At 60.1% G+C, this 55,140-nt stretch carries 60 protein-coding genes, 2 tRNA genes and 1 pseudogene (2 of these 63 running past the window's edge); 24 read left to right on the top strand and 39 right to left on the bottom strand.

Features of this window, described 5'->3' with window-relative positions; all coding sequences use genetic code 11:
• Positions 1–1,394: the 5' portion of a short-chain fatty acid transporter gene (locus ACFZPT_RS19580; protein ID WP_034095752.1), read on the bottom strand. 25 nt of this gene lie to the left of the window's left edge; only the first 1,394 of its 1,419 coding nucleotides appear in the window; it begins with the start codon at positions 1,392–1,394; the stop codon falls past the left edge of the window.
• Positions 1,395–1,579: 185 nt separating this feature from the next.
• Here ACFZPT_RS19580 and ACFZPT_RS19575 point away from each other — a divergent pair, with 185 nt between their 5' ends.
• Positions 1,580–2,869, top strand: a complete 1,290-nt coding sequence (locus ACFZPT_RS19575) for an MFS transporter (protein WP_034095753.1) — start codon at positions 1,580–1,582, stop codon at positions 2,867–2,869.
• A 3-nt stretch (positions 2,870–2,872) separates the two neighbouring features.
• On the opposite strand, the gene ACFZPT_RS19570 is transcribed toward ACFZPT_RS19575, so the two are convergent.
• Positions 2,873–4,243 (bottom strand): gluconate:H+ symporter, encoded by a 1,371-nt coding sequence (locus ACFZPT_RS19570; RefSeq protein ID WP_034095754.1) that lies wholly within the window; start codon positions 4,241–4,243, stop codon positions 2,873–2,875.
• A gap of 220 nt (positions 4,244–4,463) precedes the next feature.
• Here ACFZPT_RS19570 and ACFZPT_RS19565 point away from each other — a divergent pair.
• From ACFZPT_RS19565 to ACFZPT_RS19555, 3 genes and pseudogenes are all read left to right on the top strand, one after another.
• Positions 4,464–5,240 (top strand): annotated as a pseudogene (locus ACFZPT_RS19565) (PAS domain-containing protein); the annotation flags it as partial.
• Positions 5,220–5,780 carry a methyl-accepting chemotaxis protein gene (locus ACFZPT_RS19560; protein WP_371263984.1) on the top strand — a complete coding sequence of 187 codons (561 nt, stop codon included), beginning with the start codon at positions 5,220–5,222 and terminating at the stop codon, positions 5,778–5,780. The pseudogene ACFZPT_RS19565 and the gene ACFZPT_RS19560, both read left to right, overlap by 21 nt.
• A 57-nt stretch (positions 5,781–5,837) precedes the next feature.
• Positions 5,838–6,413 (top strand): flavin reductase family protein, encoded by a 576-nt coding sequence (locus tag ACFZPT_RS19555; RefSeq protein ID WP_034095756.1) that lies wholly within the window; start codon positions 5,838–5,840, stop codon positions 6,411–6,413.
• A gap of 15 nt (positions 6,414–6,428) precedes the next feature.
• Here the strand turns inward: ACFZPT_RS19555 and ACFZPT_RS19550 are convergent, their stop codons facing one another.
• Complete coding sequence (locus tag ACFZPT_RS19550; RefSeq protein ID WP_379555541.1) at positions 6,429–7,238, bottom strand: AraC family transcriptional regulator; 810 nt, start codon at positions 7,236–7,238, stop codon at positions 6,429–6,431.
• A 159-nt stretch (positions 7,239–7,397) separates the two neighbouring features.
• Here ACFZPT_RS19550 and ddlA point away from each other — a divergent pair, with 159 nt between their 5' ends.
• Positions 7,398–8,492, top strand: coding sequence for a D-alanine--D-alanine ligase (gene ddlA, locus ACFZPT_RS19545; protein WP_040267189.1), 1,095 nt, complete (start codon positions 7,398–7,400; stop codon positions 8,490–8,492).
• A 37-nt stretch (positions 8,493–8,529) separates the two neighbouring features.
• Here ddlA and ggt read toward each other — a convergent pair whose 3' ends face one another.
• The 4 genes from ggt to ACFZPT_RS19525 all read right to left on the bottom strand — a co-directional run bounded on the left by ggt (position 8,530) and on the right by ACFZPT_RS19525 (position 12,232).
• A complete protein-coding gene (ggt, locus tag ACFZPT_RS19540; RefSeq protein ID WP_099313233.1) occupies positions 8,530–10,359 on the bottom strand; it encodes a gamma-glutamyltransferase in 1,830 nt (609 codons plus the stop codon).
• A 37-nt stretch (positions 10,360–10,396) separates the two neighbouring features.
• On the bottom strand, positions 10,397–11,176 hold the full coding sequence (locus ACFZPT_RS19535; protein ID WP_034111662.1) for a PhzF family phenazine biosynthesis protein: 780 nt from the start codon (positions 11,174–11,176) through the stop codon (positions 10,397–10,399).
• 201 nt (positions 11,177–11,377) lie between these two features.
• Positions 11,378–11,454 (bottom strand) — tRNA-Met (locus tag ACFZPT_RS19530).
• A gap of 226 nt (positions 11,455–11,680) precedes the next feature.
• The gene (locus ACFZPT_RS19525; protein ID WP_034095760.1) at positions 11,681–12,232 is read right to left on the bottom strand and encodes an RNA polymerase sigma factor; all 552 of its coding nucleotides are present in this window, start codon (positions 12,230–12,232) and stop codon (positions 11,681–11,683) included.
• Between the two features lie 260 nt (positions 12,233–12,492).
• Between ACFZPT_RS19525 and ACFZPT_RS19520 the strand changes: the two genes are divergently transcribed.
• The 11 genes from ACFZPT_RS19520 to sctU are packed head-to-tail and all read left to right on the top strand — an operon-like array spanning position 12,493 to position 22,636.
• The gene (locus ACFZPT_RS19520) at positions 12,493–13,557 is read left to right on the top strand and encodes a TyeA family type III secretion system gatekeeper subunit (RefSeq protein ID WP_034095761.1); all 1,065 of its coding nucleotides are present in this window, start codon (positions 12,493–12,495) and stop codon (positions 13,555–13,557) included.
• Entirely contained in the window at positions 13,554–15,647 is a 2,094-nt protein-coding gene (gene sctV, locus ACFZPT_RS19515; protein WP_034095762.1) for a type III secretion system export apparatus subunit SctV, read from the top strand. The genes ACFZPT_RS19520 and sctV overlap by 4 nt, the downstream gene beginning before the upstream one ends.
• Positions 15,648–15,681: 34 nt before the next feature.
• Positions 15,682–16,587, top strand: coding sequence for an FHA domain-containing protein (locus ACFZPT_RS19510; RefSeq protein ID WP_034096756.1), 906 nt, complete (start codon positions 15,682–15,684; stop codon positions 16,585–16,587).
• Positions 16,584–17,942, top strand: coding sequence for a FliI/YscN family ATPase (locus ACFZPT_RS19505; protein ID WP_034111667.1), 1,359 nt, complete (start codon positions 16,584–16,586; stop codon positions 17,940–17,942). The genes ACFZPT_RS19510 and ACFZPT_RS19505 overlap by 4 nt, the downstream gene beginning before the upstream one ends.
• The gene (locus ACFZPT_RS19500; RefSeq protein WP_034111670.1) at positions 17,929–18,357 is read left to right on the top strand and encodes a YscO family type III secretion system apparatus protein; all 429 of its coding nucleotides are present in this window, start codon (positions 17,929–17,931) and stop codon (positions 18,355–18,357) included. Before ACFZPT_RS19505 ends, ACFZPT_RS19500 begins: the two co-directional genes overlap by 14 nt.
• Positions 18,354–18,812 carry a type III secretion system HrpP C-terminal domain-containing protein gene (locus ACFZPT_RS19495; protein WP_099313232.1) on the top strand — a complete coding sequence of 153 codons (459 nt, stop codon included), beginning with the start codon at positions 18,354–18,356 and terminating at the stop codon, positions 18,810–18,812. Before ACFZPT_RS19500 ends, ACFZPT_RS19495 begins: the two co-directional genes overlap by 4 nt.
• Positions 18,809–19,822 carry a FliM/FliN family flagellar motor switch protein gene (locus ACFZPT_RS19490; RefSeq protein WP_034095766.1) on the top strand — a complete coding sequence of 338 codons (1,014 nt, stop codon included), beginning with the start codon at positions 18,809–18,811 and terminating at the stop codon, positions 19,820–19,822. Before ACFZPT_RS19495 ends, ACFZPT_RS19490 begins: the two co-directional genes overlap by 4 nt.
• Positions 19,819–20,472 carry a type III secretion system export apparatus subunit SctR gene (gene sctR / locus ACFZPT_RS19485; RefSeq protein WP_034095767.1) on the top strand — a complete coding sequence of 218 codons (654 nt, stop codon included), beginning with the start codon at positions 19,819–19,821 and terminating at the stop codon, positions 20,470–20,472. The genes ACFZPT_RS19490 and sctR overlap by 4 nt, the downstream gene beginning before the upstream one ends.
• A gap of 7 nt (positions 20,473–20,479) precedes the next feature.
• A complete protein-coding gene (gene sctS, locus ACFZPT_RS19480; RefSeq protein ID WP_034095768.1) occupies positions 20,480–20,743 on the top strand; it encodes a type III secretion system export apparatus subunit SctS in 264 nt (87 codons plus the stop codon).
• A gap of 10 nt (positions 20,744–20,753) precedes the next feature.
• Positions 20,754–21,542: a type III secretion system export apparatus subunit SctT gene (gene sctT / locus ACFZPT_RS19475; protein WP_034095769.1), complete on the top strand. Its 789-nt coding sequence runs from the start codon at positions 20,754–20,756 to the stop codon at positions 21,540–21,542.
• Complete coding sequence (gene sctU, locus ACFZPT_RS19470; protein WP_099313231.1) at positions 21,539–22,636, top strand: type III secretion system export apparatus subunit SctU; 1,098 nt, start codon at positions 21,539–21,541, stop codon at positions 22,634–22,636. The genes sctT and sctU overlap by 4 nt, the downstream gene beginning before the upstream one ends.
• Here sctU and ACFZPT_RS19465 read toward each other — a convergent pair whose 3' ends face one another.
• The 19 genes from ACFZPT_RS19465 to ACFZPT_RS19375 all read right to left on the bottom strand — a co-directional run bounded on the left by ACFZPT_RS19465 (position 22,637) and on the right by ACFZPT_RS19375 (position 37,129).
• Entirely contained in the window at positions 22,637–22,987 is a 351-nt protein-coding gene (locus ACFZPT_RS19465; protein WP_034095771.1) for a hypothetical protein, read from the bottom strand.
• An 11-nt stretch (positions 22,988–22,998) separates the two neighbouring features.
• Positions 22,999–23,202 carry an HrpT family type III secretion system protein gene (hrpT, locus tag ACFZPT_RS19460; protein ID WP_034095772.1) on the bottom strand — a complete coding sequence of 68 codons (204 nt, stop codon included), beginning with the start codon at positions 23,200–23,202 and terminating at the stop codon, positions 22,999–23,001.
• The gene (sctC, locus tag ACFZPT_RS19455) at positions 23,199–25,337 is read right to left on the bottom strand and encodes a type III secretion system outer membrane ring subunit SctC (protein WP_379555543.1); all 2,139 of its coding nucleotides are present in this window, start codon (positions 25,335–25,337) and stop codon (positions 23,199–23,201) included. Before sctC ends, hrpT begins: the two co-directional genes overlap by 4 nt.
• A gap of 14 nt (positions 25,338–25,351) precedes the next feature.
• Positions 25,352–25,744, bottom strand: coding sequence for a hypothetical protein (locus ACFZPT_RS19450; RefSeq protein ID WP_034095774.1), 393 nt, complete (start codon positions 25,742–25,744; stop codon positions 25,352–25,354).
• The gene (locus ACFZPT_RS19445) at positions 25,745–25,963 is read right to left on the bottom strand and encodes a hypothetical protein (RefSeq protein WP_034095775.1); all 219 of its coding nucleotides are present in this window, start codon (positions 25,961–25,963) and stop codon (positions 25,745–25,747) included.
• Between the two features lie 74 nt (positions 25,964–26,037).
• Positions 26,038–26,631 (bottom strand): type III secretion system stator protein SctL, encoded by a 594-nt coding sequence (gene sctL, locus ACFZPT_RS19440; protein ID WP_034111678.1) that lies wholly within the window; start codon positions 26,629–26,631, stop codon positions 26,038–26,040.
• Positions 26,609–26,926: a type III secretion protein gene (locus tag ACFZPT_RS19435; protein WP_236238622.1), complete on the bottom strand. Its 318-nt coding sequence runs from the start codon at positions 26,924–26,926 to the stop codon at positions 26,609–26,611. The genes sctL and ACFZPT_RS19435 overlap by 23 nt, the downstream gene beginning before the upstream one ends.
• Before the next feature lie 277 nt (positions 26,927–27,203).
• Positions 27,204–28,004, bottom strand: coding sequence for a type III secretion system inner membrane ring lipoprotein SctJ (sctJ, locus tag ACFZPT_RS19430; RefSeq protein ID WP_034095777.1), 801 nt, complete (start codon positions 28,002–28,004; stop codon positions 27,204–27,206).
• Between the two features lie 5 nt (positions 28,005–28,009).
• Positions 28,010–28,378 (bottom strand): EscI/YscI/HrpB family type III secretion system inner rod protein, encoded by a 369-nt coding sequence (locus tag ACFZPT_RS19425; protein WP_082136133.1) that lies wholly within the window; start codon positions 28,376–28,378, stop codon positions 28,010–28,012.
• 91 nt (positions 28,379–28,469) lie between these two features.
• Entirely contained in the window at positions 28,470–28,688 is a 219-nt protein-coding gene (locus ACFZPT_RS19420; protein ID WP_143506543.1) for a hypothetical protein, read from the bottom strand.
• Between the two features lie 296 nt (positions 28,689–28,984).
• Positions 28,985–29,908 carry a sigma 54-interacting transcriptional regulator gene (locus tag ACFZPT_RS19415; RefSeq protein WP_099313229.1) on the bottom strand — a complete coding sequence of 308 codons (924 nt, stop codon included), beginning with the start codon at positions 29,906–29,908 and terminating at the stop codon, positions 28,985–28,987.
• Between the two features lie 313 nt (positions 29,909–30,221).
• Positions 30,222–31,322 carry a redox-regulated ATPase YchF gene (gene ychF / locus ACFZPT_RS19410; RefSeq protein ID WP_034095779.1) on the bottom strand — a complete coding sequence of 367 codons (1,101 nt, stop codon included), beginning with the start codon at positions 31,320–31,322 and terminating at the stop codon, positions 30,222–30,224.
• A 21-nt stretch (positions 31,323–31,343) separates the two neighbouring features.
• Entirely contained in the window at positions 31,344–31,928 is a 585-nt protein-coding gene (gene pth / locus ACFZPT_RS19405; RefSeq protein WP_034095780.1) for an aminoacyl-tRNA hydrolase, read from the bottom strand.
• Positions 31,929–32,095: 167 nt separating this feature from the next.
• Positions 32,096–32,692: a 50S ribosomal protein L25/general stress protein Ctc gene (locus ACFZPT_RS19400; protein ID WP_034095781.1), complete on the bottom strand. Its 597-nt coding sequence runs from the start codon at positions 32,690–32,692 to the stop codon at positions 32,096–32,098.
• A gap of 137 nt (positions 32,693–32,829) precedes the next feature.
• A complete protein-coding gene (locus tag ACFZPT_RS19395) occupies positions 32,830–33,771 on the bottom strand; it encodes a ribose-phosphate pyrophosphokinase (RefSeq protein WP_003171603.1) in 942 nt (313 codons plus the stop codon).
• A 46-nt stretch (positions 33,772–33,817) separates the two neighbouring features.
• Positions 33,818–33,892: transfer RNA gene (locus ACFZPT_RS19390), tRNA-Gln, on the bottom strand.
• A 37-nt stretch (positions 33,893–33,929) separates the two neighbouring features.
• Complete coding sequence (gene ispE, locus ACFZPT_RS19385) at positions 33,930–34,733, bottom strand: 4-(cytidine 5'-diphospho)-2-C-methyl-D-erythritol kinase (protein ID WP_219730105.1); 804 nt, start codon at positions 34,731–34,733, stop codon at positions 33,930–33,932.
• A gap of 49 nt (positions 34,734–34,782) precedes the next feature.
• A complete protein-coding gene (lolB, locus tag ACFZPT_RS19380; RefSeq protein ID WP_099313228.1) occupies positions 34,783–35,400 on the bottom strand; it encodes a lipoprotein insertase outer membrane protein LolB in 618 nt (205 codons plus the stop codon).
• A gap of 4 nt (positions 35,401–35,404) precedes the next feature.
• Entirely contained in the window at positions 35,405–37,129 is a 1,725-nt protein-coding gene (locus ACFZPT_RS19375; protein ID WP_099313227.1) for a tetratricopeptide repeat protein, read from the bottom strand.
• A 183-nt stretch (positions 37,130–37,312) separates the two neighbouring features.
• On the opposite strand from ACFZPT_RS19375, the gene hemA reads away from it, so the two are divergent.
• The 6 genes from hemA (at position 37,313) to ACFZPT_RS19345 (ending at position 42,679) form a co-directional block, all read left to right on the top strand.
• Positions 37,313–38,602 carry a glutamyl-tRNA reductase gene (gene hemA, locus ACFZPT_RS19370; RefSeq protein ID WP_034095785.1) on the top strand — a complete coding sequence of 430 codons (1,290 nt, stop codon included), beginning with the start codon at positions 37,313–37,315 and terminating at the stop codon, positions 38,600–38,602.
• Positions 38,599–39,681 (top strand): peptide chain release factor 1, encoded by a 1,083-nt coding sequence (gene prfA / locus ACFZPT_RS19365; protein ID WP_184336763.1) that lies wholly within the window; start codon positions 38,599–38,601, stop codon positions 39,679–39,681. The genes hemA and prfA overlap by 4 nt, the downstream gene beginning before the upstream one ends.
• On the top strand, positions 39,682–40,512 hold the full coding sequence (gene prmC / locus ACFZPT_RS19360; protein ID WP_034095787.1) for a peptide chain release factor N(5)-glutamine methyltransferase: 831 nt from the start codon (positions 39,682–39,684) through the stop codon (positions 40,510–40,512).
• Positions 40,506–41,261, top strand: coding sequence for a molybdopterin-synthase adenylyltransferase MoeB (locus tag ACFZPT_RS19355; protein ID WP_034095788.1), 756 nt, complete (start codon positions 40,506–40,508; stop codon positions 41,259–41,261). Before prmC ends, ACFZPT_RS19355 begins: the two co-directional genes overlap by 7 nt.
• Positions 41,254–42,048, top strand: coding sequence for a glutamate racemase (gene murI / locus ACFZPT_RS19350; RefSeq protein WP_034111688.1), 795 nt, complete (start codon positions 41,254–41,256; stop codon positions 42,046–42,048). Before ACFZPT_RS19355 ends, murI begins: the two co-directional genes overlap by 8 nt.
• 112 nt (positions 42,049–42,160) lie before the next feature.
• Positions 42,161–42,679, top strand: coding sequence for an acyloxyacyl hydrolase (locus ACFZPT_RS19345; RefSeq protein WP_379555545.1), 519 nt, complete (start codon positions 42,161–42,163; stop codon positions 42,677–42,679).
• A 53-nt stretch (positions 42,680–42,732) separates the two neighbouring features.
• On the opposite strand, the gene ACFZPT_RS19340 is transcribed toward ACFZPT_RS19345, so the two are convergent.
• The 12 genes from ACFZPT_RS19340 to ACFZPT_RS19285 form a co-directional block, all read right to left on the bottom strand.
• Positions 42,733–43,038: a YkgJ family cysteine cluster protein gene (locus ACFZPT_RS19340; protein ID WP_034095790.1), complete on the bottom strand. Its 306-nt coding sequence runs from the start codon at positions 43,036–43,038 to the stop codon at positions 42,733–42,735.
• Positions 43,039–43,092: 54 nt separating this feature from the next.
• Positions 43,093–43,572 carry a DUF2878 domain-containing protein gene (locus ACFZPT_RS19335; RefSeq protein WP_034095791.1) on the bottom strand — a complete coding sequence of 160 codons (480 nt, stop codon included), beginning with the start codon at positions 43,570–43,572 and terminating at the stop codon, positions 43,093–43,095.
• Positions 43,565–44,836, bottom strand: coding sequence for a cyclopropane-fatty-acyl-phospholipid synthase family protein (locus tag ACFZPT_RS19330; RefSeq protein WP_034136804.1), 1,272 nt, complete (start codon positions 44,834–44,836; stop codon positions 43,565–43,567). Before ACFZPT_RS19330 ends, ACFZPT_RS19335 begins: the two co-directional genes overlap by 8 nt.
• Positions 44,823–45,632, bottom strand: coding sequence for a DUF1365 domain-containing protein (locus tag ACFZPT_RS19325; RefSeq protein ID WP_379555547.1), 810 nt, complete (start codon positions 45,630–45,632; stop codon positions 44,823–44,825). Before ACFZPT_RS19325 ends, ACFZPT_RS19330 begins: the two co-directional genes overlap by 14 nt.
• Positions 45,629–46,876, bottom strand: coding sequence for an NAD(P)/FAD-dependent oxidoreductase (locus tag ACFZPT_RS19320; RefSeq protein WP_379555548.1), 1,248 nt, complete (start codon positions 46,874–46,876; stop codon positions 45,629–45,631). The genes ACFZPT_RS19325 and ACFZPT_RS19320 overlap by 4 nt, the downstream gene beginning before the upstream one ends.
• Positions 46,873–47,655: an SDR family oxidoreductase gene (locus ACFZPT_RS19315; protein WP_034095795.1), complete on the bottom strand. Its 783-nt coding sequence runs from the start codon at positions 47,653–47,655 to the stop codon at positions 46,873–46,875. The genes ACFZPT_RS19320 and ACFZPT_RS19315 overlap by 4 nt, the downstream gene beginning before the upstream one ends.
• On the bottom strand, positions 47,652–48,074 hold the full coding sequence (locus tag ACFZPT_RS19310; protein WP_034095796.1) for a nuclear transport factor 2 family protein: 423 nt from the start codon (positions 48,072–48,074) through the stop codon (positions 47,652–47,654). The genes ACFZPT_RS19315 and ACFZPT_RS19310 overlap by 4 nt, the downstream gene beginning before the upstream one ends.
• Complete coding sequence (phrB, locus tag ACFZPT_RS19305) at positions 48,067–49,512, bottom strand: deoxyribodipyrimidine photo-lyase (RefSeq protein ID WP_099313223.1); 1,446 nt, start codon at positions 49,510–49,512, stop codon at positions 48,067–48,069. Before phrB ends, ACFZPT_RS19310 begins: the two co-directional genes overlap by 8 nt.
• Complete coding sequence (locus tag ACFZPT_RS19300; RefSeq protein ID WP_379555549.1) at positions 49,513–50,442, bottom strand: MerR family transcriptional regulator; 930 nt, start codon at positions 50,440–50,442, stop codon at positions 49,513–49,515.
• 15 nt (positions 50,443–50,457) lie between these two features.
• Complete coding sequence (locus ACFZPT_RS19295) at positions 50,458–51,417, bottom strand: DUF523 and DUF1722 domain-containing protein (RefSeq protein WP_034095799.1); 960 nt, start codon at positions 51,415–51,417, stop codon at positions 50,458–50,460.
• Between the two features lie 112 nt (positions 51,418–51,529).
• Complete coding sequence (locus ACFZPT_RS19290; RefSeq protein ID WP_047881679.1) at positions 51,530–51,745, bottom strand: TIGR02450 family Trp-rich protein; 216 nt, start codon at positions 51,743–51,745, stop codon at positions 51,530–51,532.
• Positions 51,742–52,728 carry an NAD(P)/FAD-dependent oxidoreductase gene (locus ACFZPT_RS19285; RefSeq protein WP_034095801.1) on the bottom strand — a complete coding sequence of 329 codons (987 nt, stop codon included), beginning with the start codon at positions 52,726–52,728 and terminating at the stop codon, positions 51,742–51,744. The genes ACFZPT_RS19290 and ACFZPT_RS19285 overlap by 4 nt, the downstream gene beginning before the upstream one ends.
• Before the next feature lie 198 nt (positions 52,729–52,926).
• Here ACFZPT_RS19285 and ACFZPT_RS19280 point away from each other — a divergent pair, with 198 nt between their 5' ends.
• Complete coding sequence (locus ACFZPT_RS19280) at positions 52,927–53,826, top strand: TIGR01777 family oxidoreductase (protein ID WP_034111701.1); 900 nt, start codon at positions 52,927–52,929, stop codon at positions 53,824–53,826.
• A 14-nt stretch (positions 53,827–53,840) separates the two neighbouring features.
• Complete coding sequence (gene hemH, locus ACFZPT_RS19275) at positions 53,841–54,866, top strand: ferrochelatase (RefSeq protein WP_034095803.1); 1,026 nt, start codon at positions 53,841–53,843, stop codon at positions 54,864–54,866.
• 5 nt (positions 54,867–54,871) lie between these two features.
• Here the strand turns inward: hemH and ACFZPT_RS19270 are convergent, their stop codons facing one another.
• Positions 54,872–55,140 carry the final stretch of a TonB-dependent siderophore receptor gene (locus ACFZPT_RS19270; protein ID WP_099313220.1) on the bottom strand. 1,825 nt of this gene lie beyond the right edge of the window, so only the last 269 of its 2,094 coding nucleotides appear in the window; its start codon lies beyond the right edge, outside the window; its stop codon occupies positions 54,872–54,874.

Raw genomic sequence — 55,140 nt, 5'->3', positions numbered from 1 at the left:
GCCAGCGTGGTCCCCAGTGCCCACAACAAAAACAACACCAGCGGCGTGTGCACCAGCAATTGCACGAACGAGAAACCGATCAAATCCCTCGCTTTAAGCCCCAGCACGCCCAATAGCGGCAACATATAGAACGGGTTGATCAGGTTCGGCAGCGCTTCGGCGGCGTTGTAGATCTGCACCGACCAGCCCAGGTGGTACTGCAGATCGTTGGCCACTTGCATCACATACGGTGCCTCGATGATCCACTTGCCTCCGCCCGACGGAATAAAGAAGCCCAGCACCGCCGAGTACACCCCCATCAGCAGTGCGTAGGTGTCGTGGGAGGCAATAGAGGTGAAGAACGTTGAGATATGGTGCGCCAGGGTCTGGCCGTCGCCGCCCTTGACCACCGTCATCAGCGCGGCGATCGAACCGTACAGCGGGAATTGGATCAACACCCCGGTGGTGGTCGGCACCGCACGGGCCACGGCATCCAGGAAGCTGCGCGGGCGCCAGTGCAGCAGCGCACCGACCATGATGAACAGGAAGTTATAGGTATTGAGCCCCGAGATGGCACTGATCGCCGGCTTGGTCGAAAACTCATGGAACAGCCAACCGGCGGCCAGCAGCGCCAGCAGGATGGTCAGCAGCGGGCTGTGTTCCAGCCATTCGCCGGGGCGCGTCGGCGCCTGTGGCTTGGGCAGGTTGAAAGCCGGGTCGACGCCGCAAGCCTGGGCGTCGCGGGCGCTGTTCGGGCCGGGGGCGGTGGCGTAGGCGATGATCAGCGACACCACGATCAGCGCCAGCAACAGCACACCGGACTGCCACAGGAAGATCGTCTCGGTGAAGGGGATCATCCCGGTGATCGCCAGGATCGATGGCGGCAAACTGCCTGGGTTGGCCTGCAACTGCGCGGCCGACGACGACAACCCCAGGGCCCACACGGCGCCCAGGCCCAGGTAGGCGGCCGCACCCGCCGCGCGGTAATCCATGCGCAGATCGGTACGCCGGGCCAGGGCGCGTACCAGCAACCCGCCGAACACCAGGGACAAGCCCCAGTTCAGCAGCGACGCGACCATGGAAATCAGCGCCACCCACGCCACGGCCGAGCGGCCGTTCTTGGGGATGCGCGCCAGGCGGTCAATCAAGCGCACCGCCGGCGGTGAGCTGGCGACCACATAACCGCCGATTACCACAAAGGCCATTTGCATGGTGAACGGGATCAGGCTCCAGAAACCATCGCCAAAGGCTTTGGCGGCGTCGGTCGGAGCGGCGCCCATGCCCAGGGTCGCCACGGCCACGATGATCACCGCCAGTGCGGCGAACACCCAGGAGTCCGGGAACCAGCGTTCGGCAAAGTTGGAGCAGCGCAGGGCAAATCGGGCATAGCGGCTTTCTTCGATAGCGTCGGCCACGAGTGATTCCTCTTGTCGTTATTATGGGTTTGGCAGTTTTCCGGCATGTTCCGCTACGGCCATTGATATGGGAATGCAGTTATCTTCATCGATCCATGAGGAAAACAAATATATCTGCCGCGATTGCCATGATCCGGTTCAACTCATAACCTGCACGCCATTTTGTTTGTCTGCCGAGCCATTCCATGACTGCCACCTCTGTCGCACAGGCGCAGCGCTTTTCCCGCTCCGACTACAAAACCCTGGGCCTGGCCGCCTTAGGCGGTGCCTTGGAAATCTACGACTTCATCATCTTTGTGTTTTTCGCGCTCACCCTGAGCCAACTGTTCTTCCCGCCGGAAATGCCCGAATGGCTGCGCCTGCTGCAAAGCTTCGGCATCTTTGTCACCGGCTACCTCGCGCGCCCGTTGGGTGGCATCCTGATGGCGCATTTTGCCGATCACCTGGGGCGCAAACGGGTATTCAGCCTGAGCATCTTGATGATGGCCTTGCCTTGCCTGCTCATCGGGATCATGCCCACCTATGCCCAGATCGGCTATTTCGCACCGCTGATCCTGCTGGCGCTGCGAGTGCTGCAAGGTGCGGCGGTGGGCGGTGAAGTGCCCAGTGCCTGGACCTTCGTCGCCGAGCACGCGCCGCGCAACCATCGCGGGTATGCCCTCGGTTTCCTACAGGCAGGGCTGACCTTCGGCTACTTGCTCGGCGCCCTGACCGCGACGCTACTGGCGCAAGTTTTTACAGCTGCTGAGATCCTTGACTACGCCTGGCGTTTCCCCTTCCTGCTCGGCGGCGTATTCGGAGTAATCGGCGTTTGGCTGCGCCGTTGGCTCAGTGAAACGCCAGTCTTCCTGGAGATGCAGGCGCGTCGCCAGGCCGCCGCCGAACTGCCGCTGCGCACCGTATTGCGTGACCACCGCGCGGTGCTGCTGCCGGCGATGATCCTCACCTGTGTTCTCACCTCGGCAGTGGTGGTGCTGGTGGTTATCACCCCGACTATGATGCAAAAAACCTTCGGCATGAGCCCCAGTCACACCTTCGCGTTAAGCGCGCTGGGCATCGTGTTTCTCAATATCGGTTGCGTGCTTGCCGGCCTGCTGGTGGACCGCATTGGGGCCTGGCGCGCAGTGCTGGTTTACAGCCTTTTGCTGCCGGTGGGAATTGCGCTGTTGTACGCCAGCCTCATCGCCGGCGGTGTGTGGCTTGGTGCGGCGTACGCCGTGGCGGGCTTGAGCTGTGGCGTGGTGGGCGCTGTGCCGTCGGTGATGGTTGGTCTGTTTCCGGCGCCGGTGCGGGTATCGGGGATTTCCTTTACCTACAACATCGCCTACGCGCTGTGGGCCAGCACCACCCCGCTGATGCTGATCGCATTGATGCCCACCAGCCCGTGGATTTGCGTGGGCTACTGCGTGGTGATGGGTGCGGTGGGAGTGGGCAGTGTGGCGCTGTTTGGCAAGCGCCACACCTTGATGGCCTGAGGGTCAGGTCAAGAAGTGCCAGAGCAGCAAGGTGCCGACCAGGCCGACCACGGAAACGATGGTCTGCAGCACTGACCAGACCCAGATAGTCTGCTTGAGCTGCAGCCCGAAGTATTCGCGTACCATCCAGAACCCGGCATCGTTGACGTGGCAGAAGAACACCGAGCCGGCACCGATCGCCAGGGCCACCAGTGAGCTTTGCGTCGCCGCCAGGCCCGCCATCATCGGTGCCAGGATGCCCGCGGTTGTGGTGGTGGCGACGGTGGCCGAACCCGTGGCTTGGCGCAACGCCACGGCGATCAGCCAGGCCAGCAGCAGATAGGGCATGTGTGCGCCTTCTGCAGCTTTGCTGATGGTCTGGCTAACGCCTGCGTCGAGCAGGGTTTGCTTGAGGCCGCCACCGGCACCGATGGTCAACAGCAACACCGCAATCGGAGCGAGGGCCTTGCGCAAGGTATTGCCGACCTCAGCCCGCGGCATGCCGGCGGCCCAGCCCAGGCAGATCACCGCGCCAATCACCGCCAGGCCGAGGGCGATCAGCGGTTCGCCGAGGAATTTGAGCGTCAGGCCGGCGCTGCTGTCGGCGGGCAACGCAACCTTGGCCAAGGTGCTGCCGAGCATCAGAATCACCGGCAACAGGATGATCAGCAACGACACGCCAAAGCCCGGCTGGCGCGGGGCCTTGGGCGGTGCACTGAACAGCGCGCCGATGTCGGCAGGTTCATCCACATGCAGGCGCTTGGACAACCAGTTGCCATAGATCGGCCCGGCCAGCATCACCGCCGGCACCGCCAGGCAAAAACCCAGCAACATGGTCAGGCCCAGGTCGGCGTGCAACGCGCCCACCGCTATCAACGGCCCCGGATGGGGCGGCATCAGGGCGTGCAACGTGGTCATACCCGCCAGCGCCGGGATGGCGATTTTCAGCAAAGGCTGGTTTGAACGTTTGGCCATGACAAAGATGATCGGCACCATCATCACCAAGCCCACTTCGAAGAACAGTGGCAAGCCGATCACCATCGCTACCAAGGCCATGACCCACGGTAATGACTTGCCCTTACCCAGCCCCAATAGCGTGGTGGCGATACGGTCGGCCGCGCCGGACTCGGCCATCAGTGCACCGAGCATCGAGCCCAGGGCGATGATAATTCCAGCCTCCCCAAGGATCGCCCCGGCGCCTTTACTGAAGGCTTTAGCCACCTCTTCCGGCGGCAGGCCGGCGCCGACCCCAGCGATAAAGGTGCCGATCAAAATCGATAGGAACGGCGGTAACTTGGTCGCGCTGATCAGCACGATGATGCTGGCGATAGCCAGTAAGACGCAAAACATAAGGCGAGTGTCGTGAACCATCCACGCAGCAGTCGATAACTCCAAAACGGAACTCCTTATCGAACAGGTTGGGGAATTGTTTCTTTTTGTTTCCTGCGTGCAAAAGCATACCTGATCGCCCGATGGCGCCACAGGAAGCTGCGCTGGATCAACGATGTTTCATCTTTCCAATATTTAGGGTTCTACTTGCTTCGTTAGGGCTTCAGAAAACCCCGGCAGCGCCGATGCAGCTCAGATCTATTTCCCTAATCGCCATCGGTGAACCATGTTCAACACCCGTTTGAAGCAAGAGCTAGCAGCTCTTCGCGAAGAGTTGTCCAGCTTGAATCAGGTCAAGGAGAGCCTCGAAAGCGAAATGCTGTGTTTGACTCTGGATGCCGAGGGCCGGGTGGAATGGGCCAATACCAATTTTCTGCAGGAGTTGGCTTACCAGGCGAGCGCGATTCTGGGACGCCCGATTGAAGAGTTGGTACCGGCTCACGTACGTCAGGACTCGTTCCAACTGCGCTTCAAGAATGCGCTGACACGCGGTGAGCATTTCGCCGGCACCGTGCGCCTGATGCGCGGCAATGGCAAGGAAGCGTGGCTGCGCTCGATTGTGCAGCCTGTGCGCGACGCAAGCGGGCGGATCAAGCGCTTTTCGATCTTCTCCAGCGACCTCACCCGCACCATCGAAGCCTCGCGCGAGCATGAAAACCTGATCGGCGCGCTGGTGCGTTCCACGGCCGTGATCGAATTCGACCTGGGCGGGCATGTGCTCACCGCCAATGACCGCTTCCTCAATGGCATGGGTTACACCCTGGCGCAGATCCAGGGCAAGCATCACCGGATGTTTTGTGAACCACAGGAATACAACAGCGAGGCCTACGCGCAGTTCTGGCAGCGTCTGAACGCCGGTGAGTTCGTCGCGGCGCGCTTCAAACGAGTGGATAGCCATGGCCGCGCGGTGTGGCTGGAAGCCACCTACAACCCGGTGCTCGACGCTAACGATCGGCTGTACAAAGTGGTTAAGTTCGCCACGGTGATCACCGATCAGGTCACCCGCGAACAGGCGGTATCCGACGCCGCCAATATTGCCTACAGCACCTCCGTGCAAACCGACAACAGTGCACAGCGCGGCACCGCAGTGGTGACTCAGGCGGTGGGTGTGATGCGCGACCTGGCCCAGCATATGCAACAGGCCGGAGAGGGCATCGAGGCGCTGAACGCTCAGTCCCAAGTGATCGGCAGTATCGTCAAGACCATCAGCGGTATCGCCGAGCAGACCAACTTGTTGGCACTCAACGCGGCGATTGAAGCGGCGCGCGCCGGAGAGCAGGGCCGGGGCTTCGCGGTGGTGGCCGATGAGGTGCGCCAGTTAGCTTCACGCACCAGTAAAGCCACCGAGGAAATCGTCGGCGTGGTGCGCCAGAACCAAGACATGGCGCGCGATGCGGTCAGCTTGATGACCGATGGTCGACTGCAAGCCGAGCAAGGTCTGGCCCTGGCGGCGGAAGCGGGCACGGTGATTGTGGAGATCCAGGATGGCGCGCAGAAAGTGGTCAGCGCTGTAGGACAATTCGCCAATCAACTGTCGAGCTGACCCTTGGAGCTTGTGCTTGAGGTATCGTAGGTTTTTTCGCTTGAAGAGCCGACCTGCATGAGCCCTGAACACTGCCGTCCTGTCCCGCTGCCCAAGGCCTACCGCTTGCTCAATCACGGCCCAACCGTGCTGGTGAGCGCCGCCCATGACGGCCAGCGCACCATCATGGCGGCCGCCTGGGCGATGCCGCTGGATTTCGAACCGCCGAAAGTCGCGGTGGTGTTGGACAAAGCCACCTGGACCCGCCAACTGCTGGAAGGCGCCGGCACCTTCGCAGTGCAGGTGCCGTGTGCGGCCCAGGCCGACCTGGTGCAAACCGTCGGCACGACCAGCGGCCGTGACCTCGACAAGTTCGCCGCCTATGACCTGCGCACCTTCACAGGTGAACACACCGACGCTCCGTTGCTGGAAGGTTGCGTGGCATGGCTGGAGTGCCGCCTGCTCCCCGAGCCGCACAACCAGCAGACCTATGACCTGTTCCTCGGTGAAGTGGTGGCCGCCTATGCCGATGAGCGCGTGTTCAGTGACGGCCACTGGCACTTCGATGGGCATGACGCGTTGCGCACCCTGCACCATGTGGCGGGCGGGCATTTCCTGACCATCGGCCAGCCGATCGATGGGCGCCAGTTGTAAACCTGACCAGCGCGTTCAACGTCCCAGCATCTTCACCCAGCGCGACGGCGGCATGCCGTAGGTGCTGCGAAATTGCCGGGTCATATGGCTCTGGTCGGTGAAGCCGGCGGTCAGCGCAGCGTCCACCAGGGGTTGGCGTTGGGCCAGCAGGCTGCGCACCAAGTCCAACCGGCGCATGGTCAGGTAACGGTAGGGGCTGGTGCCGAACAGCAGGCGAAAATCCCGCGACAACGCCCAGCGGTCGCGTCCGGCATGTTCGGCCATTTCTTCCAATGTGATGTTGCGTCCCAGAGCGCTGTGAATAAATTCCCGCGCCCGCTCGGCAGCCACGTAGTCGAAGGTTTTGCGGCTGACGATTGCCCCCGCCGCAGCGCTCAGGGCCTGGGCCAGGTCGAACAGTGCATCCTGTTCCTGCAACGGGTCGACCGGGTATTCCAGGTTTTGCAGCAGCACGTCGCTGGCGCGGAACAGCCGCGGGTCGGTGGACACACCGCCAGGCACAAACGGCAATGGCTTGCCGCCGAGAATCTGCTGGATCAGCGCCGGCTCGACATAAATCATGCGGTACTTGAAGCCTTCCTCGCTGCCGGCGCGGCCGTCGTGGACCTCGTCGGGATGAATCACCATGGTCGTACCCGGAAGGCCATGGGTCATGCCGCCGCGGTAATGAAAACTCTGCACGCCCAGCAACGTACGCCCGATGGCGTAGGTGTCATGGCGATGCGGGTCGAAGGCGAAGCCGGCGAAGTACGCCTCGATACGGTCCAGGCCGCTGGCGTGCGGCGCACGGTGGAGCCAGTCGAGCGTGGAGGTCGGGTTACCCATGGTGACTTGTCACAAAAAAGAGGTGGAAACACGTTAACCCAGTGTGGGCGTGCTGTCTGCTGGGGTCTTGTACGATTGTGCAGACAGCGCTTACAGCACGTTTGGCAATTGCTGAGCGCCCATGGTAAGAAGCCTTACGTTCAACACTGAGGTCGGGTCATGGGTAAGGTGCGGGTAGGTATTATTTTTGGCGGCCGCTCGGCTGAGCATGAAGTGTCGTTGCAGTCGGCCCGCAACATCGTGGATGCCCTCGACCGTACGCGCTTCGAACCGATCCTGATCGGCATCGACAAGGCCGGTCACTGGCACCTCAACGACACCTCGAACTTCCTGCTCAATCAGGAAAACCCGGCCTTGATCGCCCTCAACCAATCCAATCGCGAACTGGCGGTGGTGCCCGGTAAAGCCAATCGCCAAGTGGTGGAAACCTCCGGCCAGGGCGTGCTGGAACATATCGACGTAATCTTTCCCATCGTCCACGGTACCCTAGGTGAGGATGGTTGCCTGCAAGGTTTGCTGCGCATGGCCGATCTGCCGTTTGTCGGCTCGGATGTGCTGGGTTCGGCGATCTGCATGGACAAGGACATCAGCAAGCGCCTGCTGCGTGACGCCGGAATTGCCGTCACACCGTTTATAACGCTCACCCGTGGCAATGCGGCGCGCACCTCGTATGAAACGGTAGTGAAGACGCTGGGCTTGCCGCTGTTCGTCAAACCGGCCAATCAGGGCTCCTCGGTGGGCGTAAGCAAAGTCAGCAGCGAAGCCGAGTACCGTGCCGCCGTCGAACTGGCGCTGGGTTTCGATGAGAAGGTGTTGGTGGAGTCAGCCGTTCAAGGCCGTGAAATCGAATGCGCGGTATTGGGCAACGACAACCCCATCGCCAGCGGTTGCGGCGAGATCGTGGTGAGCAATGGGTTCTATTCCTACGACAGCAAATACATCGACGAACAGGCCGCTCAGGTGGTGGTGCCGGCCGCGATCAGCCATGACGCCAGCGAACGCATTCGCCAGTTGGCAGTGCAGGCGTTTGAAGTGCTGGGCTGCTCGGGGCTGGCGCGGGTCGATGTGTTTCTCACCGACAAGGGCGATGTGGTGATCAACGAAATCAACTCACTGCCCGGCTTCACCCGCATCAGCATGTACCCCAAGTTGTGGCAGGCCACGGGGATGAGCTACAGCGAGCTGATCACCCGCCTGATCGAACTGGCGATGGAGCGGCATGCGGCGCGCAAGGGGCTGAAGATCAGCCGCTGAGTAAGCCTGTTGCAGTGAGCGGGCTTGCCCCTTCCAGTCAGTCGCCCAGCGCTTGGCCTTCGCGCCGAGGATCGGCGCCGCCGTTGAGCAAGACCTTGCCTTGCGCGCCCCGCGTGCGAACGATGGCCTGTACGCCGCTGGTCATCTCGATCTCGCTCAGCGTGTGGCCCTTGTCTTTCAGCGCTTGCTTGAGCGTCGGGCTGAACAGGCCGGCCTCCAGTTCGGTCGCGCCATTGCGACTGCCGAAATTGGGCAGGTTGATGGCGGCCTGCGGATCGAGTTTCCAGTCGAGCATGGCCACCAGCGACTTGCTCACGTATTCGATGATTTGCGAGCCGCCGGGAGAACCCACGGTGGCCAGCAGCTCCCCGCTCTGGCGGTCGAACACCAAGGTCGGCGCCATGGACGAGCGCGGCCGTTTGCCGGGTTGCACGCGGTTGGCCACAGGCTGGCCATTCTCCTCGGGGATAAATGAGAAGTCAGTCATCTGATTGTTGAGCAAAAAGCCCTGGACCATCAGGTGGGAGCCAAACGCGGCTTCCACGGTGGTGGTCATCGACACCGCACCGCCCAGGTCATCCACGGCCACCACTTGCGAGGTGGAGATGCGCAGGGGCGAACGATCCGGCGCATACGCCACCTTCAGGCCGGCCGGTTGACCGGGCTTGGCTACACCCATGCTGCGCTCGCCGATCAACGTGGCGCGCTGGGCCAGGTAGTCCGGGGCGGCCAGGCCGGCGACCGGAACCGGTGTGAAGTCGGTATCGGCCACATACAGGGCGCGATCGGCAAACGCCAGGCGCCCGGCTTCGGCGAGCAGATGCACGGCCTCGGGCGTCGGTTCCAGCCCGGCGGGCGACGGGCTCTTGAGCGGCGTCATCGATGCGATGGCCCAGCGTGGGTCACGGGCTTCCAATGCCTGCAAGGTGCCCAGGATCTGCGCCACGGCAATCCCGCCGGAGGACGGCGGCGGCATGCCGCACACCCGCCATTTTTTGTAATCGCTGCACAGTGGTGCGCGCTCTTTGGCGACGTAGCGTTGCAGGTCGGCCTGAGACAGGCTGCCTGAGTTGCGATGGCCCTGGACCTTGCGCACGATTTCATCGGCGATCGGGCCGGTGTAGAGCGCGTCCGGCCCTTCCTTGGCGATGCGCTTGAACACCTGGGCCAGCGCCGGGTTTTGCAGCAGGGTACCGGTGGCTTTGGGGCTACCGTCGGCGTTCAGAAAGTACGCCGCCATGTCCGGCGATTGGGCGATATACGGGTCGGCGGCAATCAGGCTGTGCAAGCGGGGTGAGATCGCGAAGCCTTGTTCCGCCAGACGGATCGCCGGCTCGAACAGTTTGGCCCACTGCAAGTGGCCGGTCTTTTTGTGCGCCATATCCAGTGCGCGTAAAACCCCCGGCGTACCCACCGAGCGTCCGCCGATCTGCGCGTCGGGAAACGCCATCGGCTTGCCGTCGGCGTTTAGGAACAGTTGACCCGTCGCCCCGGCCGGTGCGGTTTCGCGGCCGTCGTACGCGTGCACCGTTTCGCCATCCCACAGCATGATGAATGCGCCGCCACCGATGCCCGATGACTGCGGCTCTACCAAGGTCAACACCGCCTGCATCGCAATCGCGGCGTCAATCGCCGAGCCGCCCTGGCGCAACATCTCGCGTCCGGCTTGCGCAGCCAGCGGGTTGGCGGCGGCAGCCATATGGCGTTCGGCGTGACGGGTGGTGAGGTCGGTGCGATAACCCGAGCCCAGCTCCGGCGCCGGTGGTTGTTCGTTGACCGAGGTATGGCAGGCCGTCAGGGCCAGGGTTGCGGCGATGACCGTCAGTTGACGGCGAGAAATCGAAAACACGCGCTGAACTCCGTTCATGGTGAGCAAGATCCGTGGTCCTTTAGGTACGGCTTTTTTACAGGTAAATCGTGCCTTGCATGTACAGCGCGGCCTTGCCGGAGATAATCACGCGGTCGCCTTTGCACTGGCAGTGCAACTGGCCTTTGCGCAGGCCGCCTTGTTCGGCCGTCAGGTGGGATTTGCCCAGGCGCTCGGCCCAGAACGGGGCCAGTGAAGTGTGGGCCGAACCGGTGACCGGATCTTCGTTGACCCCCACATTCGGCCCAAACCAGCGGGAGATGAAGTCAAACCGCGTGCTGCGCGCGGTCACGGCGATTCCGCGTTTGGGCAGGCCCTTGAGGCGTGCAAAGTCCGGAGTCAGCGCGGCCACTTGAGCCTCATCCTGCACCAGCACAATGAAGTCATCGGTGTTGAATACGTCGGCATGCTCAATGCCCAGCGCGGCCAGCATACCGGCGGGTGGCTCGCACGGGTGCGGCACTTTGGCCGGGAAATCCATCGCCAGTTCGTCACCGTTGCGTGTCACCCGAAGCTCGCCGCTGCGGGTGGCAAAACGCAGCACGTCAGAGGTGTCCGCCAGTCGATGAATCAACACCCAAGCCGCCGCGAGCGTGGCGTGACCACACAGGTCCACTTCGACTTCGGGGGTAAACCAGCGCAACTCATAGCCATCGCCACGGCGCACGAAGTAGGCGGTTTCCGAGAGATTGTTCTCGGCGGCGATCGCTTGCAACTGCTCATCAGGCAACCACTCAGTGAGCGGGCAGACTGCGGCCGGGTTGCCGCCGAAAGGCTGTTCGCTGAAGGCGTCGACTTGATAAATGTCCAGTTTCACCGCAGGGCACTCCGTGTGGGGGGAGGCTGGACACTAACAGTGGGTCAAGGGAGCGTCAAAATACAGTTGGGGAGTTTTTTTGTGCGCATGCAGACCGTGTTGCTTATCGTCATCTGCGGCACGGAGCGGGCCTGCGGCCGGCGGGGTTTTTCGGCAGGCATAAAAAAATGGCCTACCTTTCGGTAAGCCGTTTTTAGTACTTGGTGGCTACACAGGGACTTGAACCCCGGACCCCAGCATTATGAATGCTATGCTCTAACCAACTGAGCTATGTAGCCAAGTGGCGCGCATTATTCGCGCAGAACGACAACGCGTCAAGCGTTTATTTTGAGTTTTTATCTACGCTTTCAACTGTTTAACCGAAACAGGGCTAAATGGCGACGAGCGGAGAGGTGGAAAGCGGCATCGGTTGCCCGGCAAGCGTTTCCACCGGGCACTGTGAGGTAGGTTTCTGAAGCGGATATTCGGTTGGGCGATATCCCTGCCGCCCAACTATGGCTCCGGTTACGGCTGACGCGAGCTGTGGGTGACGCGCTTGAGCTGTTCGCGAGCCCGAGACAGGCGGGAGCGGACGGTGCCGATAGGTATGTCCAATACATCGGCGGTGTCTTGGTAGCTACCGTCGGTTTCCAGCGAGGCGTAGAGCGTTTTACGCATTTCCGTCGGCAGATGGTCGATGGCATTCAAGGTTTTTTCCAACCGGCGGTTGACCTCGAACTCCCAGTCCAGGTTGTTGTTTTCATCCTGGCCGTGCCACAGCGATTCGTCGAACTCACAGTGAACCGGCTTGGCATACATTCGCCTGAAGTGATTGCGGATCAGGTTCTGGGCGATGCCGCACATCCAGGTGCTGAGTGTTGCGATGCCGCTGTAGCGTTCACGGTTACGCCAGGCTTCCAGGTAGGTCAATTGCAGAAGATCGTCCGCATCCTCCGGGTTGAGCACCCGCTTGTGGATAAAGCGTCGGAGTTTTTTTTGCTCGTCGTCTGTCAGGTGATGCATGAATTGAGGCGAGCTGCCAACGAGGTGAGCTAAAGCTTCAATAGGGATATTCATGTTTTTTTCCTTTGGGTAGACGCAGTCGAAACATGTCGACAGGACCCCTTTAGCACTGCCTGTGCCAAACGGAAAAAGTTCATAAACCTATGATTTATATGTATAAATATCTTGAAATATCTGAGATTCGTGCAGCCTGTTGCGCGGCGGCGCGCAAGCTTGTGCAAGTCTTTTCAAATTTGTCCTGAGATCATTTTTGATGGAACCGCTCAGGAAGGTCTTGCCACACAGGGAAACACTCTTCCTGTGCTGGTCAGTCCATGAAAGTCGAATCCAAAAATGATGTGCAAGCGAACCAACGCTTGGATCAACCGGTTCTAAATCCCGCTACCGTGGCGATGCCCACGAAGGCTGCTGACGAACTGTCGTTCTTGTTCAGTCAGGAAGTGGACGCCAATTCCCGACCGTTGAGCGAACGCAAGATGGGATTTCCCATCCCTCCCGTCGAACATATGGTGCAGCTGTACGATCAGTTGGGTCATCCGGCCCAAGCGACCATGGCGGCGATCTCCCGTCGAGTCAGGATGCTATTGCTGCAGAAGCCCACTGTCGAGAAGTTGCTGGAGCTGACGGGGCGGGACCCGGCACGCGCATTTGTGGTGCTCAAGTATGTGGCGGCTCATGCGGACAGCGAAGCGCGTCCGGCTGAGGCCGCCTTGGCGCGCGATGCCATTAACCGGTTGGAAATCCGTTTCAAAGGGGAGATCCAGGCCGGGCTGAACATCGCCTCGGCGCTGCAGACGGCGAGTATCGATCCGCAGGAGCGCCAGGCCCTGCGTACGCTCTACTACGCCAGCGTAGTGGCGCGGCAATCGCTGGCCACGATGATGCAGGCGTTGCTGGGGGTCTATGGTGGCGAGCGGTTTCACGATGGGCTCAAGATCATGCGTAAAGCCTTGGCGGACGATATTGCCGCGCTGGTGTCGTCAAGCCCCACGGCCGTGTTGCGCACCTTATTGTTGGGGCTGCAAAGCTGCGGACAGTTGAGCGGCGTCTTGGCCGGCTGCCGTGCGTTGATTGAGCGCCTGGGTGTCGGGCATGACGCCGTGGAATTGCTGCAGCGGCTGTTGGGTTACGCCGGTAGCGGTATTGATGCCGGTGAATTCTTGCGCCTGGGCACTGATCTGGGCGGTGGCTCGATCGCTCAGAAGTTGGTCGTCCTCAACGCGTTTTACCCGCTATTGCAGCAGATGCCCCTGGCGTTGTGGGGGGACAGCCAGACCCGCCGTGAGACTCTGCATATGCTCTTGCTAGTGATCGACGAGTTGGACCGCAGTGTACGTGGGCCCAAACGCTTTGCTGGCGAGCCGAGGGCCGCGACGTGACCGCATTGTCGGCCATCAACCGTGTCCTGCTCAAAGTGGCCCAGCGCGCCGAAGTTCTCGGCGCGGTGGTGGTCATGGCCATCGTGTTCATTTTTATCGTGCCGTTGCCCACCTGGCTGGTGGATATCCTGATTGCGCTGAATATCTGTATCTCGTGCCTGTTGATTGTCCTGGCGTTGTACTTGCCGGGGCCGCTGGCGTTTTCCTCGTTCCCGTCAATTCTGTTGCTGACCACCATGTTCCGACTCGCGCTGTCGATCGCGACCACGCGCCTGATCCTGCTGGAGCAGGATGCGGGCGACATTGTCGAGGCCTTCGGCAACTTCGTGGTGGGAGGCAACCTGGCGGTGGGCATGGTGATCTTCCTGATCCTTACGCTGGTCAACTTCCTGGTGATTACCAAGGGCTCGGAGCGGGTGGCCGAGGTTGCGGCGCGCTTTAGTCTGGATGCAATGCCAGGCAAACAGATGTCCATCGACAGTGACTTGCGTGCCGGCCTGATCGACGGTGCGCAGGCACGCGACAAGCGTGAGCAGTTATCCCGTGAGAGCCAGTTGTTCGGCGCCATGGACGGGGCAATGAAGTTCGTCAAGGGCGACGCTATCGCAGGCTTGATCATTGTGGTGGTCAACCTGTTGGGCGGTTTCTCCACGGGCATGTTCCAGCATGGGTTGAGTGCATCAGACTCGATGGCGTTGTACTCGGTGCTGACCATCGGTGATGGGCTGATCGCGCAGATTCCTGCTCTGTTGATCTCGCTGACGGCCGGTATGATCATCACCCGCGTGGCACCGGATGGGCGCAAAGGCATCAGTAACATGGGGGCCGAAATCGCCCGGCAAATGACCAGCGAGCCCAAGAGCTGGGTGATTGCATCGGTGGGGATGCTGGCCTTCGCCGTAGTACCCGGCATGCCGACCGGGGTGTTTATCCTGATCTCGCTGATCACGGGAACCTTGGGCTATTACCTGGTGCGCCAGCGTCAAAAACAGGCAGAACCTGCCGCTGAAACCACCGAGGTCGTGCGTCCTGAAGAGAACGGGCGAGAGGACTTGCGCGGCTTCGATCCGTCGCGACCGTACCTGTTGCAGTTTCCGCCGTCCCTGCGCGGAACGCCGGAAGTGACCGAGCTTATTCACGGGATCCGACAGTCGCGAAATGCATTGGTAGCCAATATCGGCCTGACGCTGCCGCCCTTCGAAGTCGAGCTGGATGATTCATTGCCCGTCGATGAAATGCGTTTCTGTGTGCATGAAGTGCCGATGGTCAAAGCGTCGCTCGTCAGCCTTCTGGCGGTCGATCGCAAAGCGCTGACGGTGGAGCCTGAGCATGGCATACCCGGGTCGGTTGAGCGCGACGAGCAAAACTGGATCTGGCTGCCACCGAATGACCCGCTGCTTGACGACCCGCAACTGGAGCGTTTCACGGCGACGACCTTGATCATCGAGCGCATGAAGCAAGCCATGATGCTCAGTGGGCCCCAGTTCCTTGGGATCCAGGAGAGCAAATCGATCCTCAGTTGGCTGGAGCACAACCAGCCGGAATTGGTTCAGGAACTGCAACGCATCATGCCGCTGTCGCGTTTTTCGGCGGTGCTGCAGCGCCTGGCCAGTGAGGGAGTGCCGTTGCGGGCGGTGCGGCTGATCGTCGAGTCGCTGATCGAATACGGTCAGCATGAGCGGGAGCCGGAAGCCCTGGCCGACTACGCGCGCATTGCCCTCAAGGCGCAGATCTTCCACCAGTACAGCGAAGCCGATGGCCTGCATGCGTGGCTGCTCTCGCCCCAGAGTGAAAACATTTTGCGTGAGGCCCTGCGCCAGACCCAGACCGGTGTGTTCTTCGCGCTGGACGACGAACACAGCGCGGCGTTGATCAACCTGCTCAATCAGGCCTTTGCCGTGAGGCCCAAAAGCAAAAGCGTGCTGCTGGTAGCGCAAGACCTGCGCAGCCCGCTGCGTACCCTGCTGGTGGAGGAGTTCAACCACGTTGCCGTGTTGTCGTTTGCCGAGTTGGCGAGTACCTCCAAGGTCAAGGTACTGGGGCGCATCGATCTGGGCCAGGACGATCTGATGCGTGGTGCGGTGGCATGAGGATCTCGCCATGGCCTGTGTGGAGGGCTCTATGATGTTTGAGCTGCGGGTACTTGATGGCCTGAGCCAGGGCGCTGCGTTGCCATTGTTTGGTGAGCAGTGGAGCATCGGCGCCCATGGGGATGCTGACCTGGTGCTTAACGGTCCGGGGATCGAAGAGCAGCATGCGCGTCTTCGTTTTACTGACGCTAATTGGTCGGTGCAGGCGGAGGCGGGGCTGCTGCGAGACGCCGAAGGGCGGATGCTGGCGCAGATCGCGAACCTGGAGCTGAACATACCGTTTTGGGTGGGCGAGGTGCAGTTGTGTGTCACCTTGGCCGATCAGCCCTGGCCCCAGCCTTACGCGCCGGCACCGCTATCGCCGCCCCCGTCCCCGTCTCCTGAACCGGCGCGGGGGTTCACGCTATCGTCCATCCCGCAAGCACAGCAGAAGCGCTTGATCAGCGTGGTGTTGGTGGTCACGGCCATCATTGTAGTGATGGGCATGATTTCAACCGGGGAGCCCGAGGCCCAGGCTTCCTTGATGCCGCCGGTAGTCCGAAAGCACGAGTTGGCCACGCCATTTGAAGTGCGCCAGCAGCTGTTGAAGATGCTCGGCGAGCGTGAGTTGAGCCAGCGCGTCAGTCTGCAAGTGATCAATGGCCAGGTTGCCCTCAGCGGTGATGTTTCCCAGGACGAGGTGGAACTGGTGGCGCGCATGCTTGCCCGTTTTGGCGAGCAGTTCGACAGCGCCGTGCCGGTGATCAGCCGTGTGCGTGTGCGCGATGGGGCACTGCCTTTCAAGATTGTGCAAATCGTCGGCGGGCCCAATGGCCATGTGGTCCTGGAAGAGGGCGGCCGACTGTTTGTCGGAGACGAAGTGGAAGGGCTGCGGCTGGTGCTGATCGACAACACCAAGGTGGTCTTCGATGGCGCCCAGCGTTATGAGGTGCGCTGGTGAGTTTGGATGTGCAAGCGCGGCTCGAGGTTTGGCAGCAGCGTCAGGCCCAGTCACTGACCAGTTTTGCGCCGGTGACAATGCGCGGTCGCATCCAGCGCGTTAACGGCATGCTGCTGCAGTGCCGCTTGCCGCAGGCGCGTATCGGCGATTTGTGCCAGGTGGAAAAAAGCCCCGGCGACTACATGCTCGCCGAGATCATCGGTTTCGATCAGCAGGACGCGGTACTCAGTGCCCTGGGTAATCTCGAAGGCGTGCGGGTGGGGGCCGGCGTGGAGCGCCTGGGTGTCTCCCATCGGGTGCAGGTCAGCGATGCGCTACTGGGCCAGGTGCTGGATGGCTTTGGGCGGCCGATCACGGGGGAGGGGCCCAGCGCCTTTGTCGAGGCTGACTTGCCGGACACCAGCGCCGTGTTATGTGAGGCGCCGTTGCCCACCGAGCGACCCAGGATCAACCGGGCGCTGGCCACCGGCGTGCGTTCGATCGATGGCCTGATGACGTTGGGCGAGGGGCAGCGCGTAGGCCTGTTCGCCGGGGCTGGTTGCGGCAAGACCACCTTGCTGGCCGAGATCGCGCGCAACGTCGAATGCGATGTCATCGTGTTCGGCCTGATCGGCGAACGGGGTCGTGAATTGCGTGAGTTTCTCGATCATGAACTGGACGAACAACTGCGCGCCAAAGCGGTACTGGTGTGCGCCACCTCCGACCGCTCCAGCATGGAGCGCGCCCGCGCCGCGTTTACCGCCACGGCATTGGCGGAAAGTTTTCGTCGCAAGGGGCAGCGGGTATTGCTGCTGATTGACTCCTTGACTCGATTCGCCAGGGCCCAGCGCGAAATCGGCCTGGCTGCCGGCGAACCCTTGGGGCGCGGAGGCTTGCCACCGTCGGTTTACAGCCTGCTGCCTCGCCTGGTGGAACGTGCCGGGTTGACCCGCGACGGCGTGATCACGGCGATCTATACGGTACTGATCGAGCAGGACTCCATGAACGATCCTGTGGCCGATGAAGTTCGCTCGCTGCTCGACGGCCACATCGTCCTGTCACGCAAATTGGCCGAGCGCGGACACTACCCGGCGGTGGATGTGCTGGCGAGCCTTTCACGGATTTTGAGCAACGTCGCGGCCCCTGAAGATATCCAGGCCGGCACCGGGTTGAGACGTTTGCTGTCGGCCTACCAACAGATCGAGCTGATGCTCAAGTTGGGGGAGTACCAACCCGGCAGCGACCCTCTCACTGACCTCGCGGTGGACAGCCGTCAGGCGGTCGATGGTTTCCTGCGCCAGGATCTGCGCGAGCCTACGCCGATGGCGCACACGCTGGAGCAACTCAAGGAGCTCACCGCCCATGTCCCATTCTGATGTATTGCAGGGTGAGGTGGAGACGCTGCGACGTCTGCGCCGGCATCGAGCCGACCGTGCCGAGCGCGCGCTACGCGAGGCCAAGCGCGCCCAGCAGGCGCTGCTCGCCCATATCCAACGGGCCCAGGACGCCCTTGAACAGACTCGACAGGAAGAGGCCCGCAAAAGTGCTGAATTGCTCAGTCAGCATCAGGGGCAGGTGCTGAGCCTGAAGGAGTTGAAATCCTGGGGCGCGCGGGAACGCTCGTTATCTGCCAGTACCCGGCGCGAACAAGGCCAGTTGGTGCAACTACAAGATCAGCAGGGCGAAAAGGAACGCCGCGTTGGAAGCGCTCAGAAGCACGTCACTGAGTGTCTGCGGCAGGTGGAAAAACTTCAGGAGTTATCGCTCCTTCTGGCTCAGGAGCCGACATGACTCAGGTTTCAAATAAACCCATCGAGCGGCCGCGTCCCAGTGACGCGCGTGAGGAACGCGAGCCCGGCGCTATGGGTGTAGTGGCTTGGGAACAGGGGCGATTGTTCGCTCAGCTGTTTGCCGATAACGATGAAGGCTTTGGGTCGGGAGCGTCCTTATCGGGCGCCAAGACATCGACCGATGCCGCCATGATGCAGGCCCTCGCCGAACAGTTGGCCCCTCGTATACAGGCCGGCGCCAACTGGCCGCTGCAGGCGGTTTTGTATTTACCCCGGCTGGGGCGGATCAACGCCAGCGTGCGCCGTGAGCCGAACGCCTGGACCATCGAACTGGAGGCGGAACATGACGCCACGGCGCGCTGGCTCAGCGGCGTGCGACAACAATGTGAAGAGCGGTTTTCGGGAGAGCTGGGGATGCCGGTCAATCTGCTTCTGCCGGCTGTCGGGTGCGCATGATAGTGCCGACCTTAACTCTACCTTCGATCAGGGCCACCACGGTTGCCGCGCGCCGTCGCCTGGGGCGCGGCCTGCGTATGGCGTTTCAGGTTGCCGGCCAGAGCGGTGAATTGCGACTGGAGCCTGGGCGAGCGCCCACACGGCCCGAGTTCTTTTGCTTCGAGACCGCGTGTGGCGTGCTGGCGTTCGCGCAAGCAGGGCCGGTGCTCAGCCTGCTGGGCGAGTGCCCGGTGACACTGGCCCCTTCCGGCAACGATCCGGATTCTTGGTTTTGGGCCGTGTTCCAACACCACCTTAGCCCGCAGGTGAGTGCGCTGTTGGGGCATGTGCGCTTGCTGGAAACCGACCGTCCCAAGGGCTTTGGTTGCCGGCTCTGCATCACCCTGGGGGCCTCTCGGGTGGATAGCTTTGTGTGGCTGACCCCGGACAGCTTCCTGGCGTTGTGCGAGGCCGGACCCTGGCGCGACACCGCCGAGCCGCTGCCGGCGCGATTCCAGCTGGCAATTGCCGTGACCCTTGGGCGCTTGCAGCTACCGATTGCACAGGTGCGCGGCCTGCGCACAGGCGATGTGCTGATGCTTGAACAACCCTTTTTTCAAGCCCAGGGCAAAGGTTATCTGCAAGTTGGCAAACAGCGGCTGCATGGCTGTATTGACGATGCTACCGGGGCTTTGTGCCTGACCCTTACTTCTATCGAGGACACGTCCATGGACGAAGAATTTTCAGCCCCCCATTACTCGGAATATGAAGAAGATGAACCCGTGGTGGATGTGTTCGGCCACGAGCCCTTCGATGAGTTGAGCATGGCGTTGAATGTGCGCTGCGGCACGTTGAACCTGACCTTGGGCGAGCTGCGCAATCTCGCACCCGGCTCAGTGCTGGGCATTGCCGGTTACGCGCCGGGAATGGCGGGCCTCTATTACGGCGACCGCCCCATCGGCCAGGGGCAATTGGTGGAAGTCGACGGTCGCCTGGGGTTGCAGTTGTCCCGCGTGATGTTCGGCCGATGATACTTCAGGGGCTAGACCCCCTCGTTCTCGCGCTTTTTCTGGGGGCGCTGTCGCTGATGCCCCTATTGTTGGTCATCTGCACATCGTTTTTGAAAATCGTGATTGTGCTGATGATTACCCGAAATGCCATCGGCGTGCAGCAGGTGCCGCCCAGCATGGCCATCAATGGCATCGCGTTGGCCGCGACGTTATTTATCATGGCACCGGTGGGGTACGAGATCGCTGAGAGCGTCAAGGCCTCGCCTCTGGATATGAGCAACGTGCAAACGGTACTGCAGACCGGTGGAGAAGCCATCAAGCCGTTGCGTGCCTTCATGCTGCGTAACGTGGACCCGGATGTGCTGACCCATCTGCTGGAAAATACGGGGCGGCTATGGCCTGCGCAGATGGCGCAAGAGGTGCAGCGCGAGGACCTGATCCTGTTGATCCCCGCCTTTGTGCTGTCGCAGTTGCAGGCCGGCTTCGAGATCGGCTTCCTGATCTACATTCCCTTTATCGTGATCGACCTGATTGTCTCCAACCTGCTGCTGGCGCTGGGCATGCAGATGGTCTCGCCCATGACCATTTCTTTGCCGCTCAAGCTGCTGCTGTTCGTGCTGGTGTCCGGCTGGTCGCGGCTGCTCGACAGCCTGTTCCTCTCCTATCTCTGAGTCGCTTATGGACCCGATCGTGCTGTTCAAGCAAGGCATGTTGCTGGTGGTGGTGCTGTCGGCGCCACCGTTGATCGTGGCGGTGGTGGTCGGTGTGCTGACGTCCCTGGTGCAAGCATTGATGCAGGTCCAGGACCAGACGTTGCCCTTTGGCATCAAGCTGGTGGCGGTGGGTATCACGCTGATCATGACCGGACGCTGGATTGGTGTGGAGTTGATCCAACTGATCAACCTGACCTTCGACATGATCGGCCGCTCGGCCCTGAACTGAGGCCTTGCCTGTGCTGCTCTACCTTGAATTCCTGCCCAGCCTGTTGATCGGCATGGCGCGTATTTACCCCTGTGCCATCCTGGTGGCGGCGTTCTGTTTTCAGCACATACGCGGCATGCCTCGGCACACCATTGTGATGGTCATGGCATTGATGCCCGCACCGGGTATCCATGCGGCGCTGCAGGGGCAGGATTACTCGGCGCTCATGCTCGGTGGGTTGGCGCTCAAGGAGGTGGCCCTCGGGCTATTGCTGGGCGTGTTGCTGGCGATGCCGTTCTGGATGTTCGAGGCGGTGGGGGCGCTGCTGGATAACCAGCGCGGTGCGCTGGCCGGTGGTCAGCTAAACCCTTCGTTGGGGCCGGATGCCACGCCGATCGGGCACTTGTTCAAGCATCTGGCGATTTTTCTGCTGATGGTCAGCCTGGGCTTGGGCGCTCTGACCCAAGTGATCTGGGACAGCTACCTGATTTGGCCCCCGACCGTGTGGTTTCCGCTACCTGCGCCGAACGGTATGAGTGTATTCGTCGGCCTGCTGGGCGATACCTTCACGCACATGATGCTGTACGCCGCGCCCTTTATCGCGGTGCTGTTGTTGCTGGAGTTCGGCATCGCGTTGCTGGGGGTTTACAGCCAGCAGCTGCAGGTGAGTACGCTGGCGCCGCCGGTCAAGTGTCTGGCGGGTATTGGAATTGTGCTGTTGTACTTTGCTTTGCTGCAGGACCTGATCGTTGGGCGCATGCTCCAGCTCGGTGAGCTTAAACACTCGCTGGGGTTGCTGTTCAAGGCCTCGGGCGCATGAGTGACTCGGGGGAAAAAAAGCACCCGGCGTCCGCCAAGAAACTGCGTGACCAGCGCAAGAAGGGCCAGGTCGCCCAGAGCCAGGACGTCCCCAAGCTCGTGGTACTCACGGCCATCAGTGAGATTGCCTTGTTAACCGCCGAAACCAGCTTGCAACGTTTCCAGCAATTGATGGCATTGCCGATGTCGCGCTTTAACGAGCCGTTTGGACGGGCGTTGGAAGAAGTGATGGTTGAAGGGCTGGTGATGTTTGCCTCGTTTGCCCTGTTGATGGTCGGGGTAGCGATTACGACGAAGCTGATCAGCAGTTGGATGCAATTCGGCTTGCTGTTCGCCCCGGAGGCCCTGAAGCTCGATTTCAACCGCCTCAATCCGGTCAGCCAGCTCAAGCAAATGTTCTCTGCCCAGTCGGTGATGAATCTGTTGATGAGCATCGCCAAGGCATTCCTGATTGGCCTGGTGGTGTACGTGGTGGTCTGGCCCTCGCTGGGGGCTCTGATCAACCTGGCAACCAGCGATCTGCCCAGTTACGTGTTGGGGCTAATCGCCCTGTTTCGCCAGTTGCTGCATGCCTGTCTCGGGTTGTTATTGGTGCTGGCCCTGATTGACCTCGCCTTGCAGAAGTACTTCTTCGCCAAGCGTATGCGCATGACCCAGGTCGAGGTCGTCAAAGAGTACAAGGACATGGAGGGCGACCCTCATGTAAAAGGCCAGCGTCGCGCGTTGGCGCAGCAACTAGCCCAGGAGGAACCCAAGGTCAAGCTGCCCAAGCTCGAGGAGGCCGATATGCTGGTGGTCAACCCGACGCACTTTGCAGTGGCCCTGTATTACCGCCCAGGTAAGACGCCGCTGCCGTTGCTGATCAGCAAAGGTACGGACGCCGACGCCCGTCGACTGATCGTGCGGGCGAAGGCTGCCGAGGTGCCGGTGATCCAGTGCGTTTGGTTGGCCCGTACGCTCTACGAGAAAAAACTAGGTGCCAGTATTCCCCGCGAAACCTTGCAGGCCGTGGCGTTGATCTACCGGACCTTGCGTGAGCTGGATGACGAAGCCAAGCGCGAAACCCTGGAATTGCCGGAGCTTGAGCGGCGTTGATCAGCGGCTGGAGGTTGTGTCCAGGGCGCTGAGGTTGGCCAGCGACAACATCCGGCTGAGAGTTTTTTCCAGCGCGTTACGCGCCGTAGGCAGCGCGTGCCAGATCACCAGTGCGTTCTGGGCGTCGAGGTAGGCAAAGCAGCTATCGTACAAGGACGCGTACTCAAAGCGTCGCTCCAGAACCCGTTGCAGTTGCCCGGGTTGCAACGATTCACGCGCAATGAGCAAGGCCATCCCTGGCTGCATGCCGGCTTGCAGTGCGCACACTTTAATTCCGGCGGCGAGTTGCAGGTGAGCGGCAGCGCCGCTCACCAGCTTGTCCAGAAATACCTGGCGTTGTACGTCGGGCATTTCCGTTGCGCTCATCGTTCCAGAGAGACCGTTTGGTAGTCTTTTCGCTCCCCGGCGGGGCCCGGTTCGACACGCATCTGCGGTGGCCACCAGATCACCATCTTGTCCTTGGTCGATTGCGGGCGAGAGCACGAGTCGCCTTTGCAAGTGGGGGTGCAGCCGGCGACGAGCAGCGCGGTACCGATCAGGGTGACGCAGAGTAGGCGGTGTTTCATGGTTTAGCCTTTTGAGCGGGAGTGATCAAGGAAGGGCGCGGCACGCTGAGGTGTTCATCCTTCACCACAGAGCGCATGGCGATAAACACCTCGGCTTCTTCACCGGGCTTGAGCCAGGCGCGCGGCCACACGCTGACGACCAAGGTCTGGGCGTTGCTGCATTCTTTTTCGTCGATACGCACATTGCGATTGAATTGGTTGCGCAGCACAACGACTGCAACGTTGTACTCGGGGCCTGCGTACCACTGGCTGCGCTCGGTATTCAACGCCAGCAAGTCGCGGGTGCTGCACAGCGTATCCAAGGCCAGCGGCATCGGTGCGGCCTTGAAGGGCTTAGGCACTTCACCGCTGACCAAATGCGCCAGGGTGCTGATGATATCGCTGCGCTTGATCACCGGCGGGTGAGGGGCATTGCGCCGGGCCAATGGCGCAAGGGCCTTCTGCAATTCAACCTGGTCGGCCTGGGGCAAGTAGCGTGACGGGTCGGACTGATCGCCGATGACCCTTGGGGTCAGGATGAACAAGCGCTCTCGTCGGTTGTTCTGCCGTTCGGTCGAGGAGAACAGCGCCTTGCCCAACAGCGGAATATCGCCCAGCAGCGGCACCTTGTTGTGTTTGTCGGTGTTTTCGGTGACGTGGAAGCCACCGACCACTAGCGAACGTTTCTCCGCCATCACCGCCTGGGTACTGACCTTGCCTCGGCGTACATCAAGGTTGCCTGGGGTAGGGTTGGACTCGTCGAAGTTACCGTCTTCGATATCCACCGCCAGATGGATCTGATGGCCGCCACGGCTGGTGATCACACGAGGCACCACCTGGAAACTGGTTCCCACAGTGACGGGCAAGATGGTTGCATTCTCTCTGCCCGGCGTCAGGTATTGGGTGCGGTTGAAGTCGATCACCGCCGGTTGGTTTTCCAGTGTGAGCACCGAGGGATTGGAGACCATGATCGCCAGGCCCTTGGCCTCCAGGGCACGAATGTCCGCGTAGAAGCGATCGCGGTGTTCGATCGACAACTGTGACGACGTGCCCGGTGCCAGATTGGCCCCGCCGCGGAAACGGCTGTTCTGGAACCCCCAGTTCACCCCAAACTCCCGCAATTGCGTGCGCTCGATATCGAGGATGATCGCGTCGATTTCCACCAGCTTGCGCGCCACATCGAGTTGGGTGATCAGCTCGCGGTACATGGCCTGGCGTTCTGGCAAGTCATAGATCAGCACCGCGTTATTGCGCACATCGGCTTCGACCCGAATCCGACTGTTTGAGACCGGGGCGCGCGGTGTGAGCGCAGGGCCGATGTCCAATGACGCCGGGTTAGCGTTAGCACCGAGCATTTGGCCCAACAATGGGTTGCCCAGACGGGGAGTGTTGGGGGTGAGCGGCGCGGGTTGTGAGGGGGGACGTTGGCTCAGCCCTGCAAGCGTTGAGCTGGAGCGGGGTTCCAACAGGCCGCGCAAAATACTGGCCACCCCGGGGATGGCCAGCTTTTCACCGCGATAGTCCACTTGGCGGTCCGCCGCATTCGCGAACTTGAGCGGATAACTCAGCACGCTCTGCTTTTCATCCGGTGAGCGTCGCTGGCTGCTGAAGTGCTTGATCTGCTCAATGTAGCGACGAGGCCCAGAGACGAGCACGACACCATCTTCGGGCAACTCACCCCAACCGAAACGACTGTCGAGCAGTCCGATATCGGTCAGGGCCTGCTTGAGGTCGGCGATGGTTTCGGAAGAAACTTCCAGGCGCGCTGATTCCTGCTGATCCAGCGTGCTGATATAGAGCGTGTTGTTGTACAGGTACCACTGGAAACGGTGTTCTACACCGAGACGATCGAGCATCGACTGCGGGGTGTTAGCGCGGATCTTGCCGTTGACGTTACCTTCCAGCAGGCCTTCGACTTGAAGTTGTGTGCCGAAGGTTTGGGCGAAGTCTTCGAGTACGTCTCGTAGGGGTTTGTGCTCGGCTTCATAGGCGTAGGCGGTGTTTCGCCATTCTGGAGGGATGGCGGCTAACGTGTTACTCGCGGGAGTCAGCAGAAAGGAAAGCACCAACATGCTACGCCGCCAATGCGCTCGTTTAGATGAATCGTCGGGCGAATCAAGGCGCAAGCTACTGCGCTTGGAAGGGGGGTTATACATAGACTTTTCTCAGTTTAGAAAGGCAGTGATCGAAGCGAAGTGGGTTTGAAGTTCTGGGAGGGGCGAACAAGGCGCTTGATTGCTGCGCGCCATGTATCGCGTTGGTTGAGCAGCTGTTCTAGGCACTTGAGCACGCGGGTTTCTCCTTGCCCGTCCCGCAGACTTTGAACCAGCCATAACGCACCTGTGTCAGCTTTCTGAGCAAGTGCGCCCTGAAAGTGATTCAGACTGGCAGCGCCCAGTCGCATCCAGAGTTGGTGCGTTGCGTTATCTGAGTGTGTTGAAGTCAGTTGAACCTTGAGCAACAACGTGTCCCCCTGATGTTTCAAGGTTATTTCGCTATCGGCTTCATAGAAGATAATCTGTTCTTTGCGACTAAGTAGCCACTCGCTGATAAATTCACGCATTTATTGAAAGCTCTCAAAAGTGCTTTTGAGCAACATATGCTTGACTCGGGTATGCTCCAGGAATGCCATTTGAGCGGTGGTGGTTCTCACTGCGAGTTCGTAGAACAACGTGGAGTCCGAGGGGTCTTCCCCGGCAGCGAGAGAGTTCGCTTCGTAAAGTCGATGCGCGGTATTGCTTTTTTTTAAAAGATCATGCGACAGGTCTTTGAAAAAGTTCATATGTGTTCTCTTATTTGTGCATTGTTATATGAATTCGGTGAGGCGCGTCATGCAGAACACCAAGAGGTGTACGGTTAAATTTGCATGCGTAGTTCTTTGCCGGGGTTGAAAAAAGTATCGAGCATCGACCGCCAACTAATACGAAAGTCTCCCTCGTCTGTATTCAGAACAAGAGTCTGGGTAGGGATAGTTTCATCGGGTTGAAGCTTCCAAAATGTGGCCTTGTAGTTGGCAAGGCACTGTTTCATCTCCTCATATTCATCAGGGTGGCAGAGCAGTGTTGCGTCGACCTCCTGGACCTGGCTTGCAAGCAACTGTTTAATCAGGGCCGAGAGACGTTGAGGGGGAATGGCTTCGTCAAGCAGGCAACGAATCGCCTGGTTCGTCAGCGATGTCGCGTAGCGTTCTAGGCTTTCGCACATCATTTGACGCTCGTGTGCCCACTGCTTGAATTGGGCATCTGCGCGCTGCCAGACCTCCAGAGAGGCCGTCTCCAGTAGTACTTCGCACTTTTTCTCTGCTTGGCGTATCAGCTCATTGGCCTGCGCATCAGCTCGGCTCAAGAGTTGATCTGCCTGCTCCCAATTTAAAAGCTCGTCGCGGGGGATGAGAATACGCGACGCTCTAGGCGCGCCCTTAGGTAACTCAATTGTGCATCTGCATAACATCGTCGGTTTCCTCGCCGCCAGGTTCGGGATGCATCTGATTGGTTGTACGTGCCATAGCGCGCCAAGCTACGGCTTGCCATAGCATATTCAGTCGGCTGCCTGCGTTCTCAATCAGGACATTGATCCTTTCAACTTCACGCACGCGCTCGCGGGGGAATCGCAGGCGAAGGCGCTTCCAGATAGGGGGATCTACCCAGTTATGGAGTAGTTGCAACGGATCTGCGTCCGGCGTCAGCATGGCGGGAGGAAACGCCTTGGATAAACGCAGGCACCATAGATGATGACTGTCGCTCAAGAGCGTTGCGGCCTGAGGACTAAACGTGTTGTGAACTAGTGCCATCGCCAAGTTAAGTTGGTCCGCTGTGGCCAAGGCCAGGCGAAGCACGGAGGGATGAGGTGCTGGAGGCAAACAGGGTGCAACCCCCGCAAGGCTGGCCGGCACCGACTTTCCACAATGATAGAGCCGTGTAAGCACGTGATACTTATCATCTCGCCAGTCTTCGTGAGCGCATGTCCACGGGAATGCCCACCACTGGGCCCACGCCAGCTCATCACGCATCGCATGATCAGGTCTATGCATCATGTGCGGGGCCAAGCGTGCCGCTAGCTGCGGGTGATTCTGAGTTAAGGCGTTGACGCCGATTGTGCAGGAATAGCCCGGCGCTCACGCATGACACCAGGCTGAGCAAAGAAACGATAACGGCAACTCGCCAAAATCCGAGATCGTCGCTGGGGACGAGAAATGGCCCGAAGTAGACCAGGCGTTGCTGTTCCTGATAAGTGGCGGCTGGTACGAATATAACCGTGAGCTTCTGCGGGTTATCCACTGCAGTGGTCATGCCTGGAATACTACTCGCCACCATCCTGCGTACGCGTGCGCGGATGTTATCGGGATCCAAGCGAGGGTCGTGCTTGATGAATACTGAGGCGGACGCGGGTTGGACCGGCTCTCCTGGTGCGATGCGCTCTGGCAGTACTACATGAACGCGGGCAACGATGACGCCGTCGATGTTAGACAACGTCGCCTCAAGTTCCTGGGACAAGGCATAAATGTAGCGTGCCCGCTCTTCCAGTGGGGTGGAAATAACCCCTTCCTTACGGAAGGTATCGCCTAGGGTCGTCCGTGCAACACGGGGCAGGCCTGCGGCTTCTAACGTGCGTACGGCACGCCCTATGTCGGTTGCATTAACTGCGACGACAACACCATCTTTGGCTGGGACTTTTTGTGCGCGAATGTGTTTGTCAGCTAATTCTGCTATGACTTCGTTGGCCTCTTGCTCAGAGAGTTGGCGATGAAGTTCTACACGTTCGCTGCATCCGCTTAACGTGAATGTAATCACCAGAAGTAACGCGACAGACAGAAATTTAGTCATGTTCACTATTGCAGATTAGAAATTTTGTCGATGCATTGGGTAGCTTTGCCCAAGCTTTTTATGAGCAATTGCGAGGTAAGCGTCGCATTGGACAAATCCCGTGGATACTCCCTGAATTTTTCAACGTCCATAGTTTTACTTGATGATTTCAACGTGCGCCCAAGGCGACGGTTTAAGTCCTGAAGTTGGCTTGAAGTGGTAGCGAGCAGCGAAGGTGTGCCGTCTTTAGCCACCCTTGCGGTGTTCGATGCCGTTGGATCTAGCAACGACGAAAAAAAAGCAACATCTGTCGCGGGCGCTACAGTGGCTTGCTTAATTCTGGCGGTGTCCCTGCCGGTAATAAACGTTGCCGCACCAAAATCGTCTATCTGCATATAAGGCCTTTAGTGATGTTTGTCGCATGTTCACGACCTAGGGACATAAGAACCTCCCCTCCAACTGAAGAGCCGGGGGGAGGTCGCCTATTTATGAGCGGATTTCTTTAGCCGCGGCATACAGACCTGAGATCATCTTCGCTTTCAAGCTTTCCTTGAAAGTCGCCTCGGCGACCGCTGCTGCACGATCACTCGCCGAGCCAGCACTTCCACCACCTCCGATGTCCCCGGCATCTTTGTTCAGACTTTGTGACAAGTTGTTGTAAAGACTTGCTGACGAGCTGTATCCAGAACCAATTGCACTACTCATGATGAGTCTCCGGTTTCATTGACATAAAAATTGATATGGTTGCCGGCTGTCGAAGGGTACTTTGGCGCCTCTTTAAATTACTTAAGGAGGGTTCGAGCCTGGCTATGACTAGGTGGCTAGCCCGACTAAAACGTTCCAATTTGTTTAACGGCTGAATATTTCAAAGTGTGTGTCTGGGCTCTGAAAGTATTAACAAGTCAATAGATGTTAGCGTGAAGGCCTGATGAGCGTTAAATTGGGGTTGGAATTGCCGAAAGTTTTTGAAAAGATCTGAGTGGATAGGGGCGAAAACGACGTTATGCGAGCGCTATCTCCAGTTGCTTAATTCTGTAGTACAACGTGCGCTTTGCAACCCCCAGCTCCAGTGCGACGGTATCTACACAGTGCTCGTGGCGACTCAACGACTCCTCAATCAGTGCTTTTTCAATTTGCTGCAGACGTGCCTTCAGGTTCGTCTGGGCAACCGCCAAGTTGCTCATGGGAATGGAAAGCGGTGTGAGTCCCAGCACGAAGCGTTTTGCCGTCGAACGCAGCTCGCGAACATTGCCCAGCCACGGGTGGTGCAGCAATTGTTGCAGCAATCCATCAGAGGGCAGCGGGGCCGAGCAATTAAAATAGCTGGCTTCCTGCCGGATCATCTCCAAGAACAACGGGATGATGCGCTCGCGCCTGTCCCGCAACGGCGTAAGCTGGATATGGACAACATTCAGGCGAAAATACAGGTCACGACGGAACGTGCCGTGCTCGACCATTTGGTGCAGCGAGTGCTGTGCAGAGGCTATGACACGCATGTCCACCGGGATAAAGCGGGTCGATCCCAAGCGCTCGACGCCTCGCGACTCCAGCACTCGTAGCAGCTTGGCTTGAAGATTCAATGGCATGCTGTCGATCTCATCGAGGTAGAGCGTGCCTAGGTGGGCAGCCTCGACGAAACCTGCCCTGGATTGTATCGCCCCGGTATAGGCCCCGCTGTTTACACCAAACAATTGGCTTTCCGCGAGGCTTTCCGGAATGGCCGCACAGTTCACGGCGACAAAGTTGCCTCGCCGGCCCGATAGAAGATGAATTCGTTGTGCTAGCGTATCCTTGCCAGTACCGGTTTCCCCCAGCAACAAAATGTCTATGTTGAGAGTGGCTGTGTTGTTTAAAGTATTTTCAATGTCCGGGCCTTCGATGAGTGAAAGGGCCGTTTCATTTTCCATGTTGAAGGTAGCCGACATTGGAAGATATTCCCTTCTCGCTATGGCTTCATTATTAAAAAGATATTATGCCTGCGGTCACCAGTAGAGCGTAGATTAAAGAAGTTGTCATTAGTCTTTGAGCCTCTGAAGAGGAAAGTGGTGTAGGAAAGTGACTTTCTATTGGACGATAAGTTACGCGATGCTTAATGAGAGAGAGGTGTGAGCGTGATAAATAGGAAATATCTGAGAATATGTAATTTTTGCAGGTGGGGTTTTCCAATTAAAAGGTCGCCCACAAAAAAGCCGATGCAATGCATCGGCCTTTTGTTTATGAATGAATTACAAGTGACGTTTATACGTTAAAGCGGAAGTGCATCACATCACCGTCCTTAACGATGTACTCCTTGCCTTCCAACCGCCATTTACCAGCCTCCTTGGCACCGGCTTCACCCTTGTACTGGATGAAGTCGTTGTAAGCGATCACTTCAGCGCGGATAAAGCCTTTTTCGAAGTCGGTGTGGATCACACCGGCAGCCTGTGGTGCTGTGGCACCGACCTTGACGGTCCAGGCGCGGACTTCTTCGACACCGGCGGTGAAGTAGGTCTGCAGGTTGAGCATTTCGTAACCGGCACGGATTACACGGTTCAGGCCAGGCTCTTCCAGGCCCAGGGCCTCAAGGAACATGTCTTTTTCTTCGCCGTCTTCAAGTTCGGCGATTTCCGCTTCGATCTTGTTGCAGACCGGAACAACCATGGCGCCTTCTTCGTCGGCAATGGCCTTGACCACGTCGAGCAGCGGGTTGTTCTCGAAGCCGTCTTCAGCCACGTTGGCGATGTACATCACAGGCTTGGTGGTCAGCAGGTGGAAGCCTTTGATCACGGCTTTCTCGTCGGCACCCATGTTCTTCATCAGGCTGCGCGCAGGTTTGCCTTCGGTAAAGTGGGCGATCAACTGCTCCAGCAGACCTTTCTGGACCACGGCATCCTTGTCGCCGCCCTTGGCGTTACGCGCAACTTTCTGCAGTTGTTTTTCGCAGCTGTCGAGGTCGGCGAAGATCAGTTCCAGGTCGATGATCTCGATGTCGCGTTTCGGGTCGACGCTGTTGGAGACGTGAATCACGTTCTCGTCTTCAAAGCAGCGGACCACGTGGGCGATGGCGTCGGTCTCACGGATGTTGGCCAGGAACTTGTTACCCAGGCCTTCGCCTTTCGACGCGCCGGCTACCAGGCCCGCGATATCGACGAATTCCATGGTGGTCGGCAGGATGCGCTTGGGATTGACGATGGCCGCCAATGCGTCCAGGCGCGGATCGGGCATAGGCACGATGCCACTGTTGGGTTCGATGGTGCAGAAGGGGAAGTTCTCCGCCGCAATACCGGACTTGGTCAGGGCGTTGAACAGGGTGGATTTGCCGACGTTGGGCAGGCCGACGATGCCGCAATTGAATCCCATGGTGTTTCCCCTCGGTAAGAGTCAGGCCTTCTGGCTGTGCAGGTTTTTCATCGCACGGTTCCATTCACCGGCGAGGATATCCGGCAGCACGCCGAGGGCAAAATCGATGCTGGCATCGAGTTTTTCCTGTTCGGCGCGTGGCGCACGACCCAGGACGAAATTTGAAACCATACTGGCAACGCCCGGATGGCCGATGCCGAGCCGCAGGCGGTAAAAGGTATTCTGATTGCCCAACTGCGCGATGATGTCGCGCAGGCCATTGTGACCACCATGCCCGCCGCCCTGTTTGAGCTTGGCGACGCCGGGTGGCAGGTCCAGCTCGTCATGGGCCACCAGGATTTCTTCGGGTTTGATCCGGAAGAAGCCCGCAAGCGCCGCGACAGCCTGGCCGCTGCGGTTCATGTAAGTGGTGGGAATCAGCAGACGAACATCCTGACCTTGATGCGAAAAGCGTCCGGTCAGGCCGAAATATTTGCGATCGGCCACCAGGTTTACACCTTGGGCGTGGGCGATGCGCTCAACAAAAAGGGCCCCCGCGTTATGCCGGGTCTGTTCGTATTCAGCGCCTGGATTTCCCAGGCCAACGATCAGTTTAATGGCAGTCACGACAGGGGCCCTTCCTTTGGAGTTGTGGATAACATCGCCGCGACCTGCATGCGGCGAAAGTGGACGACAAAGATCATTTACTCAAGAGTAAACGCCGCGTTATCGCCCGCTTTCTCGCTACGTTTCGGTCCGCGATGTTTCCTCAAGCTCCGGCAAGACAGAGTGAATTACTCTGCAGCGCCTTCTTCAGCTTCTGGAGCAACGCGTGGAGCGTGTACGTTGGCAACTGCTTTGTCATCACCGTGAGCCAGTGCAACGAACTCAACGCCTTTTGGTGCCTTGATGTCGGACAGGTGAACGATGGCGCCGATTTCCAGAGCCGACAGATCGACTTCGATGAACTCAGGCAGGTCTTTCGGCAGGCAGGTCACTTCGATTTCGTTCAGGACGTGAGAGATCTCGCCGCCTTTCTTGACCGGAGCTTCTTCACCAACAAAGTGCACAGGCACGATAGCGGTCAGTTTCTGGCCAGCAACAACGCGAACGAAGTCGGCGTGCATGATGAACTGCTTGGAAGGATGACGCTGCATTGCTTTAACGATGACGTTCTGCTTGGTGCCGTCGACGTTCAGCTCGATAACGTGGCTGTAGGCAGCTTCGTTTTCGAACAGCTTGGCGATTTCTTTGGCCAGGATGGTCACGGATTCAGCAGGCTTGCTACCGCCGTATACAACAGCAGGAATGTTGGCGGCGTGACGCAGGCGGCGGCTCGCACCTTTCCCCAGGTCAGTACGCGCTTGAGCGTTCAGAGTAAATTCAGTCATTTTGTATCTCCAAAATAGCCATCATCGAGCGGCGTTTGCGACCAGCGCCAGACTCGATATGGGCAAAAAAGCCCCGCCCCAACACAATGCTGGGGCGGGGCGCTTTTCGTCAGTGCTTTGTTACGAAGGGGGAACCCTTAACGGAACATCGCGCTGATCGATTCTTCGTTGCTGATACGGCGAACCGCCTCGGCAACGACCGGTGCGATATCCAATTGACGGATACGCGCACAGGCTTGAGCGGCGGCGGACAACGGGATGGTGTTGGTCACCACCAGTTCGTCCAGCACAGAATTCTCGATGTTCTCGATCGCTCGGCCCGACAGCACAGGGTGTGTGCAGTAGGCGAAGACTTTAGCCGCACCGTGCTCTTTCAAGGCTTTCGCCGCGTGGCACAGGGTGCCGGCGGTGTCGACCATGTCATCAACCAGAATACAGGTACGCCCTTCGACATCACCAATGATATGCATCACTTCAGAGTGATTGGCTTTTTCACGGCGTTTGTCGATGATCCCAAGGTCCACGCCCAGGGATTTGGCAACAGCCCGTGCACGCACGACGCCACCAATGTCCGGGGACACGATCATCAGGTTTTCAAAGCGCTGGTCTTCGATGTCATCCACCAGAACGGGGGAGCCGTAGATGTTATCTACCGGAATATCGAAGAACCCCTGGATTTGGTCAGCGTGCAGGTCAACCGTGAGAACACGGTCGATGCCTACCACGGTCAGCATGTCAGCCACGACTTTCGCGCTGATAGCCACACGTGCGGAACGCGGACGGCGATCCTGACGGGCATAACCAAAGTAAGGGATTACAGCTGTGATTCGAGTCGCTGAGGAGCGGCGGAAGGCATCAGCCATCACGACGAGTTCCATCAGGTTATCGTTGGTCGGAGCGCAGGTCGGCTGAATAATGAAGACATCTTTACCGCGGACGTTTTCATTGATCTCGGCTGTAATTTCGCCGTCGGAGAATTTACCGACAGAGATGTCACCGAGAGGGATATGCAGCTGACGTACGACACGTCGAGCCAGATCGGGGTTAGCGTTCCCCGTAAAGACCATCATCTTGGACACGCGCAGTACCTAGAGGCTGAGGGTAACCTGGATGAGTATAGGAAAATGGCAGGGGCGGCTGGATTCGAACCAACGCATGGCAGGATCAAAACCTGCTGCCTTACCGCTTGGCGACGCCCCTGTATCTGTTGCAACGAGTACCCAGTACTCGATTCCTTTTAGAGCAGACTTTGCAGCTTGCGATGCAACATCGAAACGTTGCTTCCCTTTGCTACAAACCCTGTAAGGGTCTCTGTAAGAAGGGCCGAGACTTTATCAGCTTCAGCTTTGTTTGGGAAGCCCCCAAACACACAACTTCCAGTTCCGGTTAATTTTGCTTCGGTAAATTTACCTAACAAATTCAAAGCGTTACGTACCTCTGGATAACGCCTTGCTACAACCGGTAAGCAGTCATTTCGACTGTTTCCCTTGGGAACGGGGCGCACTTTAATGGGAGGAGAGTTACGTGTCAACAGCGGATCTGAAAAAATTTCTGCTGTACTTACAGATACTTGCGGGACAAGCACGACGTACCATGGCTCTTCAGGCTCTACAGGCGTCAGTTTTTCCCCTACGCCTTCGGCAAAAGCCGCGTGCCCGCGTACGAAAACCGGGACGTCGGCCCCCAGCGTCAGACCCAGCGCAGCCAGGCGATCATGGTCCCAGCCGAGCTGCCACAAGTGGTTCAGGCCCAGCAGGGTAGTCGCGGCATTCGAGCTGCCACCGCCTATCCCTCCGCCCATGGGCAAAATTTTATCGATCCAGATGTCGATGCCCAGTGAGCTGCCGGATTGCTCTTGGAGTTTTTTCGCGGCCCGCACAATCAGATTGTTGTCGTGGGGCACGCCTTCGAATTCGGTATGCAACTGGATCACGCCGTCGTCGCGTACGGCGAAGGTCAGTTCGTCGCCGTAATCGAGAAATTGAAACAGCGTCTGCAGCTCGTGGTAGCCGTCTTCACGGCGTCCGAGAATATGCAGCATCAAATTGAGTTTGGCCGGAGAGGGCAGGGTCAGTTTTTCTGCGGTCACGTTATTGCCCCAATTTGCGCGGTTGCCAGTCCTTGATCACCAGCGTGACGTCCAGGTCCGTGCCGTGCAATTTGATGCGTTCGGGCAGCCAATAGCCGTTCTGTTGTACGTAACTGAGGTACTCAACCTGCCAGCCATCCTGTTCAAGGGTGGCCAGACGACTGTCGCCGTTAAGGCTCAGGCGACTCTTGCTGTCTGGTGCGGGCAAACCGCGCACCCACCAGACCAGATGAGACACCGGCAGTTTCCAGCCAATCTGTTCTTCCAGCAGAGCTTCCGGGGAGGTCGCTTCGTAGCGCCCCTGGTTGGCCACTTCGAGGCTCACCTGGCCCGGACGCCCGGTCAGCCGCGCCGCGCCTCGGCCCAGTGGGCCCGAGAGGCGAATATCGTAGTAGTCCTGGCGTTGCAGCCAGAACAGCGTGCCGCTGCCGGAATCTTTCGGCGCGCGTACGCCGACTTTGCCTTCGATCTGCCAGCCATCGATGCTGGCCAGTTGGCTCTTGTGCTGCTTCCATTGCGCCGGTTTGCCCTGGCCTTCAACGGATTCGCGGGCGCCAAAGCCCGCGCAACCGGCGAGCAAGGCGATAAGACTGAACACTATAACGTGGCGCAAAAACATAAATTTAAAGGGTCTCGGATCCGGTCAGGCGCTTGATGGTGCTGCGCAGGATGGGGCTTTCGGGTTGTTCCTTGAGGAACTTTTCCCAGATTTGACGGGCTTCGCGCTGTTTGCCATTGGCCCACAACACTTCGCCCAAATGGGCCGCGACTTCCTGATCGGGAAAGCGCTCCAACGCCTGGCGCAGCAAGCGTTCGGCTTCATCCAGGTTACCCAGGCGGTAATTCACCCAACCGAGGCTGTCGAGGACGGCCGGGTCTTCCGGATTGAGTTTGTGCGCTTGTTCGATCAGCGCCTTGGCCTCGTCGTAGCGGGTGGTGCGATCGGACAAGGTGTAACCCAGGGCGTTGAGGGCCATGGCGTTGTCGGGGTCGCGCTTGATGATCAGGCGCAGGTCTTTTTCCATCTGCGCCAAATCATTGCGTTTTTCCGCCTGCATGGCGCGGGTGTACAGCAGGTTCAAATCGTCGGGGAATTGCAACAAGGCTTGTTGCAGCACTTTCCAGGCGCGATCACCCTGACTATTGGCCGATAAGGTCTCAGCCTGAATCAGGTACAACTGGATGGCATAGTCCGGCTCGGCATCCCGCGCGGCGGCCAGGCGTTTTTCCGCCTCATCGGTGCGGCCGTTGCTCATCAGGATATCGGCCTGGCGCAGTTGGGCCGGCAGGTAATCGTTACCGGAGCCGACCTGAGCGTATTCGAGCAGGGCTGCCTGTGGGTCGTTGCGCTCTTCGGCAATGCGGCCCAGGTTCAGGTGCGCGGAATCCACATGGCTTTCCCGGGCGATCAGCTCTTCCAGGTACCCTTTGGCCTCGTCCCAGGCTTTGGCTTCCAGGCATACCAGGGCCAGGGAGTAGCGCAGTTCATCGTCGTCCGGATATTGCTGGACCAGATTGGCGAACTGCACTTTGGCGTCCTCCATGCGGTCCTGCTCCACCAGCATACGTGCGTAAGTCAGGCGCAGGCGCTTGTCTTCCGGGTATTTCTTGATGCTTTTTTCCAGCAAGGGAATCGCTTCCTTGCCGCGATTGAGATTCTGCAGCAAGCGTGCGCGCAGCAGGATGGGAGCGATTTCCCCCTCATCCGGCGGGTTTTGTTCCAGCAGCTTCAGCGCTGCTTCGGCTTCGTCATCCTGTTGCAGCAGCAAGGCCTTGCCGAAAATCAGCTGGCTGTTTTTCGGGTGCTTCTGTAGCAGTCGGTCGAAACTGTTCATCAGGCCATTGCGGGTGTCCTGGTCGGTGTCGGCGGCCGACAGCGCCAGGAAGTCGAAATGGGTGTCACCCTTGCCCTGCAGGACTTTCTCCATATACACCATGGAGTCGTCATAGCGCCCGGCCCGCGCCAACTGAATAGCCGCCGCCCGTTGTGCTTCCAAGTCCTCCGGGGCGTTTTTCGCCCAAATCAGCGACGTGTCCAGCGCCGCCTGATCAGCCCCCAGGTACTCGGCGATGCGAAACGCGCGCTCGGAGATCCCCGGGTCCTGCGTATTGATGGCCTGGGTCACGTAGTTATCCAGCGCAATATCGAAGCGATTGCGCTGGCCGGCCAGCTCCGCGGTCAGCAGGCTGTACACCGTTTCTTCGCTGAACGATGAGTAAACCTTGGGCTTTTCAGGGGCGGGGGTGCTGTCTTCTGTCGGCGGCGTACCGTCCGGCTGCACGGGGGCCATGGCCTGGCAGCCGCTGAGGAAGACAAAAGCAAGGAGCAACGCGGAAGATCTATTCATATAGGAAGAGGACGACTAACCTGCGGTCGGATCATCATGACACAAGCCTTCGGCCAAACATAACCGAGTCTCAGTGCGTGTCTTTTATAGGCACAAGGTATAGGGACAATAGACGACGGTGGTTGTTCTGAATCTTTCGAAGTAGGACAATCGCCGGCTTCCCGACATCATCAGCGATATTGAATGGCCTTCCTCGCACTCGGTATTAACCACAAGACTGCCTCTGTAGACGTGCGCGAGCGCGTGGCGTTTACGCCTGAGCAGTTGGTTGAAGCCTTGCAGCAGCTCTGCCGGCTCACCGACAGTCGCGAAGCTGCGATCCTTTCGACCTGCAATCGCAGTGAGCTTTATATAGAACAGGAACATCTCTCTGCGGATGTCGTCCTGCGCTGGCTGGCCGATTATCACCATTTGAGCCTCGACGAGCTGCGCGCCAGTGCTTATGTGCATGAAGAGGATGCGGCAGTTCGTCACATGATGCGTGTGGCGGCCGGTCTCGATTCGCTGGTGTTGGGCGAGCCGCAGATCCTGGGCCAGATGAAATCCGCCTACGCCGTGGCGCGCGAAGCCGGCACCGTTGGTCCGTTGCTGGGTCGGCTGTTCCAGGCCACGTTCAATTCCGCCAAGCAGGTGCGCACCGACACGGCGATCGGCGAAAACCCGGTGTCCGTGGCGTTCGCGGCCGTCAGCCTGGCCAAGCAGATTTTCAGTGACCTGCAGCGCAGCCAGGCGCTGCTGATCGGCGCCGGGGAAACCATCACCTTGGTCGCTCGTCACCTGCACGACCTGGGGGTCAAGCGTATCGTGGTGGCCAACCGTACCTTGGAGCGCGCCAGTATCCTGGCCGAACAGTTCGGCGCCCATGCGGTGCTGCTGGCGGATATCCCGGCCGAACTGGTGCGCAGCGATATCGTCATCAGCTCCACCGCAAGTCAGTTGCCGATCCTGGGCAAAGGCGCGGTTGAGAGCGCGCTGAAGCTGCGCAAGCACAAGCCGATTTTCATGGTGGATATCGCCGTTCCTCGGGATATCGAGCCCGAAGTCGGCGAGTTGGACGATGTTTATCTGTACAGCGTCGACGATCTGCACGAAGTGGTCGCCGAAAACCTCAAGACTCGTCAGGGCGCAGCCCAGGCCGCCGAGGAAATGGTCAGCACCGGCGCCGAAGATTTCATGGTGCGCTTGCGTGAACTGGCGGCGGTGGACGTGCTCAAGGCGTATCGTCAGCAGGGCGAACGCCTGCGCGACGAAGAACTGATCAAGGCCCAGCGTTTGCTGGCCAATGGCAGCAGCGCCGAAGAGGTGTTGATGCAGTTGGCGCGTGGCCTGACCAACAAATTGCTGCATGCACCCAGTGTGCAACTTAAGAAATTGACCGCCGAAGGCCGCCTCGATGCGCTGGCCATGGCCCAGGAACTTTTTGCCCTCGGAGAGGGCGCGTCAGACAGCTCTTCGGATAAAAAACCGCAATGAAAGCGTCACTGCTCAATAAACTGGACGTGCTCCAGGACCGTTTCGAAGAACTGACCGCCTTGCTCGGCGATGGCGAGGTCATCGCCGATCAAGCCAATTTCCGTGCCTATTCCAAGGAATACGCCGAAGTTGAGCCCGTGGTCGCCACTTATAAGAACCTGCTGAAAGTGCAGGGCGACCTCGAAGGCGCCCAGGCACTGCTCAAAGACAGCGACCCGGACATGCGTGAAATGGCCGTGGAAGAAGTCCGCGAGGCCAAGGAAAAACTCGCCGAGCTGGAAGGCGACCTGCAACGCATGCTGCTGCCCAAGGACCCCAACGACGGACGCAACGTGTTCCTCGAAATCCGCGCCGGCACCGGTGGCGACGAGGCGGCGATCTTCTCCGGCGACCTGTTCCGTATGTACTCGCGCTACGCTGAGCGTCGCGGCTGGCGTGTGGAGATCCTGTCGGAGAACGAAGGCGAACACGGTGGCTTTAAAGAAGTCATCGCCCGCGTCGAAGGCGACAATGTCTACGGCAAGCTGAAGTTCGAGTCCGGCGCGCACCGTGTGCAACGGGTGCCGGCCACCGAGTCCCAGGGCCGCATCCACACCTCGGCCTGCACCGTCGCCGTGCTGCCCGAGCCGGATGAACAGGAAGCCATCGAGATCAACCCGGCCGACTTGCGCATCGATACCTATCGTTCGTCCGGTGCCGGCGGCCAGCACGTCAACAAGACCGACTCGGCCATCCGTATCACCCACTTGCCGTCGGGCATCGTGGTGGAATGTCAGGAAGAGCGCTCCCAGCACAAGAACCGGGCGCGTGCCATGTCCTGGCTGTCGGCCAAGCTCAATGACCAGCAGACCAGCGCCGCCGCCAATGCGATCGCCACTGAGCGCAAGCTGCTGGTGGGCTCGGGCGACCGCTCCGAGCGCATTCGCACGTACAACTTCGCCCAGGGACGGGTGACCGATCACCGAATCAACCTAACCCTGTATTCCCTGGACGAAATCCTCGCCGGCGGCGTTGAAGCGGTGATCGAGCCGTTGCTCGCCGAATACCAGGCCGATCAACTAGCGGCCATAGGTGAATAAATGACCATCATCGCCAGCCTGTTGCGCGCCGCCGACCTGCCGGATTCGCCCACCGCGCGCCTGGACGCCGAATTGTTACTGGCCGCAGCCCTGGGTAAATCGCGCAGCTATCTGCACACCTGGCCGGAAAAAATCGTCAGTAGCGAAGACGCGCTGACGTTTGCCGGCTACCTGCAACGCCGCCGCGCGGGCGAGCCGGTGGCTTATATTCTCGGCCAGCAAGGCTTTTGGAAACTCGACCTTGAAGTGGCGCCACACACGCTGATCCCGCGTCCCGAGACCGAAATGCTGGTGGAGGCGGCGCTGGAATTATTGCCGGCCACGCCCGCCCGCGTGCTTGACCTGGGCACCGGCAGCGGCGCGATTGCTCTGGCCCTGGCCAGTGAGCGACCGGCCTGGCAAGTGACCGCGGTCGACCGTGTGCTGGAAGCGGTGGCCCTGGCCGAGCGCAATCGCCAGCGTCTGCACTTGAATAACGCCACGGTACTCAACAGCCATTGGTTCAGCGCCCTGCACGGGCACTCCTACGATCTGATCATCAGCAACCCGCCGTATATCGCCGACAACGACCCGCATCTGGTGGCCGGCGACGTGCGTTTCGAGCCCGCCAGCGCCCTGGTGGCGGGCCATGATGGTTTGGATGACCTGCGGCTGATCATCCAAGACGCGCCCGCCCACCTGAATGCGGGTGGCTGGTTGCTGTTGGAGCACGGTTACGATCAAGCCCCTGCGGTACGCGACCTGTTGCAGAGCCAAGGTTTTGAGCAAGTGCACAGCCGCGTCGACCTTGGCGGGCACGAACGTATCACCTTAGGGCGCCGGCCGTGCTGACCGATCAGGAGCTGTTGCGCTATAGCCGACAGATTCTGTTGCAGCATGTCGACATTGACGGGCAATTGCGCCTCAAAAACGGCCGTGCCCTGATTGTCGGCCTTGGCGGTCTGGGCGCGCCGGTGGCGCTGTACCTGGCCGCTGCGGGCGTTGGCCAGTTGCATTTGGCGGATTTCGACACGGTCGACTTGACCAACTTGCAACGCCAGATCATCCATGACACCGACAGCGTCGGGCAGACCAAAGTCGACTCGGCCATGCGTCGCTTGCGCGCGATCAACCCCGACATCCAACTGGTGCCCCATCGCACCGCGCTGGATGCCGATTCGCTGGCCGCAGCCGTGGCTCAAGTGGATGTGGTGCTCGATTGCAGTGACAACTTCTCTACCCGCGAGGCGGTCAATGCCGCCTGTGTCGCCGCCGCGAAGCCGTTGATCAGCGGCGCGGCGATTCGTCTGGAAGGGCAATTGTCAGTGTTTGACCCCCGTCGCGCCGACAGCCCGTGCTACCACTGTTTATATGGGCACGGCAGCGACGCCGAATTGACCTGCAGCGAAGCCGGTGTCGTCGGGCCGCTGGTGGGCTTGGTCGGCAGCCTGCAAGCCCTGGAGGCCCTGAAGCTGTTGGCCGGTTTTGGCGAGCCGTTGGTCGGGCGTTTATTGCTGATCGATGCCTTGACCACGCGTTTCCGCGAGCTGCGGGTCAAGCGCGACCCTGGCTGCAGTGTCTGCGGGACTCGCCATGGGTAAGGATGCGCCGATCGGTGTGTTCGATTCCGGTGTCGGTGGCCTGTCGGTGCTGGAGGAAATCCAGCAACTATTGCCCCACGAGTCGCTGCTCTACGTCGCCGATTGCGGGCATATCCCTTATGGCGAGAAAACTCCGGCCTTTATTCGCGAGCGTTCGCGGCGGGTGGCGGCGTTTTTCCGCGAGCAGGGCGCCAAGGCATTCGTAATTGCCTGCAACACGGCGACGGTGGCCGCCGTCGCCGACCTGCGTCTGGACTACCCCGATTGGCCGTTGGTGGGCATGGAGCCCGCCGTCAAACCCGCTGCCGCCGCGACCCGCAGTGGAGTGGTCGGCGTGCTCGCCACCACCGGCACCCTGCAAAGCGCCAAGTTCGCGGCGTTGCTCGACCGTTTTGCCACCGACGTGCGCGTGATTACCCAGCCATGCCCAGGCCTGGTTGAGCTGATTGAAACCGGCGACCTGAGCAGCCCGGCCCTGCGCCAGTTGTTACAGTGCTACGTCGACCCCCTGCTCAGTGCCGGTTGCGACACCATCATCCTCGGTTGTACCCACTATCCCTTCCTTAAACCGATGCTTGCGCAAATGCTGCCGCCGAGCGTCATCCTCATTGATACTGGCGCCGCAGTGGCACGGCAGCTCAAGCGCTTATTGGGCGAGCGCAACCTGTTGGCCGACCGGAAACCTGCTCCCGCGCAGTTCTGGACCAGCGGCGATCTGTCTCACCTAAGAAATATCCTACCGACACTATGGAAACATCCCGGAATCGTGCGAAGCTTCGCCTCGTGAAAATTTCGTGAAATTTCGTGATTAGAAGCTGAACTTCTGACTCTGCGCAGGCTTCTATAGCGAGATTGCTTGTACAAAAACACCATACAAACTTGTTCGGAAGGAACGTTTAATGAAGCGCTTGTTCTGTTTGGCTGCGATTGCGGCCGCCGTTGTAGGACACTCGTTCTCGGCGCAGGCCGCCGGCCTCGAATTCGGTCTGGGGGCCACCAGCGATTCGACGTTGACATACCGCCTGGGGCTGACTTCGGATTGGGATAAGAGTTGGATGCAAAGCGATGTAGGTCGCCTGACCGGTTACTGGAGCGGTGCTTACACGTACTGGGAAGGTGATGACCGCGCAGGCGTCAGCAGTCTGTCGTTCTCACCGGTGTTTGTGTACGAATTTGCCGGGCAATCGGTCAAACCGTACATTGAGGCCGGCATCGGCGTTGCGGTGTTCTCCCGTACCAAGCTGGAAGACAACAACATCGGCCAGGCTTTTCAGTTCGAAGACCGTTTGGGTTTCGGGCTGCGCTTTACCGGTGGGCATGAAGTGGGCATTCGCGCCACCCATTATTCCAACGCCGGTATCAGCAGCAACAACGATGGGGTAGAGAGCTACGCGCTGCACTACACCATGCCGTTGTAATCACCTGCATTGCAAAACGCTGCGGGGGCGGCTTGTGCCCTCCCGCATTGCGATCAGATATACGCCGTCGCAATTCCCTGGCGTTCTTCCAGGCACTCCGGTGCGCCCATCTCGAATTCCCGACAAATCAGCGGACGCCGCTCGTAAATCGTACACATCATCGTGTCCCGATCCAGCGCCGCACACCAGCCGTCGTCCAGGCGCAGCATCACTTCACCGCCCCAATCGTCTGTGGCGATATAGCGCTCAGGCACGCCCGTATCGGTAATCAGCATGACTTCCAGCTGGCAGCAGCACGCCGCACACGTAGAGCAGGTGACGGCGGGTTCAGCGATTTGGATGTGGGGGATGTTGGTCATAGGCGCGCAGTGTAAGGCATGGGCGAGTCTCGGGTGTGAAAGGTCTGACAGACGTCAGCGCGCCAATCGATGCAGCCCGACAAAGACCACTGCCCACAGCAGCGCCAGCCCGATCAGCGTGGGCGCCACGTCAAAGCCGAATTCCACGCCTGCCAACTGGCTGCCGGCGTAATACGACAGCGGCCCGCCCACTGCGCCTAATACGGCGGCTCGCCACCAGGGGCGTGCGCTCCATGCCAGGCAATGACGCAACGTGGTGGCCAGCAGCGCCCACAGCAGCATCAGCCAAAACGGGATCAACGGCCCTGGTTCGCTGAACTGAAACACACCCAGCGCTCGCAGTAACGTGTCCAGCAGCGTGCCCGCCACAGTCACGCCAATGATCAGCGCGCCATCCTTTGCCCAAGAACTTATCCACAGCAGATGAACGGCCAGCACCGCCACGCCAATCAGCAACCAGGGGCCGTCGCCGCCCAGCACGCAGGCAAACCAGCCGCACTGGAACAGCGCGGCGTTGGCCAGGTTTTTAAGCATTGAAACGGCCGAGCAGCGGAGGGTTGATCGCCGCCGGTTTGGCCAGCAGCAACTGGGCCGTGCCGATGGTGCGCTCCATAAAGCCACCTTCGCAGTAGCACAGGTAGAACTCCCACAGCCGCAGGAAGTACTCGTCGTAGCCCAGTTCTGTCAGGCGGCCATGGGCGCGGCGAAAATTCTCATGCCACAGGCGCAGGGTTTTTGCGTAGTGCAGACCGAAGTCTTCCATGTGCAGCAAGTTCATATCGGTGTCGCGGCTGACGATCTGCAGCATGTTCTGTACCGAGGGCAGGGCGCCGCCGGGGAAGATGTAGCGCTGGATAAAATCCACGCTGCGTTTGGCTTGCTCGAAACGCTGTTCGCGGATGGTGATGGCTTGCAGCAACATCAGGCCGTCGCGCTTGAGCAACTGTGCACATTGCTTGAAGTAGGTGGGCAGAAAGCGATGACCCACAGCCTCGATCATCTCGATGGACACCAGTTTGTCGTACTCGCCCGTGAGATCGCGATAATCCCTTAGCAGCAGGGTGACCTGATCTTGCAGGCCCAACGCCTGTATGCGTTGTTCGGTGTACGCAAATTGTTCTTTGGACAGGGTCGTGGTGGTGACCTTGCAGCCATAGTGCTGCGCGGCATACAGCGCCATGCTGCCCCAGCCGGTGCCGATCTCCAGCAAATGGTCGCTGGGTTTGAGGGCAAGCTTCTGGCAGATACGCTCCAGTTTGTTCAGTTGCGCCTGTTCCAGGGTGTCGTCGGCCGTCAGAAATTGCGCCGCCGAGTACATCATGGTCGGGTCGAGGAATTGTTCGAACAGCTCATTGCCCAGGTCGTAGTGGGCGGCGATGTTTTTTTGCGAGCCCTCGCGCGTATTGCGGTTGAGCCAGTGCAGGCTCTGAGTCAGCGGGCGGGCGAGGCGGGCCAGGCCACCTTCCAGCGCGTCGAGTACGTCCAGGTTGCTGACCATCACCCGCACCACGGCGGTCAGGTCCGGGCTGGTCCAGTAGCCATGGATAAACGCTTCGCCGGCGCCGATCGAACCGTTGGCCGCCACCAGGCCCCACACGGCCGGATCGACGATCTGGATTTCCCCCAACAGGTGCGCTTCCCGTGCGCCGAACACTTGGCGTTCACCGTCCTCGATCACCACCAACTGGCCATGGCGCAATTGGCTGAGTTGACGCAGCACACCCTTGCGCAGCAGCGCGGTGGTCATGCCGTTGACGTTCAGGCGGCTGGCCTTGACCGATAAGCTAGGGGATTTCATGGCGATGTTCCTTGGTATACCCGACGGCGGTGCGAGAGGCGCCATCGGCGGCCCGGTGGGAGAAAATCGGTGTGCGTTTGAGCAACAGGCGCAGGGCCTGGCAGTAAATGGCCAGGCAGGTCTTGGCGGTCATCCACGGAAAACGTCCCAGGTAGCGGTGCAGACTGGCGCGGGTCAGCGCCTCTTTGTGCAGGCTCAGGGTGGCGTCGAAGACTTTCAGCTCGCCCTGCCAGTCGGCCATATGCACGCCAAGCCGCTCGGCGGGCGGGCTGAAGCTCATGCGGTATTCCAGGTCCCGCGGCAGGAACGGCGATACATGGAACGCCTTGGCCACGGCGAAATGCTGGTGCTCGTCCGCGCCCAGTGCCTGGGCCGGCAGCACGTAGTGGTAGCGTTCGCGCCAAGGGGTGTTGGTTACTTCACACAGGATCGCGGCCAATTGCCCATCGGCCTCGAAACAGTAGAAGAAACTCACCGGATTAAAAGCCAGGCCCCAACTGCGAGCCTGGGTCAGTAGGCAGATAACGCCCTGGGGTGTGCGCCCCAGCGCCTTGCCGACTTCCTGGCGCACGGCATCGCTCAGGCTGATGCCGTGGCCGGTCAACTCACGCAGGTAATCCTGCTGGCGAAAACCGAAGGGCGCCAGGCGGCTACGCCCGGCCAGGGGCGAGAGCCCGAGCACTTGGTCTTCTTCGCTCAAATCCAGGTACAGCAGGCCGATGCGGTAGCGAAAGGCATGAGCCTTGGGCGCAAATCGGCGGTGGGCAATCCAGCCGCTGTACAGGGCGCTGTTCACAGGGTTTCTCCAAAGGCTTGCGCCACGCGCAGGGCGCTGACCACGCCGTCTTCATGGAACCCGTTGGCCCAATAGGCACCGCAATAATGGGTATGTCGGGCGCCGTTCAGTTCTTCCCAGCGCTGCTGGGCGGCGACGGCGGCCAGGCTGTATTGCGGGTGGGCATAGGTAAAGCGCGCGAGGATCTTCAGCGGGTTGATCACCGCCGTCTGGTTGAGGCTGACGCAAAAGGTCGTGGTGCTGTCGATGCCTTGCAGGATGTTCATGTCGTAGGTCACGGCGGCCTGGGCCTGACTGTCGCCGGTCAGCCGGTAGTTCCAACTGGCCCAGGCCAGCCTGCGGTCGGGCAGCAGGCGCGTGTCGGTGTGCAGCACTACGTCGTTGTCGGCGTAGGGCAGGGCGCCGAGGATTTCCTGCTCGGCCTGGCTCGGGTCGCCGAGCAACGCCAGGGCCTGATCGCTATGGCAGGCGAACACCACCCGATCGAACGTCTCGCTACCGGCCGCGCTGTGGATAACCACACCGTCCTCGTTGCGTTCGACTTTATGCACAGGGCAGTTCAGGCGGATCCGCTCACGAAAACCGCGCGTCAGCGGTTCGATATAAGCGCTGGAGCCGCCTTCGATCACGCACCATTGCGGGCGATTGTTCACCGACAACAAGCCGTGGTTCTTGAAGAACCGTACAAAGAACTGCAACGGAAACCCCAACATGTCCGCCAGTGACATCGACCAGATCGCTGCCCCCATCGGCACGATGTAATGACGCACGAAGCGCTCACCGTAACCGCCGGCAGTGAGGTAGTCGCCCAGGGTCATATCGGCGCTGATCCGTTGTTCTTGCAGATCCAGCGGAGCCTGGCGGTTGAAGCGCAGGATGTCGCGCAACATGCCCCAGAAGCCTGGCGAGAGGATATTGCGGCGCTGGGCGAACAGGCTGTTGAGGTTGTTGCCGTTGTACTCGAACCGGGTGCGCTCGTCGCACACCGAAAAACTCATCTCGGTGGGTTTGAACGCCACGCCGATCTGCCCCAGTAACCGAATGAAGTTGGGGTAGGTCCAGTCGTTGAACACGATAAAACCGGTGTCCACCGCGTAGGGTTGGCCCTCCACCGTCACGTTGACCGTATGGGTATGCCCGCCGATGCGGTCGCCCGCTTCGAACAGGGTGATGTCGTGGCTGCGGCTGAGCAGATAGGCGCTGGTCAGCCCGGCGATACCGCTACCGATAATGGCGATCTTCACAGGTCGTCCTTCTTCGGCGGTGGGCTGCGCAACATGCGTTTGCCGATGATCAATTGCGCGCGGTTGGGCAGTTTCGACAACGGCCACAAGGTGGCGATAAACAGCGCGGGGAAGGCGATCTCCAACGGGCGCTTGCTCAGCTTGGCGAAGATATGCCGCGCGGCTTTGTCGGCGGGCCAGCTCAGGGGCATCGGGAAGTCGTTGCGTTCGGTCAGGGGCGTGTCGACAAAGCCTGGGCTGATCACGGTAACGTCGATGTTCTCCGGCGACAGGCTGATGCGCAGCGATTCGAACAAGTAGCGCAGGCCGGCCTTGGACGCACCGTACGCCTCGGCACGTGGCATTGGCAGGTAAGTCACGGCGCTGGCGACGCCCACCAGGTGCGGCGTGAGCCCGGCGCGCAGCAACGGCAGGGCGGCTTCGATGCAGTAACTGCTGGCCAGCAGGTTGGTGCGCACGACGTGCTCGATGATCGATGAGTCGAACTGGCGGGCGTCCACGTATTCGCACGTGCCGGCGTTGAGGATCACTGTGTCCAGCGCACCCCACACCTGAGCGATGTGCTCGCCGATTTCGCGCACGGTCTGGCTGTTGGTCAGGTCGCCGGCCACCACCAGCACTTGACCAGGGTAACGCTGCGCCAACGCCTCCAGCGGCTCTTTGGTGCGCGAGCTCAACGCCACCTGGGCGCCGCTGTTGAGCAGCTCCACGGCCAGCGCGGCGCCGATGCCACTGCTGGCGCCAGTCAGCCAATAACGACGAGGCGTCACTGCGTTCATCCCACTCTCCTTTTCAGCCAGCTGATCACCTTGCCCAACACGGGCAGGTGTTCGTACAGCAGTGCCCCGGCATCGAAATAATCCCGATGGCGGTACACCGTTTCACGCCACATCAGGTGTGAGCAGCCTTCCACGCGGATGACCTTGCCACTGGCCAGGCGCGGGTGGCAGAAGCTCATTTTCCAGCGCAGGTAGCCTTCGCCCTCGGCGACCTGATCGAAACCGTGGAAATCGAAGCGTAACTGGCTGACGTTGCCGTACAGCGACTCGAAATAGCGGTGCAGCGCGGTCAAGCCGTGCACTTCGTGAAGCGGATCGGTGAAGGTGATGTCCTTGCTGTACAGACTGTCGAGCAAGTGCAGGTTGTGCTTGTCCAGGGTGGCGAAGGTCTGGGCGAAACGGCGCAGGAAATCACTCATGGGCACCTCCTACCGCTTCGCGCGACGGCAGACTGCGGAACGCCGCCAGGGCGCGCTCGCGGGATTTTTTCAAATCGACAATGGCGCGCGGGTAATCCGCCACGCCAAACAGTCCGCCAACCGCGTCGGGGTTGTGGACTTCCTTTTTATTCAGCGCGGCCAGTTCCGGCAGCCAGTGCTTGATGAACACGCCTTCGCTGTCGAATTTTTCCGATTGGCTCAGCGGGCTGAAAATCCGGAAGTACGGCGCCGAGTCGGTGCCGGTGGAAGAGCTCCACTGCCAGCCGCCATTATTGGCGGCCAAGTCGCCGTCGATCAGATGGCGCATGAAGAACCGTTCGCCTTCGCGCCAATCGATCAACAGATTCTTGGTCAGGAACATCGCCACCACCATGCGCAGGCGGTTATGCATCCAGCCGGTTTCAAGCAACTGGCGCATCGCCGCGTCGATGATCGGCAGACCGGTGCGCGCCTCTTGCCAGGCCGCCAGGTCCTTGGGCGCATCGCGCCAGGCCACGGCTTCGGTTTCGGGGCGGAAGGCGCGGTGACGGGACACCCGAGGGTAGCCCACCAGAATGTGTTTGTAGAACTCACGCCACAGCAGTTCGTTGATCCAGGTGATCGCCCCGATATCGCCGCTTTCGAACTCGCCCTGATTGGTTTGCAGCGCCGCGTGCAAGCATTGGCGCGGCGAGACCACGCCGGCGGCCAGGTAGGCAGACAACTGGCTGGTGCCGGGTTTGGCCGGGAAATCGCGCTCGTCCTTGTAATAGCTGATCTGCGCATCGGCGAAGGTTTCCAGGCGGCGTCGGGCTTCGTCTTCACCGGCAGGCCAGAGGGCGCGTAGGCGTTCGCTCGGCGGTTCGAAGCCATCGACGGTGGCTGGCACGGCGTCGCTTTTGATCGCCAGTTTTGCCTGGGCCTTGGGCGTGCTCACCAGGTGCGGCAGGGCGCTGTGCAGACGGGTGTAGCAGACTTTGCGGAACTGACTGAACACCTGGAAATACGTGCCGCTTTTGGTCAGCACACTGCCGGGTTGGAAAAACAATTGATCCAGGTAGCTGTGGAAGGTCACCCCATCGGCTTCCAGCGCCGTGGCCACCGCCGCATCTCGGCGGCTTTCATGAATGCCGTATTCCTCGTTGACGTGCACCGACGCCACTCCCAACTCGCCGCACAATTGGCGGAGCACGGCGGGTGCCTGGTCCCAGGTGGCGGCGGTGCGGATCAGCAACGGGATGTTGAGTTCGCCCAAGGACCGGCTCAAGTCCCGCAGGTTACGCAGCCAGAAATCCACTTTGCACGGCGCGTCATCGTGGGCCAGCCATTGTTCGGGCGTGATCAGGTACACCGCTGCCAGCGGGCCGCGCTGGCTCGCAGCGGCCAGGGCGGTATTGTCGTGAAAGCGCAAGTCGGTGCGCAGCCAGATCAGATGCATTTAGACGAGTCCACGATGGAGCATAAGCTGGTGGGCCGACAACGGGTCTTCGGCGAGGGACAGATCCGCAAGGTCATGGCTCAATAACGCCAGCTCGGCCTGATGAATACTCACCGTGGGGCCGACCAGCAGTGTCGGGCAATCAACACCGCCCAGTAGTTTGGCGAAGGCCGGCAGTTGCAAGGCTTTGCTCGAATACAGCAGCACGGCGCGCGGTTTGAGGTGCTCCACCGCCAGGGCCAATTCGCCGGCCGGCAGCGGCCAGTCGAACACTTCCACCGGGCAATCGGCGCTGCTGGCCAGCCAGGCGCTGAGCCACAGATGCGGCTCCAGCGGCAAGTCGGACTGGTTGATCAGCAGTAGCGGCGCACCGTGCAATTGCCGATTGTTGTGGTAAATGCGCGCGCCAAACTTGCTACGCAGCCACGACAGCAAAAACACCCGCTCCATCTGCGCGCCGAACTGGCCCTGCCAGCGTTGCTCCAGTTCCTGGATCAGCGGTAGCAGCAGTTGCTCGCACAAAGTGCGCGGCGGGTACAGCGCCATGGCCTGGTTAAAGGCATCGTCGACCCGGCGCTCGGCCAAGTCGCTGATGGCCTGCACCAATGTCTGGCGCAGACTCTGCCATTCGTTGGCAACGCTGTCGGGGGTGATCTGGGCGGAGTCGATCAGGTTTTTCACCTGGCTGACGGGCACGCCGCGGTTAAGCCAGGTCAGGATGGTGTGGATACGTTGCACATGCTCGGCACTGAACAGCCGATGCCCCTTGGGCGTGCGCTGCGGCACGATCAAACCATAACGGCGTTCCCAGGCGCGCAGGGTTACGGCGTTGACGCCGGTCTGGCGCGCCACTTCACGGATCGGCAGCCAGCCGTCTTCAAGGGCTTGGGCGATGTCTTCGCCGGGTTCGTCTTGGAGGACGGCGTTCATGACGCTTTTCATGGGTTAGATCGCATTTCGCAGGCTGAGATTTTCCGGGTGCGGCTGCAAGTACGCCTGCTGCGCAATGTAGCGGTCCGGGTGTTGACGAAAGTGGTGCTTGAGCAACGTCAGCGGCACCACCAGCGGCACGATGCCGTGGCGGTATTGGCCGATGACGGTCTGCATTTCCTGTTTGTCGTCGGCGCTGATCACCTGTTTCAGGTAGCCGCTGATGTGCTGCAGCACATTGCTGTGGGTGCCGCGGGTGGCGCATTTTTTCAGGCCGGTCATCAGCTCAGTGAAGTAAACGCTGGCCAGCTCATCCAGCTCGGTACTTTTATCCATCGTGCCTAACAGGTGACCGAGGCTTTTGTAGTGCTGCGGGCTGTGAGCCATCAACAAGTACTTGTACCGAGAATGAAAGGCCAGCAAGCGATGACGGCTCAAACCTTCGGCCAGCAGTGCTTGCCAGCTGGCATAGACGAATACGCGGGTGAGGAAGTTTTCCCGCAGGACCGGGTCATTCAAGCGACCGTCTTCTTCCACCGGCAAGTTGGGGTGGCGCGCGCAAAACGCCTGGGCATAGATGCCGCGACCGCCGCCATCCACCGGTGTGCCGTTCTCGCGATACACCTTGACCCGCTCCAGGCCACAGGACGGGGACTTCTGCATAAAGATGTAACCGCACAGGTCGGTATGCTCGCGCGCCATCTGCCGGCCGTAATCGTCCAGCGGCTGGGTCACGTTGAGGGCACGGTTCACCGTGCCGACGGCTTGCGGCTGGGCAGGGTCGCCCACCAGACGGATCGGTTCACGGGGGATGCCCAGGCCGATGGCGACTTCCGGGCACAGCGGCACAAAGTCGAAATAATCGGCGAGGGTCTGGCAACAGAGCAGGGATTGTTTATGTCCGCCATTGAAGCGCACGTTCTCGCCCAGCAGGCAGGCGCTGATGGCGATCTTCGGTTTGGTGATGCTGGACATGAGCAAACCTCTGCAAAATTCCTATACAAACAAGAGTGCCTGTACAACTAAATCTCATCATAGGTTTGATGCTGTACAAGTCAAATCATTTGTATAAGTTTTTACGCTGAGATTATTGCCAGCCGATTTTCCACGCCCCGGCGTCTTGCAGGGTTTGCCACGGCAGGCGTTCACCCCGGCGCGTCATGACCGCTTGCAGCTCGATTTCCAACACGGTGCCTTCTTCGTCACGAAACAGTTCGGTGACCAGAAAATGCTTTTCCTTGTTTTGGGGGTGTGCTGCTGTCCACTTCGACAGCAGCAATTTGGCCGGGTTGATGCGGTTCATTGCAGATGCTCGATCAGCCGTCGCGCTGCTTCTTGCCCGCTGAGCCAGGCGCCTTCCACACGGCCGGACAAGCACCAGTCACCGCATACGTACAAGCCTAGGTCGGCATCGGCGAGCACGCCGAATTCATGGGCGCTGGACGGTCGCGCGTACAGCCAGCGATGCGCCAGGCTGAACGACGGCGCGGGCATGGCGCTGTGCAGCAGTTCGGCGAACGCGCCGTGCAGGTATTCGGTGACCGCTTCTTTGGACAGGTCCAGATGAGCCTTGCTCCACGCGCTGGTGGCGTGCAGCACCCAGGTGTCGAGGGTGGTGTCGCGCCCGGGCTTGCTGCGGTTGCGCGCCAGCCAGTCGAGGGGGCTGTCCTGTACGAAGCAGCCCTCCATTGGGGTGTCCAGCGGGGTGTCGAAGGCCAGGGCCACGGCCCAGGTAGGGTCCATTTTCACACCGGCGGCGACGCCCGCCAGTTTGGGCGCGGCTGCCAGCAGGGCAGTGGCCTGGGGCGCGGGCGTGGCGATGATGACATGGCTGAACGGCCCGTGATTGCCGCCGTCGGCGTCCTGCAGGTTCCAATGATGTTTGCCTTGGAACACCTCGGTGATGCGGCAGCCGAATTGCACCGGCAAATCATCCAGCAATGCGCGGGTGATCGCACTCATACGCGGTGTACCGACCCAGCGCACCTGCTCATCGGGTGAGGGGGTGAGCTGGCCGGACTTGAATTGATAAAGCTGTGGTTGCCACTGATCGACCACGCCCTGCGTCTGCCAGCGTTGCACCTCGGTGGCGAAGCGCCGGTCGCGGGCGGTGAAGTACTGGGCGCCCATGTCGAGCGCACCGGCATCGCTGCGTTTGCTGGACATGCGTCCGCCGCTGCCGCGGCTTTTATCGAAGAGTTGTACAAGGTGCCCGGCCTCTTTTAACGCTCGGGCGGCGGAAAGTCCGGCGATGCCGGTACCGATAATCGCGATGGGTAGAGTCATGGTGGGCCTCATTTACCGTTGGGTACAGGCTACGCCGAGACCAATAGCTGTACAATATTGTTTTTTGGTATAAGTTTTGGCGTACCTGAACCGTTGACGTGGCCTATGGTTAACCCTACGCCACGCCCGACTTCGAATTGATCCCTGCTTATAAAATAGACCAGTGATCGGCGGCGAACGTTACATGAGGAGCGTCCCATGCATATTTTGCTGACCGGCGGTACCGGCTTGATCGGTCGCCAACTCTGCCAACACTGGCTGGCCCAGGGTCATCGTCTGACCGTGTGGAGCCGTCATCCTGAGGAAGTGGCGTCGCTGTGCGGCGCGCAAGTACTGGGCGTTGCGCGCCTGGAAGAGGTGATCGGCGCGGTAGATGCGGTGGTCAACCTGGCCGGCGCGCCCATCGCCGACCGCCCCTGGACTCACAAGCGCAAGGCGCTGTTGTGGAGCAGCCGCATCAGTCTTACCGAAACTTTGCTGGCCTGGCTCGAAGGCCTTGAGCAGAAACCGGCAGTGCTGGTGTCCGGTTCGGCGGTGGGTTGGTACGGCGACGGCGGCGAGCGCGAATTGACCGAAGCCAGTGGCCCGGTGCAGGACGACTTCCCCAGCCAGCTGTGCATCGCCTGGGAAGAAACCGCCCAGCGCGCCGAAGCCCTGGGCATCCGCGTGGTACTGGTGCGCACTGGTCTGGTACTGGCTGCCGAGGGCGGCTTTTTGTCGCGGTTGCTGCTGCCGTTCAAACTGGGGCTGGGCGGGCCTATCGGCAATGGCCGGCAGTGGATGCCGTGGGTGCATATCCAGGATCAAATTGCCCTGATTGATTTTCTTCTGCACAAGCAAGACGCCAACGGTCCTTATAATGCGTGCGCGCCGCACCCGGTGCGTAACCGCGAGTTCGCCAAGACCCTGGGCCAAGTGTTGCATCGCCCGGCATTCATGCCCATGCCGGCCTTCGCGTTGAAGGTGGGGCTGGGCGAGTTGTCGGGGTTGTTGTTGGGCGGCCAGAAGGCCGTACCGGAACGTTTGCTGGCGGCCGGTTTCACTTTCCAGTTCACTGAGTTGCGCGCGGCTCTGGACGACTTGTCCACCCGCCTCTAGAGATAGGATGTTGCATGACGGATCACGCGTTGTTACTGGTCAACCTGGGTTCACCGGCGTCCACTTCGGTGGCCGATGTGCGCAGCTACCTCAATCAGTTTTTGATGGACCCTTATGTGATCGACTTGCCATGGCCGGTGCGACGCCTGCTGGTGTCGCTGATCCTGATCAAGCGCCCAGAGCAGTCGGCCCATGCCTACGCATCGATCTGGTGGGACGAGGGCTCGCCGTTGGTGGTGCTCAGCCGTCGCCTGCAAGCGCAAATGACCGCGCAGTGGACCCAAGGCCCGGTGGAGTTGGCGATGCGTTACGGCGAGCCCTCCCTGGAAACCACCCTGACGCGCCTGGCCGCCCAGGGTATCCGCAAAGTCACGCTGGCGCCGTTGTACCCGCAGTTTGCCGACAGCACCGTGACCACGGTGATCGAAGAGGCCCAGCGCGTGGTGCGTGATAAGAAACTGGCTGTGCAGTTTTCGATCCTGCAGCCGTTCTACGATCAGCCGGAGTACATCGACGCATTGGCGGCGAGCGCGCGCCGCTATGTGGAACAGGATTACGATCACCTGCTGCTGAGTTTCCACGGCTTGCCCGAGCGGCACCTGACCAAGCTCGATCCCACCGGCCAGCATTGCTTCAAGGATGCCGACTGCTGCAAGAATGCCTCGCCTGAGGTGCTCGCCACCTGCTATCGCGCACAGTGCTTCAGTGTCGCCCGTGATTTCGCTGCGCGGCTGGGCTTGCCCGACGGTAAGTGGTCGGTGGCGTTCCAGTCGCGGCTGGGTCGCGCGAAATGGATCGAACCCTACACCGAGGCCCGCCTGGAGGCGCTGGCCCAGCAAGGTGTGAAAAAACTGCTGGTGATGTGCCCGGCGTTCGTCGCCGATTGCATCGAGACCCTGGAGGAGATCGGCGACCGCGGCCGTGAGCAATTCCGCGAAGCCGGGGGCGAGGACCTGATATTGGTGCCGTGCCTGAACGATGACCCGCAGTGGGCGGCGGCGCTCAATACCCTGTGCGAGCGCGCGCCGCAGCAACTGTAGGCGCGTTACAGATTGAGGGTCAGGCTGACCGTGAGGTTGCGCGGTTCGCCGGGGTTGACCCAGTAATTGCTGTAGGAGCGCTCGTAGTACTTTTCATCGAACAGGTTGTTGAGGTTCAGGCCCACCGTCACGTTTTGCGTGGCCTTGTAATGGGCCAGCAAATCGACGGTGTGGTAGGCGGGCAGTTCAAAGCTACCGCCGGCCTCACCCGAGCGATCCCCCACATAGGTGAACGCCGCGCCCATATCCGAGCCGCGCAAGGCGCCATCCTGGA

This window comes from Pseudomonas sp. MD330_10 (genome assembly GCF_042610415.1).
GTDB lineage: Bacteria > Pseudomonadota > Gammaproteobacteria > Pseudomonadales > Pseudomonadaceae > Aquipseudomonas > Aquipseudomonas rhodesiae.
The sequence above is the reverse complement of the archived record's forward strand: the minus strand, read 5'-3'. Positions and strand labels throughout refer to the sequence as shown.

Coding starts and splice junctions, on each gene's coding strand:
- ACFZPT_RS19575 (WP_034095753.1), top strand. CDS start 1,580: ATGACTGCCACCTCTGTCGCACAGGCGCAGCGCTTTTCCCGCTCCGAC.
- ACFZPT_RS19555 (WP_034095756.1), top strand. CDS start 5,838: ATGAGCCCTGAACACTGCCGTCCTGTCCCGCTGCCCAAGGCCTACCGC.
- ACFZPT_RS19550 (WP_379555541.1), bottom strand. CDS start 7,238: ATGGGTAACCCGACCTCCACGCTCGACTGGCTCCACCGTGCGCCGCAC.
- ddlA (WP_040267189.1), top strand. CDS start 7,398: ATGGGTAAGGTGCGGGTAGGTATTATTTTTGGCGGCCGCTCGGCTGAG.
- ggt (WP_099313233.1), bottom strand. CDS start 10,359: ATGAACGGAGTTCAGCGCGTGTTTTCGATTTCTCGCCGTCAACTGACG.
- ACFZPT_RS19525 (WP_034095760.1), bottom strand. CDS start 12,232: ATGAATATCCCTATTGAAGCTTTAGCTCACCTCGTTGGCAGCTCGCCT.
- ACFZPT_RS19520 (WP_034095761.1), top strand. CDS start 12,493: ATGAAAGTCGAATCCAAAAATGATGTGCAAGCGAACCAACGCTTGGAT.
- ACFZPT_RS19510 (WP_034096756.1), top strand. CDS start 15,682: ATGTTTGAGCTGCGGGTACTTGATGGCCTGAGCCAGGGCGCTGCGTTG.
- ACFZPT_RS19500 (WP_034111670.1), top strand. CDS start 17,929: ATGTCCCATTCTGATGTATTGCAGGGTGAGGTGGAGACGCTGCGACGT.
- ACFZPT_RS19495 (WP_099313232.1), top strand. CDS start 18,354: ATGACTCAGGTTTCAAATAAACCCATCGAGCGGCCGCGTCCCAGTGAC.
- ACFZPT_RS19490 (WP_034095766.1), top strand. CDS start 18,809: ATGATAGTGCCGACCTTAACTCTACCTTCGATCAGGGCCACCACGGTT.
- sctR (WP_034095767.1), top strand. CDS start 19,819: ATGATACTTCAGGGGCTAGACCCCCTCGTTCTCGCGCTTTTTCTGGGG.
- sctS (WP_034095768.1), top strand. CDS start 20,480: ATGGACCCGATCGTGCTGTTCAAGCAAGGCATGTTGCTGGTGGTGGTG.
- sctU (WP_099313231.1), top strand. CDS start 21,539: ATGAGTGACTCGGGGGAAAAAAAGCACCCGGCGTCCGCCAAGAAACTG.
- ACFZPT_RS19465 (WP_034095771.1), bottom strand. CDS start 22,987: ATGCCCGACGTACAACGCCAGGTATTTCTGGACAAGCTGGTGAGCGGC.
- hrpT (WP_034095772.1), bottom strand. CDS start 23,202: ATGAAACACCGCCTACTCTGCGTCACCCTGATCGGTACCGCGCTGCTC.
- sctC (WP_379555543.1), bottom strand. CDS start 25,337: ATGTATAACCCCCCTTCCAAGCGCAGTAGCTTGCGCCTTGATTCGCCC.
- ACFZPT_RS19450 (WP_034095774.1), bottom strand. CDS start 25,744: ATGCGTGAATTTATCAGCGAGTGGCTACTTAGTCGCAAAGAACAGATT.
- ACFZPT_RS19445 (WP_034095775.1), bottom strand. CDS start 25,963: ATGAACTTTTTCAAAGACCTGTCGCATGATCTTTTAAAAAAAAGCAAT.
- sctL (WP_034111678.1), bottom strand. CDS start 26,631: ATGTTATGCAGATGCACAATTGAGTTACCTAAGGGCGCGCCTAGAGCG.
- sctJ (WP_034095777.1), bottom strand. CDS start 28,004: ATGACTAAATTTCTGTCTGTCGCGTTACTTCTGGTGATTACATTCACG.
- ACFZPT_RS19425 (WP_082136133.1), bottom strand. CDS start 28,378: ATGCAGATAGACGATTTTGGTGCGGCAACGTTTATTACCGGCAGGGAC.
- ACFZPT_RS19420 (WP_143506543.1), bottom strand. CDS start 28,688: ATGAGTAGTGCAATTGGTTCTGGATACAGCTCGTCAGCAAGTCTTTAC.
- ACFZPT_RS19415 (WP_099313229.1), bottom strand. CDS start 29,908: ATGTCGGCTACCTTCAACATGGAAAATGAAACGGCCCTTTCACTCATC.
- ychF (WP_034095779.1), bottom strand. CDS start 31,322: ATGGGATTCAATTGCGGCATCGTCGGCCTGCCCAACGTCGGCAAATCC.
- ACFZPT_RS19400 (WP_034095781.1), bottom strand. CDS start 32,692: ATGACTGAATTTACTCTGAACGCTCAAGCGCGTACTGACCTGGGGAAA.
- ispE (WP_219730105.1), bottom strand. CDS start 34,733: ATGCTGCATATTCTCGGACGCCGTGAAGACGGCTACCACGAGCTGCAG.
- lolB (WP_099313228.1), bottom strand. CDS start 35,400: ATGTTTTTGCGCCACGTTATAGTGTTCAGTCTTATCGCCTTGCTCGCC.
- ACFZPT_RS19375 (WP_099313227.1), bottom strand. CDS start 37,129: ATGAATAGATCTTCCGCGTTGCTCCTTGCTTTTGTCTTCCTCAGCGGC.
- hemA (WP_034095785.1), top strand. CDS start 37,313: ATGGCCTTCCTCGCACTCGGTATTAACCACAAGACTGCCTCTGTAGAC.
- prfA (WP_184336763.1), top strand. CDS start 38,599: ATGAAAGCGTCACTGCTCAATAAACTGGACGTGCTCCAGGACCGTTTC.
- prmC (WP_034095787.1), top strand. CDS start 39,682: ATGACCATCATCGCCAGCCTGTTGCGCGCCGCCGACCTGCCGGATTCG.
- murI (WP_034111688.1), top strand. CDS start 41,254: ATGGGTAAGGATGCGCCGATCGGTGTGTTCGATTCCGGTGTCGGTGGC.
- ACFZPT_RS19345 (WP_379555545.1), top strand. CDS start 42,161: ATGAAGCGCTTGTTCTGTTTGGCTGCGATTGCGGCCGCCGTTGTAGGA.
- ACFZPT_RS19340 (WP_034095790.1), bottom strand. CDS start 43,038: ATGACCAACATCCCCCACATCCAAATCGCTGAACCCGCCGTCACCTGC.
- ACFZPT_RS19335 (WP_034095791.1), bottom strand. CDS start 43,572: ATGCTTAAAAACCTGGCCAACGCCGCGCTGTTCCAGTGCGGCTGGTTT.
- ACFZPT_RS19330 (WP_034136804.1), bottom strand. CDS start 44,836: ATGAAATCCCCTAGCTTATCGGTCAAGGCCAGCCGCCTGAACGTCAAC.
- ACFZPT_RS19315 (WP_034095795.1), bottom strand. CDS start 47,655: ATGAACGCAGTGACGCCTCGTCGTTATTGGCTGACTGGCGCCAGCAGT.
- ACFZPT_RS19310 (WP_034095796.1), bottom strand. CDS start 48,074: ATGAGTGATTTCCTGCGCCGTTTCGCCCAGACCTTCGCCACCCTGGAC.
- phrB (WP_099313223.1), bottom strand. CDS start 49,512: ATGCATCTGATCTGGCTGCGCACCGACTTGCGCTTTCACGACAATACC.
- ACFZPT_RS19300 (WP_379555549.1), bottom strand. CDS start 50,442: ATGAACGCCGTCCTCCAAGACGAACCCGGCGAAGACATCGCCCAAGCC.
- ACFZPT_RS19295 (WP_034095799.1), bottom strand. CDS start 51,417: ATGTCCAGCATCACCAAACCGAAGATCGCCATCAGCGCCTGCCTGCTG.
- ACFZPT_RS19290 (WP_047881679.1), bottom strand. CDS start 51,745: ATGAACCGCATCAACCCGGCCAAATTGCTGCTGTCGAAGTGGACAGCA.
- ACFZPT_RS19285 (WP_034095801.1), bottom strand. CDS start 52,728: ATGACTCTACCCATCGCGATTATCGGTACCGGCATCGCCGGACTTTCC.
- ACFZPT_RS19280 (WP_034111701.1), top strand. CDS start 52,927: ATGCATATTTTGCTGACCGGCGGTACCGGCTTGATCGGTCGCCAACTC.
- hemH (WP_034095803.1), top strand. CDS start 53,841: ATGACGGATCACGCGTTGTTACTGGTCAACCTGGGTTCACCGGCGTCC.